Consider the following 57671-nt stretch of genomic DNA (forward strand, 5'->3'; position numbering starts at 1 on the left):
CAGCAACCGGTCGAAGGCGCTGCCCCGACGGCGACGGGCGCCGTCCGGTGCGGCACGGCGCGGGGGGGGCGGGGGACCCCCCGCCGGGCCCCCCCGGGGGGGGACGCCGTGGCGCCCGTGCCGAAGCGGGCACGGGCTCCACGGGTGTCGCGGCCGGAGATCACCTCACGGTGAGGGTGTACTCCGCCGTGCCGGTTTTGCCGGTGCCGTCGGTCGCGGTGATCGTCACCTTGTAGGTGCCGCGCTCCGCCGGGCCCATGACCGTCATCCGGGACGTGCCGCCGGGGTTGACGGTCGGGGGCGAGAACGTCGGCGCGGACGGCACACCGGTGGCGGTGAGCCGGATCTGGCCGGTGCCGCCGGCGACGGTGATCGTCGCGTTGGCGTAACCGCGGGGCGGAACCGAACCGGTGTTCGGCGAGGCCGTCACCTTCAGGCCGGTGGTGGTGCCGCCGTCGCCCACCGTCAGCGCGTACTCGGCGGTTTTCGAGCCGGAGGCGGCCTTGGCCGTGACGGTGACCTTGTGGACGCCGGCCGGCGTGGTGGCCGAGGTGTGCAGCGTCATCTTGGCCACGTCACCGGAGTTCACCGTCGCCGGCTGGAAGGTCGCGGTGGTACCGGCGGGCAGCGACGACGCGCTCAGCTCCAGCTTCTCCGCACCCTGGTCGCCCGCCTTGGTGGTGACGCTGGTGGAGACGTACTTGCCCGCCTCGACCTTGCCGGACGTCGGCGACAGCGCCACCGAGAACTTCCCGTCACCGGGCTGGGTTCCGCCGATCTCGCCACGGGCCCAGTCGCCCATCTCGTTGGTCAGCCGCGACATGACGCTGTACCGGTCGCACTTGCTCGAACCCCAGGACGACACACCGACGATCACACCGTCCACGATGAACGGTCCGCCGCTGTCGCCCGAGCAGTTCGCGGTGCGCCCGTCGTCGTACCCGGTGCACACCATCAGGTCGCCGTTGACCTTGATGTCGAACACCTGGCAGCCGGCGGGGTCGTTCACCGGCAACGTGGTCTTGCGCAGCTCGCCCGAACCGCCGCCCGACGACGTCTTGCCGTAGCCGAGCGAGTACCCGGACTTCCCGGGCTGGGTCAGCGCGGTGTCGCCCGACCCGGCCACCTTGGCCCACTGGGCCTCCGGCACGGGCAGGTCGTCGGCGGTCGTGACCACCGCGACGTCGTACCCGGTGCGCCACCCGCCGTTGCCGCTGTACTTGGGGTGGGTCTTGAACGACGTCACGGCCGTGCGGAACGTCTCGTCGCCCGGCGTGTTCAGGTCGTCGTCGCCGTAGATGTAGCTCTTGTCGCCGACGGCGTCGATCATGCAGTGCGCGGCGGTGACGATCTTGCGCTTGGCGACCACCGAGGCGGTGCAGGACTGGCCCTGCGGACCGCCGCCGCCGACGCGCATCCCCGCGATGACGAACGGGTTCTCCTTCACCGTGGTGCGCTGCCCGTTGACGATCTGCGCGCCCGCGTCGGGTCCGCGCAGCTGGTCGGTCGGCGTGGCCGCGACGCTGATCCGGTCGGGCGCGGCGCCCGCGTCGTTCGTGACGCCCAGGGTTGCCGCGGCCAGGGTCAGGGCGACCACGGCGGCAAGTCGTGTTTTCACGGTTCTCCTTCGACAGCAGGGTTCTCGAAAGCCGCTCAGAACGTGATCGACCAGCCGGTCAGGGTGCCGGTGTCGAACTTGTACACGTCCTTCACGGACAGCTTCCAGGTGCCGTTCGCGTCCTCGCGCGACGCGTCGACGGTGAAGTTCTGGTGCACACCGGCGGATTCGCCGACACCGCCGGCGCGCTTGAGCGGGTAGGCCGTCCCGCTCGGGCCGACCAGGTCGACGGCGAGGTCGCCGGTGTAGCCGTGGTCGATGTCCACCCGCACCGCGAGGGTGGCGGACGCCTTGCCGGCACAGGAGTCCTGGCTCACGGACGTGCCGACGGCCGCGCCCGCGTCGGGGATCGCCACGTCCTCGTCGTTGCCCTTGGCCGCGCACTTGGGCGGCGTGCCGCCACCGATGTCGCCGACGTAGAGGAGCTTGTTCGGTGAGTCCGCGCCCGGGTTGGAGATCAGGTCGGGGCTGGCGGAGCGCACCAGCGCCTCGCTCACCTGCTGCGGCGTGGCCGAGGGGTTCGCGGACAGGTACAGCGCCGCCGCGCCCGCGACGTGCGGCGAGGCCATCGACGTGCCGCTGCCGTTGCGGTACTTGCCGGTGTTGTCGCTGGAGTAGACGTTGCCGCCGGGCGCGAACAGGTCGATGCACTTCCCGTAGTTGCCGCCCCGCGTGCGGTCCTTGTTGAACCAGCCCACGGTGATCGCCTCGGGCACCCGCGCCGGGCTCACGCCGCACGCGTCCTGGCCCGCGTTGCCCGCCGACACCGCGACCACGATCCCCTTGGCCACCAACGCCTTCACCTGCTCGTCACCGACGCCGACGACGTCCGTGCCGAGGCTCATGTTCACCACCGCGGGCTTCACCGCGTTCTTGGCCACCCACTCCAGCGCGCTGACCGTCGCCGAGTCCGGGCCGGAACCCTTGCAGTCCAACGCGCGCACGGCCACGACCTTGGCCTTCTTGGCCACGCCCACGGTTTTGCCCGCGATCGTCCCCGACACGTGCGTGCCGTGCCAGTAGCAGTCGCTCGCGTCGGTGTCGTTGTCCACGAAGTCGTAGCCGGAGCTCGCCCGCCCCTCGAACTCCGGGTGCCCGGCGTCGACACCGGAGTCGATGACGTAGGCCGTCACGCCCTCGCCGGAGTTCGGGTAGGCGTACTTCTTGTCCAACGTCGTGGTCCGCTGGTCGATCTGGTCCAAGCCCCACGACGGCGGGTCCGACTGCTCACCGGTGGCCCTGGTCGTGCCGTCCTGGTACACGGACTTCACCGACGGGTCCGCGGCCAGTCGCCGCGCCTGCCGCTCGGACAGGTCGCGCACCGCGAACCCGTTCAGCGTCACCGAGTACGTGTCGGTCACGCGACCGCCGTACCGCTGGGCGAGGGTCGCGGCCCCACCACCGGACGCGGCCTGCGCGCCGGACTTCAGCACCACGATGTACTGCCCGGCGTAATGCCCCTCGGCCTGCGTCACGGCCGCTTCCGCCTGTTGCGCAACGGCTCCGCCCGCGGTCGCCGCCACCGCGGCCGCGGTGACCGCCACGGTGAACACTCCCGACACCCATCGTCTTCCGCGCTCGTGCATCGATTCCTCCATCGTGCGGTCGAACGGCCAGGCAGGGTTTTGCGCACATCAGGCCGTTCGGGAATCACCCTTCGGCCTGGCGGGAGGCGGAACAAGTGTGGTGACGACCCGTAGGGGTACGGGTGAAATCCCGGGGGTTACCGCACCCCGCCCGGCCGACCTATCCTCACGGGCATTCCTGGTGCGCCGGCGGACGGGAGCGAGCATGGGCGGCCTCGACCCACTCCGGACCGGCGCGGCGCCGATGATCGGCCGGGACGCGGAGCTCGCCGCCGTGCTGGACGCGGTGCGGCACCCGCCGGCCGCGGTCTTCGTCGAGGGACCGCACGGGGTGGGCAAGTCCCGGCTGGTCGCCGAGTTCGCCGCGGTCGCCCGCGCGGAGGGCGCCCGGGTGGTCGTGGGCGCGTGCCAACCGCTGCCCGAGCCGTTCCCGTACGGCGTGCTGCTCGACTGCCTCAGCCGGTGCGGCGACCGGCTGCGCGACCCCGGCCCGGTGACCGGCGCGCTGCGCGACCACCTGCCCGAACTCGCCGACCGCCTGCCGCCCGCGCCGCGCGCCCTGGGCGACCCGGCCGCCGAGCGGCACCGGGTGTTCCGCGCCGTGCGCGAGCTGCTGCGCTGCCTCGGCCCGACCGTGCTGGTGCTCGAGGACCTGCACTGGGCGGACGAGGACACCCGGCGGGTGCTGCGGTACGTGCTGGGCGACCCGCCGCCGGGTCTGGCGGTCGTGGCGACCTGCCGGCGCGAGGCGGAAAGCCCGCTGGGCCAGGCTTTTCCCGTCCCGCACGTGGTCCTGCGGCCCTTCGACGCGGCGCGGGTGCGCGCCCTGGTCGACGCGCTGGTGGGCGCCGAGGTCACCTCGGAACCGTTCGCCCGCGCCGTGCTGCGCGCGACGGCCGGAATCCCTTTCGTGGTCGAGGAAACCGTGCGCGCGCTGCCCGACCCCGCGCGGGACGTGCGGACCGGTGACCGGCGGGTCCTGGACGCGATCGACGTGCCGGTCCTCGTCGCGGACGCGGTCGCGGAGCGGATGCGCGCACTGCCCGCCGCCGCGCGCGCCGTCGCCGAGGCCGCCGCCGTGCTGGGCGTCCCGGACACCGCCGGCGTTCTCGGCGCGGTGTCGGGAAAACCGCGGGCGCACCTGATCGCGGCGCTGGCGTCCGGTGTGCTCGTGGAGGACCCGCCGAACCGGTTCGGCTTCCGGGCGTCCCTCGCCCGACGCGCGGTGTGCGCGGCGCTGCCCGGACCGCGGCGGCGGGACCTGCACGCGCGCGCCGTGGCGGTGCTGTCCGCCCTCGACCACCCGCCGCTCGCCCGGCTGGCCGCGCACGCCAGGGCGGCGGACCTGAAGGCGGAGTGGTTGCGCTACGGCGAACTCGCCGCCGAGGCGGCGGAGGAGGTCAAGGACGTGCCGACCGCGGTCGACCTGCTCTCCGAGTTGCTGGCCGACCGGGACCTGGGCGCCGCGGACGCGAACCGGTTGGCGGGCAAGCTGTGCGGCTACGCGCTGACCGGCCTGCCCGGCGGCCCGCTGACCGCGCGCGTCGAGGGTGTGCTGGCGGACCCGAGGTTGACCCCGGACGTCCGGGGCGAGGTGCACCTGTGGTTCGGCCTGCTGCTGCAACGGGAAACCGGCGCGGTGGACCGCGGCGCGGAGGAGATCGCCCGGGCCGTCGACCTGCTCGGCGACCAGCCCGAACGCGTCGTGCGCGGGTTGGCGGCCGTGGCGGGACCGTACCTGGGCACCGCGTCCCTCACCGAGCACCGGGCCGCGCTGCGCCGGGTGGAGAAGATCATCGACCACCTGCCGACCCAGGCCCTGCGCACCGCCATGCTGGCCACGACGTTGGGCGGGCGGCTCGTCGTCGGCGACCCGAGCACCTGGGAGCGCATCGCCCGGCTGCCGTCGGTCGCGGACGTGCGCGACCCCGACGAGATCCACCACCTGGCCCGGGCGCACTGCAACCTGGCGGACGCGTGCTCGTGGATCGGGCACTACGCGCGGGCGCGCGAGTTCCTGCGCAACGGGATCACGTTGGCGGAACGGGTTTCCGCGTCGTACGTGGTCGGCACCGCGGAGGCCACGGCGGTGCGGCTGGACTGGCTCGGCGGCCGGTGGTCGGGTCTGGAGGAGCGCATCGACCGCCTGGTCGGCGCCTACGCGAACCTGCTGCTGACCACCGACCTGAACCTGACGCGGGGGTGGCTGGCGGCCGCCCGCGGCGAGTGGGTGCTCGCCGAGGACGCGTTCCGCGCGGCGGCGGGCACCCACCCGATGACCTTCCCGGTCGGCATCTCGGCGGCCGGCGGCATGGCGGGCATGCTGCTCAGCCGGGGCAAGCCCGTCGACGCCCGGGAACACGTGGACCGCGGCGTGACGACGTTGCGCCACAAGGGCGCCTGGGCCTGGTCGGGCGACATCCTCCCCCAGGCCGTCGACTGCTACCTGGCGACCGACGAGCCGGACGCCGCCCGCCGACTGCTGACCGAGGCGACCACCGGCCTGACCGGGGTGGACGCCCCCTTGGCCCACGCCGCCCTCACCGCCTGCCGCGCGCGACTGGCGGCGGCGGACGGCGACGGCGAAGCTCCGGCGCTCTACCGGGAAGCCATTGCCCGGCACCACGACCTGGGCCTGGGCTACCGCGCGACCCAACTGGCCGAACAGGCCGGCACGACCTCACTCGCCACCCTGGCCACCACCTACGACACCCTGGGCGCGACAGTCGACGCCGCCCGTTGCCGCCACGGGATCCGCAGCGCCGGAACGGCGACCCCGTCCCCCCGAGGCCGCCGCGGCTACGGAACCGCGCTCTCCCCCCGCGAACAGGACGTGGCCCGCCTCCTCTCGAGCGGCCACACCAATCAGGAAATAGCCCAGGCCCTCTTCCTCTCCCGCCGCACGGTGGAGGAGTACGTCGTCAAGGTCCGCCGCAAGCTCAACGCCCCGTCCCGCCACGACGTCCACCTCCGGTAGCGACCCGGCACCGGCATCGCGACGCCGCCCCACGCGCCCCGGTCAGGTAGTTGAGGAATCAACCAGCCCGGCCGGGCGTTGACCCCGGTGTGAAGAACATCGGCTTCCTGTCCTTCGGGCACTGGTCCGACAGCCCCCACTCCGGGGCGCGGACGGCCTCCGACACGCTGTTGCAGTCCATCGACCTCGCCGTGGCCGCCGAAGAGCTGGGCGCGGACGGGGCGTTCTTCCGGGTACACCACTTCGCCCGGCAGCTGGCCTCGCCGTTCCCGCTGCTCGCCGCAGTGGGCGCCAAGACCGAGCGCATCGAGATCGGCACCGGCGTCATCGACATGCGGTACGAGAACCCGATGTACATGGCCGAGGACGCCGGCGCGGCCGACCTCATCAGCGGCGGCAGGTTGCAGCTCGGCATCTCCCGGGGATCGCCCGAGCAGGTGATCGACGGCTGGCGGTACTTCGGCTACCGGCCGGGCGAGGGCGACACCGAGGCCGACATGGCGCGCAAGCACACCGAGGTGCTGCTGGAGGTGCTGCGCGGCGAGGGTTTCGCGCAGCCCAACCCGCGCCCGATGTTCGCCAACCCGCCCGGCCTGCTGCGCCTCGAACCGCACTCCCCCGGGCTCCGCGACCGCATCTGGTGGGGCGCGGGTTCCAACGCGACCGCCGTGTGGGCGGCCGAGCAGGGCATGCACCTGATGAGCTCGACGCTGAAGAACGACGAGGGCGGCGCGCCGTTCCACGTGCAGCAGGCCGAGCAGATCCGCGCGTTCCGCAAGGCGTGGGCGGACGCGGGCTGGCAGCACGAACCCCGGGTCTCGGTGTCCCGCAGCATCTTCGCGCTCACCAGCGACCTCGACCGCGCCTACTTCGGCGCCGACCGGGGCAGCTCCGACAAGATCGGCTACATCGACGCCGACACCAAGGCGATCTTCGGCCGCAGCTACGCCGCCGAACCCGACGCCCTGGTGGATCAGCTGGCCGAGGACGAGGCGATCGCCGAAGCCGACACGCTGCTGCTGACCGTGCCCAACCAGCTGGGCGTGGACTACAACACCCACGTGCTGGACAACATCCTCACCCACGTCGCGCCCGCCCTCGGCTGGCGCTGATCCCCGTACGGCGTCCGGGCCGCCTCCCGGACGCCGTCACGCGGCCAGGACGTTCCCGCCCCGTTTCGGCCGGGTGAGGAGGAACTCGATGCGGATCCAGTACAGGACCAGCGTCGCCAGTTCACCGATCGAGAGGCCGAGCCAAATCCCCACCACGGTCGTGTCCAGGGACTCGGCCAGGAAATAGGCGGACGGCAGGCCGATCGCCCACTCGCCGACGAGCACGCACGCCAGCCCGCCCGCCCCGTCGCGCAACCCGCTCTGCGCGCCGACGAACGGGGCCTGGAGACAGATGACGAACAGCCAGACGGTGACCGGCCACACCAGTTGCCAGACCGACCCCAGGTTCCCCGCCAACTCGGCGCCGACCAGCACGGTGGTCAACCCGTCGCCGAACACCACCAGGCCGGCGCTCAGGAAAAGCCCGTACAGGATCGCGCACAGCACCCCGCCGGTGATCGCGACCCGAATCCTGTCCCGCGCGCCGGCGCCGTCCAGGTAACCGACCCGCGACCCGACGGCGGTCGCCACCCCCAAACCCAGCGACGAACCCCACTCGCTCAATTTCGCCATCACCACCTGCACGGTCACCACGAGAATTCCGTGCGGCGCCGCGATGAGCATCGCGATCGGCAGCACGCCCTCCCGGATGGCGATGCGGAAGGCAAACGGAGTACCCAGGCCGACCACTCGCCGGAACTGCCGGCGGTCGAACGCGACGGGGAGCCGCAGCAGTTCCGCGAGCACGCCGACCTTGACCAGCCTCAGCAGCGTCCAGGTCGCCAGCAAAGCCATCGACGGGGTGGCCGCCAAAGCGAGGCCGGCGCCGAACGGCCCCAGTGCGGGAATCCACCCCGCGCCCCGGACCAGAGCCAGGCAGAGCACCGCGTGCACGGGCACCGAAAGCCACAGCACCACCGTTCCCACCCCGGATCTGCCCACCGCCGTCGAAATGCACCGCACGGCCACGTACAGTGCCCAGAACGGCAGACCGAGCGCCGCGCCGCGCAGGTAGTCCACCGAGAATTCCGCCGTCTCGCGGGTACCGACGAGGCTCACGATCACCGGCGAGAAGACTTCGAGGACCAGCGCCAGAACCGCGCCCGCGCCGGCCGCGAGGATGAGCCCCTGGTGCGCGATCTTCCTCATCACGACCCGATCCGCGCGCCCGTACGCCTCCGACACCAGCGGGGTCATCGAGGTGACGGTGCCGATCGCCAACAGGAAGAACAGCGCGTACACCCCGGCGGCGATACCGACTCCGGCGAGTTGCCGGGAACCGGTCCGGGACACGATCGACGTTTCGACCAGGGCGATGAACAGTTGCGCCAAAAAGGTGACCGATACCGCCAAGGACGGCGCCCAGATGATCCGCGCCTCTTTCCAGGGCGATTCACGTCGACCCCGGGTTGTGCTCGTCGAACCCACGCCGGATTCGAGTTCAGAGCGAGTCGTGGTCACGATCCATCCTTCACGGTCGTCGCGCGCAAATGGCTTTCGGCGACCAGTCGATCATGGCCGGCCGCCGCCGGGCAGGCGCGGTCGTGGCCGGACTTCGGGTTGCACAACCCTCCCCCGCACGCGGGGTTGACAGCCGAAACGGCCGCCGCTTAGCCTCGCCCCAGTAAAGCTCCACCAGCCGGGAACAATAACGAGCCGTACCCTCCGGACCATTTTCGGCCTGGTTTTACCCCGGCCCTTCCTTGACGTCGACGGCAATTGTGCTGTGCGCGAAGCAGTACTACCGAGACCTTGTGGGCGAACGGATGCGGAGTGGGCGGCGATGTCGTACGTACTGGGTTACAGCGGCCTGCACGGCAGCCTGCGGCAGTTGCGCGACCGGTATCCCGACGCGGATCCCCGACTGCTGCACCTGACCCAGGGCCTGGACTCCGCCGCCGCGCTGGTGCGTGACGGCCGGGTCGTGGCCGCGGCCGCCGAGGAGCGGTTCACCGGCGAGAAGGGCACCGGCGACTTCCCCGTCCGGGCCGTCGAGTACTGCCTGCGCACCGCCGGGATCACCGCGGCGGACCTCGACGTGGTGGCGCATTCGTTCCACTACGCGCTGGACCCGGACACCGCCGAACTGGACGAGGACGCCGCCGGGCAATTCGCCGCGCTGTACCGGCCGGAACGGCAGCACGAATTGTGGCGCGCGTTCGTCGGCCCGACACCGGACCGTTTCACGGCCGTGCCGCACCACCGCGCGCACGCGCACAGCGCGGTGGACCTCAGCGGTTTCGAGAGCGCCGTGGTGATCGTCAGCGACGGCATGGGCGAAGCAGACAGCATGACCGTGCTGCGGGCCGACGCCACCGGCCTGCACCCGATCCGGACCGTGTCCGCGAGCCACTCCCTGGGCGTGCTGTACAGCCTGGTCACCCACCACCTGGGGTTCCTGCCCGCGATGGACGAGTACAAGGTGATGGGCCTGGCGTCCTTCGGCGACCCCGACCGGTTCGGCGCGGTGTTCGCCGACCTGGTGCGACCCGCGCCGGACGGCGGCCACGTGATCCCGCTGCTGACCCGCGAGGTCGACCGCCGCGGCCAGGACCTGCACGAGGGCGCGCTGGCCGGGTTGGTGGAGCTCTTCGGGCCGGCCCGGCGGCCGGGCGAGGAGGTGACCCAGCGGCACAAGGACATCGCCGCCGGGTTGCAGCGCCGCGTGGAGGAACTGGTGCTGCGCACGGCCGCGTGGGCGCGGTCGGCCACCGGCGAGGCCCGGCTGTGCCTGGCCGGCGGGGTGGCGCTGAACTGCACCGCGAACGGCCGGATCGTGGACTCGGGGTTGTACGACGAGGTGTTCGTCCAACCCGCCGCGGGCGACGACGGCGCGGCGTTGGGCGCCGCGCTGGCGGTGTCCGCCGAACACCCCCGGGTGCGGATGACCATGCCCTACTGGGGCGACGCCTACCCGGACGACACCCTGCTCGAGGTCGCCGCGGCGGCCGAGGGCTTCCTGGTGGAGGAGTTCGCCGACGACCGGGCGCTGGCCGCGCGGGTGGCCGGTGAGCTCGCCGACGGCAGGATCCTGGCCTGGTTCCAGGGCGGCATGGAGTTCGGGCCGCGCGCGCTGGGCAACCGCAGCATCCTGGCCGACCCCCGGTCGGCCGCGACCCGGGACCAGGTCAACCGGCGGATCAAGAAGCGCGAGGACTTCCGGCCGTTCGCGCCGGCCGCGAAAGCCGAGTCCGCGGCCAAGTTCTTCGAGATCAAGCCCGGCGCGGAGGACCAGTACGCGCACATGGTGGTGCTCACCCGCACCAGGCCGGAACACGCCGCCGGACTGGGCGCGGTCACGCACGTCAACGGCACCGCGCGGGTGCAGACCGTGCGGCGGGAGCACAACCTCCGGTTCTGGGAGCTGCTGGACGCGCTGGAGGAGCGGATCGGCGTGCCGGTGGTGCTCAACACCTCGTTCAACGTGCAGGGGCAGCCGATCGTGCGCACGCCGCGGGAGGCGGTGGCGACCGTTCTCCACGCCGGGTTGGACGGCCTGGTCCTCGGGCGCGCCTACCTCCGCCCGACGGGTGCGGAGGCCGCGCGATGAGCACCGCCGCCGAGGTCGCCCGGGTGCTGGCCGAGCAGCTGGGCCGGCCGGAACTGGCTCCGGACAAGGACTTCTTCGCCGAGGGCGGGCACTCGGTGGCCGCGACGCGGGTGGCGGTCGTGCTGCGCCGCTGGCTCGGCCGGGCGGTGCCGATCAACGCCGTGCACCAGTTCCGCACGGCCGAGGCGCTGGCCGCCGCGCTGCCCGGCTTCCCGTTGCTGGAGCAGCCCCCGGTGACCGCCGCCGGACCGCTCACGGAGGAGCTCTCCCCGTCGCAGCGGGCGATGCTGGCCGCGATGCGGTTGACCCCCGAGGTCGGGGTGTACACCATCGGGGTCGCGGCGGAGTTGTCCGGGCCGCTGTCGCTCGACCGGCTGCGCGCGGCGATCGGCTCGGCGGCGGCGACCCAGTCCGGCGCGGTCGCCCGGCTCGCGGCCGACGACTCGGTGCGGCGCGGTACTTTCGGGGTCGACCTGCGGGAGTCCACCGATCCGTCGCCCGAGTGGGCCGCCGGGCTGGTGGCCGAGCCGATCGACGTGCACGACGGGCCGACCGTGCGGGTGGGGTTGGCGAGCACCGGCCCGGGCACCACCCTGTTCGTGCTGGCCGTGCCGCACCTGTTCTTCGACGGGCTCGCGGTGCGCTCGCTGCTGGGTTCGATCGCCGCCGCGTACCGGGGCGAACGCCTGCCGGCCGCCGATCCGTCCACTCCGGACCCCATCGAGTCCACTGTGGACCTGGTGGACGACGGCGAGTCGACCAGGCTGTGGGGGCAGCGCCCGCGCACCGACCCGACCGACGTGCGCGGCGGGTACCGGCCCGGCCGGTGGACCGCCGAGCAGTCGACCGCGATCAGGGCGGCCGCGGCCGCGTGCGGCGGCACGGTGTTCAGCGTCGTGCACGCGGGCGTCGCCGTCGTGGCCGACCGGCTGGGCGACGGCGAGCCGGTCAGCCTGGCGTTCCCGGTGTCACCGCGCGGCACGACCACGATCGCCGACGGCCACCGGGTCCGACTGGACCGGGTGGCCACGACCGTCGGCCCGGACGACACGCTGCGCTCGCTCGTCGCCGCCGTCACCGCCGGGGTCGCCGACGCGCTGGCCCGACCCGGCCTCGACCAGGGCGAGCGGCCACCGCCGCCCGTGGTGCTCGCCCCGCAGGGCACCCCGTTCCGCGAGTTCACCCTGCCCGACGTCGACGTGCGACCTCGCCTGGTGCACAACGGCACGGCGAAGTTCGAGATCACGCTGCTGCTGTTCGAGGACGACGCGGAGATCGGCCTGGACGTCGAGTACCTGCGCCAGTCGAGCACCCCGGAGCACGCCGCCCGGCTGCAACGGCTGATCCTGGACACCGTCGCCACCCTGGTCGCCGACCCCGACCGGCCGATTCGCGGCGTGGGCCTGGGCTCCGTTGTGGACAGTGCGCTCGTCGGCCCGGCGGTGCCCTACGACCGGGACACCTCGATCCACCGGCGGTTCGCCGAGGTCGCCGCGCGCCACCCGGAGCACGTCGCCGTCGAGCAGGACGACCGGCGGGTCACCTACCGGCACCTCGAGCTGGCCGCCGACCAGGTGGCCGCGCGCGTACGCGAAGCACTGCCCGATCCGGGTTCGGCGGTGGCCATCGCCGCCGCGCGGTCGCCGGAACTGCTCGCGGCCGTGCTGGGCGTGCTGGCCGCCGGCCACCACTACGTGCTGCTCGACCCCGCCACCCCGGTGGCCCGGCGGCGCGAGATCGCGCGCGTGGCGGAGGTGCGGCTGCTGCTCACCGACGGGGCCGACGACCTCGGCGTGCCCGTGCTGCCCGTGACGGCCGACCCGGTCGAGGACGCGGACCGGTCGGCTTGGGCGCGGGTCGACCCGTCGGCGCCGGCCTGCGTCTTCTTCAGCTCCGGCACGACCGGAACGCCCAAGGCGATCCTGTCCCCGCACCGCGCGACGGTGCGCACGTTCGACGGCCAGGAGTTCGGCGGCTTCGGGCCGGACACCCGCATGCTGCACGTCGCGGCCCTGCCCTGGGACGGGTTCACCCTGGAAACCTGGGGTCCGCTGCTCAACGGCGGCACCTGCGTGCTGCACCCGGACGAGGGCCTCGACCTCGACCGCCTCGCGGACTCCTTGCGCACCAAGGACATCACCACCCTGTGGCTGTCGGCCGCGCTGTTCGCCGCGCTGGTCGACCACGCCCCGGACGCGCTCGCCGGCGTGCGGCGGCTGATGGTCGGCGGCGAGGCGCTGTCGCCGGAGCACGTGTCCCGGCACCTGACCGGCGGTGGTGGCGCGCTGATCAACGGCTACGGCCCGGCCGAGTCGACGGTGTTCGTCACGACGCACCCGATCACGACCCCGCCCACCGGCGCGGTACCGGCCGGCACGCCGATCGCGAACACCGAGGTCCGGATCCTGGACCGGTACGGCCACCCGGTGCCGCCGCACTGGCCGGGCGAGCTGTGCGTGGCGGGCGACGGGCTGGCGCTGGGCTACCACGCCGACCCGGCGGGCACCGCGGACCGGTTCCGGCCGCACCCGTGGGGAGCGCCGGGCGAGCGGATCTACCACACCGGCGACCTGGCCGCGGTGGCCGACGACGGCACGATCCACCTGCTGGGCCGGGTGGACCGGCAGGTCAAGGTGTCCGGGCACCGGGTCGACCCGGCCGAGGTCGAGGCCGCGATCCGCGCGGTGACCGGTGGTCGGGCCGCCGTGCTCACCCCGCGCACCCCGACCGGCACCCGGGAGATCGTCGCCTTCACCACGCCGGGAACCTCCACTGTGGACGGTGACCGGCTCCGGGCCGAGCTGGCCCGCACGCTGCCCGCGTTCCTGGTGCCCGCCAGGGTGATCGCCCTGCCCGAGCTGCCGCTCACCAGGAACGGGAAGCTGGACACCGCCGCGCTGTCGGCGCTGGCCGAGGCCCCCGCGCAGAACGGAGCAGAACCGTTGACGAACGGAGCACCCCCCGCGGTCGACCCGGCGGCGCTGGTCCGGACCGTGGTCGCCACCGTGATCGCCGAGCAGCTCGGCCGCGAGCCGGCGCCGGGACAGAGCCTCCTGATGGCGGGCTGCACGTCGCTGACCGCCGCCCGCGCCGCCGCGGAGCTGACCCGGCTCACCTCGGTCGCCGTCAGCCCGCGCGACCTGCTCGGCGACCGCACCGTGGACTCGCTCTGCGCGCTGGTCCTGTCGCGCGCGGACGGCGTGCCCGACTTCGCGCACCAGGTCAGGGTCGCGGCCCACCTGGTCACCATCCCGCGCGAGCTGCGCGCCGAGGTCGGCCGGATGGTCACCCGATGAGCGCGCCGACCGGCGAGGCGTTCGCCCTGGTGCCGGGCGATCCCGAGGGCGAGCCGTTCGCGCTCACCGCCGCCCAGCGGGAGATCTGGTTCGCCGAGCAGCTCTCCGGCCCGTCGGCCCGGTACGCGGTGCCGGTCTCGCTGCTGCTGGCCGAACCCCTCGACGCCGATCGCCTGGCCGACGCCGTGCTGGCGGTCGCCCGGTCCCGGGCCGCGCTGCGCACCGTGCTGTCGGTGCGCGACGGCCGCCCGGAGCAGACCGTCCACAGTGCGCTGTCGGTCGACCGCGGCCCGGTCGTGGCGGACGAGGTCGACCCCGAGCGGATCGCCGCCGCCGTCGCCCGGCGCGGTGCGACCGCATGGCGGATCGAGCAGTACCCGCTGCCGGACGGCCGGGCGCTGCTCGTCCTGGTGTGGCACCACGCCTTCGTCGACGGGTGGTCGGTGGAGCTGCTGCTGGCCGACCTGGCCGCCGCGTACCGCGAGGGCACGTCCCGGCGCGACGCGATCAGCCCGGCGGACCTGGTGACGGCGGAACGGGAGCTGCTGTCCGGCGAGGCCGGGCAGGCCGCGTTGCGCCGCCGGGTCGACGCGTGCAGTCCGCTGCCGGAGCCGTGGCGACCCACCGCGGCGCTGGGCACGGCGCTGTCCGGCCTCGGCACGACGGTCGTCGTCACGCTTCCCGAGAAGTGGGTCACCGCCCTGACCGCGGCCGCCGCGGCGGCGGGCGTCACGCCCTACGTGGCCGCGCTGACCGCGTTCGGCGAGGTCGCCCGCCGGTTCGGCGACACGGATCGGGTGCTCGTCGGCACGCCCGCGCACAACCGGCTCAGCCCGGAGCGCCAGGACACCGTCGGCATGCTGGCGAACACCGTCGCGCTGCCGCTCGCCGCCGCCGACGGCCGGCCGTTCGCCGAGGTCGCCGTCGAGGTAGCGGACACCGTGTACGACGCGGTGGACGACGCCGCGATCCCGTTGAGCGACCTGGCTTCCCGGGTGCGTCCCGACGACGACACCGCGCCCCTGGTGCGGCTGCTGTTCGGGATGCACGAGGACGGCCCCGCGCCGGAGTTCACGCCCGGGCGGCCGGCCCGCCGACTGCGCGTGCACACGGCGACGGCCAAGTTCGGCATGACCTGGACCCTGCTCCAGGCCGGCACGGAGGTGGTCCTCGAGGTCGAGTACGACACCGCGCTGGCCGACCGGCCGCTGGTCGACGCCATGATCGAGTCCTGGGCCACCCTGCTCCAGGCCGCGACCAGCACCGCGCTCGACCGGATCCCCCTCGCCGAGAACGCGCCGAGCGCACTGTCCACAGTGGACGTCGGCACGATTCCGGCGGCCGTCCTGGCGAGCGTGGCGCGCACGCCGGACGCGATCGCCGTGGTCGACGGCGACCGGCGGTGGACCTACGCCGAACTCGCCGAGCGCGCCGGGCGGTGGCGGGCCGCGATCCTGGCGACCGGGGTGCACCGGGGTGCGCACGCGGCCGTGCTGGTCGACCGGGCAGGCGAGACGATCGCGGCCCTGCTCGGCGTGCTCTCCGCCGGGTTGACCTACCTGCCGATCGAACCCGACCTGCCCGCGGCCCGCGCCCGGTTCCAGGCCACCGACGGCGCCGCCGCGCTGGTCGTCGGCGCGCGGGACAGGGTGGCGGCCCTGGGCCTGACCGACCTGCCGGTGGTGAGCGCGCCCGCCGAGACCACGGCACCGGTCGTGCCGGTCGATCCCGGCGATCCGGCCTACCTCATCTACACCTCGGGCTCGACCGGGGTTCCCAAGGGCGTGCTGGTGCCGCACTCCGCCGTGACGAGCCTGGTCGAGGTCGGCGCGGAGCGCATCGGGTTCGGCGCGGGCGACGTGTGGCCCGCGTTCCACTCCTACGCCTTCGACGTGAGCGTCTGGGAGATCTGGGGCGCGCTGACCACCGGCGGCCGACTCGTGGTCGTGGACAAGGACACCTCGCGCGACCCGGCCGCGTTGCGCCGGCTCGTGCGCGACCACCGGGTCACGGTCCTGAACCAGACGCCGTCCGCGTTCCGCACCCTGGAGAGCGCCGACGCGGGCGTGTCCGACGCGCTGTCCCTGCGGCACATCGTCTTCGCGGGCGAGCAGGTGCAGCTGGACGCCGTCGGGCGGTGGCGCGCCCGGCACCCCGGGCACCGGATGTGGAACCTGTACGGCATCACCGAGACGACCGTCCACGTGACGGTGCACGAGCTCACCGCCGACGAGGAGCGCAGCGCCGGCCCGATCGGCGTGCCCATGCCCCGCGCCGAGATCCTCCTGCTCGACCACGCCGGGCACCCGGTCGCGCCGTACCAGGTCGGCGAGATCCACGTCGGCGGGCACGGCGTGGCGCACGGCTACTGGGGCCGCCCGGGGTTGACCGCCGAGCGGTTCGTGCCGCACCCGAGCCGACCCGGCGCGCGGCTCTACCGCAGCGGCGACCACGCGTGGCGGGACGAGCACGGCCTCCTGCACTACGTCGGCCGGACCGACGAGCAGGTCAAGGTCCGGGGTTTCCGGATCGAGCTGCCCGAAATCCGCGCCGCGCTGCTGGCGCACCCGGCCGTGACCGGTGCCGCCGTGCTGCTGCGCCGCGACGGCGACCACCTCCGGCTGCACGCGTACTTCACCGCGCCCACCGCGCTCGGGGTCGAGGAGCTGCGCGAGGAACTCGCCCGCACCCTGCCGGCGCACATGATCCCGCACCTGCTGCACCAGGTCGCCGGGATCCCGTTGACCGACAACGGGAAGGTCGACGGGCAGGCCCTGCTCGAGACCACCGGCCCCGCCCGTCCGACCAGGGTGCCGCAGCCGCCGGGCACCGAGGTCGAGCGCACCCTGCTGACCATCTGGCGCACGGTGCTCGGGCGCGAGGACATCGGCGTGACGGACAGCTTCTTCGTCGTGGGCGGCGACTCGATCAGCAGCCTCCAGGTCGTCGGGGGCGCCGCCGAGCACGGCATCCGGCTGACGGTGAAGGACATCTTCGAACACCCGACGATCCGTGCCGTCGCCGCGCACGCCGGCACCGTCACGCCACCGGAAACCCCTGCCGGTGAACCGTTCTCGCTGATCGGCGACCGGGACCGGGCCCGACTGCCGGAGACCGCGATCGACGCCTACCCGCTCGCGTCGTTGCAGGCCGGCATGGTCTACCACATGGACAGCGACCCGGAGGGGTTGCCGTACCACAACGTCGACAGCTTCCGGGTTCGCGGACCCTGGGCGCCCGAGCGGTTGGCCCAGGCCGTGCAGGACACCGTGGCGCGGCACGAGAACCTGCGCACCTCGTTCGACTTCGAGCGCTACAGCCAACCGCTGCAACTCGTGCACGCCGAGGCCACCCTGCCGATCGTGTTCGAGGACCTGCGGGAGCTGTCGGACGAGGACCGCCGCGCCCACCTCGGCGCGCTGCTGCGCCGGGAACGCCGCAACCGGTTCTCGCTGGCCGCGCCGCCGTTCCTCCGGTTCTCCTTCTCGCGACTGTCCGAAGAGGACTTCCAGTGGACGCTCACCGAGCACCACGCCATCCAGGATGGCTGGAGCCTGCACTCCATGATCGCGGAGATCCTGGACCGGTACGTGGCCCTGGTCGACGATCCCGACACCCCGCCGCTTCCCCGGCCCCGGTCGCGGTACCGCAACTACGTCGCGGCCGAGCTGACCGCGCGCCGGGCGGCGCAATCGCGGGAGTACTGGGAACGCCTGCGCGACCGGGAACCCGAGCGGCTGCCGACGTGGACCGACCGCCCGACCGCCGACGGCGGGCACGGCGCGCGTGACGAGTGGTCGTTCGAGCAGCCGGAAACCGGCCGGTTCGGCTACCTGGAGACCAAGCTCCCCGGCGAGCTGACCGCACGCCTGCTCGACACGGCCGCAGCGCTGGAGGTGCCGTTCAAGAGCCTGCTGCTGGCCGCGCACCTGCGCGTGGTCGGCCTGGTGTACGGCACGGACAGCCCGACCAGCGGCGTCACCATGAACGGGCGGCTGGACGAGCCCGGCGCGACCGAAACCCGCGGCCTGTTCCTGAACACGCTGCCACTGCGGCTGCCGCTGCCCGACGGCACCTGGGCCGACCTGTGCCGCGCGGCGCTGGCCGCCGAGATCGACCTGCTCCCGCACTGCCGCTACCCGCTGTTCGAGGTGATCCGCCAGGTCGGCGACGCCGCGAAGTTCGACGTGTCGTTCATCTACAACCACTTCCACGCGATGACCGAAACCCTGCGGTCGGGCCGGGCGCGGATCGTGGACGACAAGATCGACTCGTTCGCCTCCGACCGGTCCGAGCCCACCAACATCGGCCTGGTCGCGGGCTTCCTGCTCAGCCCGGTCGACGCGAATCTGTTGCTGGCGCTGGACTACGACACCGAACGCGTCGGCCGTCGCCAGGTGGCCTCGATCCGCGAGCTGTACCTCCGGGTGCTGCACGCGATCGCGGACGACCCGGCGGCGCCCTGGCGGGACGCGGACCTGAGCGACCCGGGCGAGCGGGCGTGGACGGTCGACCCGGTGGGGGTCGACGCGCCGGCCACCCTGCCGGAGCTGTTCGCGGAGGTCGCGGCGCGGACACCGGACGCGATCGCGATCCGGGACGGCGCCGAGGAGATCGGCTACGCGGACCTGCTGGCCCGGGCGGGCCGCTGGGCGCGGGCGTTGCGGGAACGGGGAGTCCGCCGCGGCGATTTCGTCGCCGTGGTGCACGAGCACTCCGCGGACCTGCTGCTCGCCGTGGTCGGCGGCCTCCTGGCCGGCGCGGCCGTGGTGCTCGCCGACCCGACCGTGCCGCCGGCTCGACTGGCCCGGATGCTCGGCAGACTCGGCCGCGGCCACCTGATCACCACCACCGCCGGTCCCGTGCCGGACTGGCCGACGCTCAACGCGGCCGACCTCACCGACCCGGCCGCCGGGTTCGCCGACCCCGGGCTGCGGCCGGAGGACCTGGCGTACGTGATCCACACCTCGGGCTCGACCGGCGAGCCGAAGGCGGTGGCCGTGTCGCACGCCTCGGCCGGCCACTACCTGCGGTGGGCGGCGAGGGAACTGGAGTTGACGGGCCCGGTGCCGCTGTACGCGACGATCGGCGCCGACCTGACCGTGACGAGCCTGCTCGGCCCGCTGGTCGCCGGCGGCACGGTGGTCGTCGTGCGCAGCGCGGACAACCGGGTCGCGTTCGGCACCGCGCTCGCCGAGCCGATCGCCTACGCGGCGGTCAAGGCCACGCCGAGCCACCTGCGGATGCTCGCCGCCGGCGACCGGACGGACATCCGCGCCACGACCCGGGTGCTGGTCTCCAGCGGCGAAGCCCTGGCGGGCGAGGACGTCGCGTGGGCGGCGGAGACGTTCCCCGGCGTGCGGATCGTCAACGAGTACGGCCCGACCGAGGCCACCGTCGGCTGCACGGCGTGGGACACCGACCCGGCGCTGAGCGGACCGGTGTCGATCGGTCGGCCGTTCGCCGGGTCCGGCATCCACATCCTGGACCCGACCGGGCGACCGGTGCCGGCGGGCACACCCGGCGAGGTGTACATCGGCGGCCCGCTGGTGGCCTGGGGTTATCTCGGCGACCCGGCGAGAACCGCGGACCGCTTCGTGCCGGACCCGTTCTCCACCGAGCCGGGCGCGCGGCTGTACCGCACCGGCGACCTCGGCCGCCGGCTGCCCGACGGCACGCTGGACTACCTGGGCCGGCTGGACGACCAGATCAAGCTCAACGGCTACCGGGTCGAGCCCGGCGAGATCGTCGCGGTGCTCGCCGAACACCCGGACATCACCGGGGCCGCCGTGATCGTCCACAACGGACATCTGGTCGCGTACCTGACGCCGGGCGTTCCCGAGGACTGGCGCGAGCACGCCGCCCGGCTGCTGCCCGCGTACATGGTTCCCGCGGTCGCCGCCGGCGTGCCCGAGCTGCCCCTCACCACGAGCGGCAAACTCGACCGGTCCCGGCTGCCCCGCCCGCCGACGCCCACCGCCACGACACCGTCGCGCGCGCCGAACACCCCGTTGGAGCAGGCCGTCGCGGACATCTGGCGCGAGCTGCTCGACGTCACCGAGGTCGGCGCCCACGACGACTTCTTCGGGCTGAGCGGCCATTCGATGGGCCTGATGCAGATGGTCGTGCGGGTCTCGGAGGCGGTCGGGGTCCGGCTGTTGCTGCCGGACCTGCTCGGCGACCTGACGGTGGCGGGCATCGCGGAGGTGGCGCGCCGGCGGCTCGCCGAGAGCACGGACCCGACCGTTCCGGAGCAGGCACAGGGAAAGGCCGTCCAGTGACCGGACCAGCGCAGCTCGGCGGGTTGGTGCCCGCCCTGATCGAACGGGCCGCCGCGGCCTCCTCGGGCCGGACCGCCGTGATCACCACCGCGTGGGCGGTGACCTACGACGTCCTGCTCGACCGGGCCCGCCGGATCGCGGGCGCACTGCGCGAACACGGCGTGCGCCAGGGCGACATCGTGGCGCTGTGCACGCGGCGGGACCCGGACTACGTGGCGAGCGCGTTGGCGGTGTGGTTCGCCGGTGCCGCGTTCCTGCCGCTGGACCCCGGGCTCCCCGAGGCGCGCAAGGAGCACATGCTCACGACGGCGGGGGTGCGCGTCACCCTGGCCAAGGGCGACGTGGAGACCTCGCCCAGCATGAAACTGCTCGACGTGGACCAGGCGGCGCGCCACGAGCCGCTGCCCGACCCGTCGACCACCCGCGCCGACGACCCGGCCTTCGTGATCTACACGTCCGGCTCGACGGGCAGGCCCAAGGGCGTCGCCCTGTCCCACCGCGGTCTCGCCGGCACCGTCAACGCCCTGCTCGCCCGGCCCGCCCTGCGCGCGCGTCCGGTCGGACTCGCGGTGTGCGCGCAGACGTTCGACGTCTCGGTCTTCGACATGATGTACGCGCTGGCCTCCGGTGGCACGGTGGTGCTCGCCGACCCCGCGGAACGGGTCGACCCGGACGCGATCGCCGATCTGGTGCGGGACCACGGGATCGGCTGGGTGGCGGCGACTCCGACGTGGATGCACATGCTGGTGACGCTCCGCCCGGACTGCCTGCGCGACGTGCTGGCGATCTGCGCGGGCGAACTGCTCACCTCGACCCTGGTCTCCCTGCTGCTCGACGCCGGGGCGGTGGTGTGGAACGCCTACGGGCCGACGGAAACCACCATCTTCACGGTGATCCACGAACTGCCCCGGCCCATCACCGGCGCCGCGCCGGTCGGTCGGATGCTGCCGGGCGAGATCGCGATCATCGTGGACGACAACGGCGAGCAGTGCCCGCCCGGCGAACCGGGAATGCTCTACATCGGCGGCTGCGGCGTCGGACTCGGCTACGTCGGCACGGAGGCCAACTCAGCGTCGTTCGTCGAGGATCCGGTCTACGGCAGGCTCTACCGCACGGGCGACATCATCAGCCAGGACGCCACCGGCCTCATGCGCTTCATCGGCCGCGACGACGACCAGGTCAAGGTTCGCGGTTTCCGCATCGAACTGGGAGAACTGGAGAGCGCCGCCCTGGAACACCCCCGGGCCCGCAACTCCGCGGCCTGGGTCTTCGACGCCCCGGTGCTCGGCCCCACCCTGACCCTGGCCGTGCAGCTGGACGACACCGGTCCCGGGCGCGAGGAGGAACTGACCGCCGTCCTGGCCGCCCGCCTGCCCGAGTACATGCTGCCCGGCCGCACCGTCCTGCTGGCCGAGTGGCCGACCAACCCCAACGGCAAAACCGACAAGGCCGCGCTGCGCGCCCTCATCGACCAGGAGTGACCGTGCCCGAGTACACCGTCGTGGTCAACGACGAGGAACAGCACTCGATCTGGCCGACCGACCGCCCGCTCCCGGCGGGCTGGCGGGAAATCGGCGTCACGGGCCCCCGCGAGGAATGCCTGGACCGCATCGGTCGTCTGTGGCCCGACATCCGCCCCCTGAGCGTCCGCCGCGCACTCCCCGACCCCCGGTAGCCCCGGCGCCGCTCACCCGTCCGCTTCGTCGCCGGTCACCCCCTCCCGCCACTTCCGGCGCTTCGCCCACTTCGCGACGGCGGACGCCAGCAGGGCACCGCCCAGACCACCGACCGCGCCGCGCAACCACGGGAGCTCGTCCAGGTAGAACACCGTCAGCACCACGATCACCGCGTAACCGACGAGGACGCCGAGGTGGATCGACCGACGCCGCCGAGGGGTGAGGGGTCGGGTCATCGGAGAAGACGTCCGATCGGAGGGCCTGCTTCGAGGGTGCACTCGGCCGCGACGACACCGGTGGTGTCGCGGTTAAGGCCGGTGCGGGCGCGGTTGTCCACGGGCCCGGTTACCCCGCGCGCGGTCCGCGTGAACAGTCGCCGGCGAGTCGGCTGCCGGCGCGCCGGGTCGGGCGACCCGCGGGTCACCCCACGTTGTGCCGGTCGACCCGGATGAGCGCGACCACCCGCTCGTCACCACGCGGGTAGGCGGCGCCGACGTACTTGGTCGAGATCCGGTCGACGATCTCCCACCCGGCGTCGCCGTCCACCCACTCGACCACCGTCCCGCGCACCACCACCGGCTGGAACGGGTTGTCCGGCGGTGTCAGCGACAGCGCGACGCGGGGGTCGCGGCGCAGGTTGCGGGCCTTGCGGGTGCCGGGGCCGGTGAAGATGGCGACGTGGTCGCCGTGCGTGCCGACCCACACCGGGACCGAGTGCGGACCGCCGTCGGGCAGCACGCTGGCCAGGTGGGCGATCGCCGTGCCGTCGAGCAGTCGACGCAACTCGGGGGTCATCCGAACGCTCCCATCATGGTTCCCTGAAGAGACTCGTGAACCGTACCAGTACGAGTTCCCTCAGGGAACCCACGGTCGGAACGGGCGTTCCGCCGCATTAGCCAGTTCACAATTTATCCCGCATGACGGGAGCACGCCCACCTCCCGAACCGCCCCTCCGGCCCATCGGCGCTGGTCCGCGCACCCGCCGGCCGCCGACGAACGCCGTCGGCCGCGGAGGGGCATAAACCACGCCTATGCCCAGCCTGAATGGCACCACTCGGCGGCGGTGGGGTGATGGTGTCCGGGAAGACCGGACGAAGGCGTCCGTTCTGCGCACGGCCTGCACCGTGCGTCCCTGCTGCGTGATCGAAAGGCAGATCGATGAAGACCGCTCGCCGCACCGGGAGGGTCGCGTTGTTCGCGCTCGCCCTGGGCCTGGTCCTCGCGGGCGGCCACGACGCCGTGGCCGCGCCCACCACCACCGAGCCGCCGGTGGAAACCCAGATCATCGGCGGTCACAACGCCTCCGAGACCTACCCGTTCTTCGCGTTCCTGAGCAACGGCTGCGGCGGCAGCCTCGTTGCTCCGCAGTGGATCGTCACCGCCACCCACTGCGGCAGCGCGTCCTCCGCCCGGATCGGCTCCACCGCCCGCAGTTCCGGCGGCGAGGTCCGCACGGTCGACCGCGTGGTCAACCGCTCCGGCACGGACCTGACGATGATGCACCTGTCCACCGCGTCCACCCAGACCCCGATCACCATGGCCACCGCCAACCCTGCGGTCGGCAGCGGCGTGCGGCTGATCGGGCTGGGCTGCACGAGCTGGCCCTCGTGCTCCAACCCCTCCACGCTCCAGGAGATCGACCTGACCGTGCTGGCCTCGAGCCGGTGCGCGGCGGGCGGCGGCGCGTCCACCGACGTGTGCGTCTCCGGCGACCGCACGCACTCGGCGTGCCACGGCGACTCCGGCGGCCCGGCGATCGTCGGCACCCGCGGCAACTGGACCCTGGTCGGCGAAACCCACGGCCCGGGCGACAACAACGGCGAATGCGCCACCACGACCCTCTACACCGGCATCGCGGCGAACCTGTCGTGGATCAACCAGCAGACCGGCGGCACCACCACCCCGCCCACCGGCGGCAAGTTCGAGAACACCGACAACGTGGCCATCCCCGACAAGGGCGCCGCGGTCACCAGCCCGGTCACCGTCACCGGCCGCACCGGCAACGCCCCGTCGGCGCTCAAGGTCAACGTCGACGTCAAGCACACCTACCGCGGCGACGTCGTCCTGGACCTGGTCGCGCCCGACGGCTCGACCTACCGCCTGAAGAACGCCTCCTACAACGACTCCGCCGACAACATCGTCACCACCTACACCGTCAACGCCTCCTCCGAGGCCGCCAACGGAACCTGGCAGCTGAAGGCGCAGGACGTCGAGGTCAACGACACCGGCTACATCGACGCCTGGAGCCTCCAGTTCTGACCTGAGACCCGACGTCCGGGCGCGCGCCACGCCCGGACGTCGTCCTCTCCGGGCCCGGAACCCCGCGCTGCCGTACGTTGTCCGCCGTGGCGCCCTCCGAACCGCCGTCCGGCCGCACGCCGGCCGACCACCGCGTCCCGGCGTGGCGCCGCCCCACCGAGGGCGCCCAGCGCTGGCCGGCCGCCGTGACCGTCATGGTCGCGATAGCCCTTCAGTCCGTGCTGCCGGACCAACTGGCGGTCCGCCCGCAGTGGTTGCTGCCGGCCCTCTCCGTCCTCCTGCTGGTGGCCCTGGTGATCCTGGGCCCGGGCGCCGCGTCGACGCACCACCGCCACGCCCGGAAGGTCTCCCTGGCCCTGGTCGCGGTGGTCAGCGCGGGCAACGTGCTGTCCGCCGCCCGGCTGATCCGCGGCATCGTGGCCGGCACGGTGGGCGACCAGGCCGCCGCCCTGCTCTCCGCGGGAGCCGCGATCTACCTGACCAACATCGTCGTGTTCTCCCTCTGGTACTGGGAGTTCGACCGGGGCGGCCCCGCCGCGCGGGCGGCCGGCACCAGTCCCCACCCGGACCTGCTGTTCCCCCAGATGACGAGCCCGGACCTCGCCCCGCCCGACTGGGAACCGGCCTACGTCGACTACCTGTACCTGTCCTTCACCAACGCGACCGCCTTCAGCCCCACCGACGTGATGCCGCTGAAGACGTGGGCGAAGCTGACGATGCTGGTCCAGTCGGCCGTGTCCCTGGTCCTGGTGACCCTGGTGGTGGCACGGGCGGTGAACATCCTGCACTGACCCCGCCGCCTGCCCGCGCGGGAAAACCGGTGGCCGCGGCCCGGCGTGGTGCGGTGTGATCGGGCGGTGGACGAGGACGGCGTCGTGGGCGTGCTGCGGGAGTGGCAGCGCGACGGGACCGCGCAACTGCACCCGGGAGACCTGGGCTGGTTCCGGCGGTTCGGCGCCGAGGCCGCGACGGCGGCCGTGCGGACCTGGGCGCGGGACGGGCGGGTGCTCGCCGTCGGGCTGCTGGACGGGCCCGGCCTGGTGCGGTTGACGGTCGCGCCGGACGCCTTTCGGGACGAGGACTTGGCGCGCTCGGTGGTCGCGGACGTGGACGCCCTCCTCCCGGAGGGCACGGCGGCCGTCGAGTCGCCGTCGGGGTCGGCGGTCCGGGACCTGTTGTCCGACAGCGGGTGGGAGCCGGGCGAACCGTGGACACCGCTGTGCCGCGACCTGACCGGGCCGGTGCCGGACCCCGGTGTCCGGGTCGAGGTCGTCGGGCCGGAACGGGCGCACGTGCGGGCCGCCGTGCAACGGGCGTCGTTCGACGGGTCGACGTTCACGACGTCGCGGTGGCACGCGATGGCGGCCGGACCGGCCTACGCCGACGCGCGGTGCCTGGTCTCCCACGACGGGAACGACGCGGTGGCGGCGGTGACGGTGTGGTCGGCCGGTCCGGGCAGGCCCGGGTTGCTGGAGCCGATGGGCGTGCACCGGGACCACCGCGGTCGCGGCCACGGCACGGCGATCACCCTCGCCGCGGCCGCCGCGCTCCGCGCGCTCGGCTCGTCCAGCGCGATCGTGGCCACACCGAGTGCCAACGCGGGCGGGGTCGCCACCTACCTGGCCGCGGGGTTCCGGCGGCTCCCCGAGGTTGCGGACCAGGTCAGGAGATCCCGGTGAGCCGGTACGCGGTCACGGCGCCCGGCCCGCGCGGAACTCGCTGGGCGACAGGCCGGTTTCCCGGCGGAACGCGCGGCTGAAGTCGGCGGGGCGGGTGAAGCCCCGGCGCGCGGCGATGGCCGCGATGGTCAGGTGGCGCAGCGCCGGGTCGGCGAGGTCGCGGCGGCAGCGGTCGAGGCGGCGGTGGCGGACGTGGGCGTCCACACCGGTGTCGTGGTGCTGCTGGAAGATCCGGTGCAGGTAGCGCACGGAGATGTGGTGCGCGGCGGCGATGGCCGGCGGGTCGAGGTCGGGCCGGTGCAGGTTCTCCTCCACGAAGTCCTTGACGCGCAGGTAGAGCACCTGCGACGGCGAGCCCGGCGGCGCGGTGTCGTCGTCCAGGTGGTGCGCGAGCCACGCGCTCACCAGGTCGATCGCGATCGGCCCGAGCCGGTGGGCGTCGTGCTCGGTCCACCGGCCGCGGTCGTCGGTCAGCGCGACGAGGAACCCGGTGAGCAGCCGACCGATGCCCGTCGTCGCCGGGAGCGGCACGGCGAGCAGCCGGGCGACCTTGTGCGCGGGCAGCGGCAACAGCCGCCGCCGGAATTGCAGGACCACCGACTCCGCCGGCGGGGTGGAATCGCCGACGCGCGCCTCGAATGGCCGTGAACTGTCGTAGACCACCAACTCGCCCGCGTCGACGACCACATTTCTACGGTTTTGCTCGATACCTTGCCGACCGGACCGCACCAGCCCCACCTGGCACAACTCCGGATCCGATCGGCGGATCGCCCGGTAGGTCCGCCGAGAGGAAAGCGAGGTGTAGGACATGCCGGTCACCTGCGCTATTCCCAACGACCGGACGCCGAGCCGGGCGTGGAATCCGGTTGCTTCCGGCACGTGGAACTCCGTGGTCACCAACGCTTTCCCGGTGACGTCTCGCCACGCCTCCGCACGGTCCTGACCAGGTATTTTGTCACTGTCGAACAGTTCGAGCACGATTTCCCCCTTCGAGCCCCCGCTCACCGCGATCGTGCCACAACGCGCGCCGGCGCAGAAGGCACTCGGTGCGCAGGGCAGTGCACCCACAGCTGAGGACGACCCGTCCGGCCCGCACCCAGAATGGGAGGCGCACCACCGGGAAAGCCCAGGCGAATCGGCTACCGGATTCGCGTCCGGGCACCCGTCCGAATCACGAGAGGGGAGCACGACATGCGTGTGCAGGGGGTTGTCGGAGCAGTGCTGCTGGCCGTGGGCCTGACCACGGCGGGGCTCGCGCCGGCCGACGCGACACCCGCGTCCGGCTTCGCCGCCGAGGGCCGGGCGGCGGGGTTGAGCGCGGCGCAGATCGCCGCCGTCCAGATCGAGGCCGACGGCTACCTGGCGGACCTGGGGGGTCGTCAGGTGGCGCTGAACCGGATCGAACTGGAGGGCGCCACCATCACCATCGCCGTGCCGGGCGGCTCACGGCTCGCGCCCGACCCGAACTGCGACGGGGGTATCGACCCCAAGCACTTCTGCGCCTACCGGAAGCCCGGCTACACCGGGACGAACATCGACATGTTCGCCTGCGGCGTCTACGACATCCCGGAGTCCTGGGTCGGTCCCGGCTCCTGGTTCAACAACCAGACGAAGGGCACCGTGGCGGAAATGCTCAACGACGCGGGCAAGGTCATCCACTACACGCGCCCGGCGCCGTACGGGGACCCGAACGGCAACTGGACGCCGGTCGACCGCGTCCGCAACTGCTGACCCACCCGTCGAACGACCCGACCCCGGTCCGCACTCCCGCGGACCGGGGTCGGGCGGCGCGTCGCCGGGCCACCGCGAGGTCGTAAAGTTCGCCCGTGATCAACGCATCCACGCTGTCCGACGACTGGCGCCGGCAGCTCACCGAGGCCTTCGGGATCATGCTCGGCGGACCGCTCGCGGCGCACTCCCCCGACGCCGACTACGCCGCCTACGTGGGCGGCGACGTCTTCGACGAGTTCGGCTACAACCGCGACCCCGCCTGGGTCCGGCCCGCCGCCCTGGCGGGCGCGGAGCCGGTCGTGCTGGAGTGCGGCCTGTTCGACCAGGGCGAGCCGCCGTCGCGGTTCGACGCGGCGCGCTCCCTCTTCGAGTTCGAGGACCTGGAAAGCGCGCCGCACCAGGGGTTCGCGGCCGATGTCGCCGAGGTGGCGGTCGCGGACGGGGTGGTGCGCGGCGCGGACCTGGCCGTCCTGGCGCAACGGCACGGCGTCGACCTCGCCGACGAGGCGTGGGCGGACAGCTGGTACGTCCGCTACCCGAGGCTCGTCTCGGACGGCACGCTGTTCGACGCGGTGCGGGTCGCGTTGACCCTCGGCGACGGGCCGGAGAGCGTGCTGCCGCTCAAGGCCGAGGCGACCGACGCGTGGGCGCGGGCGCTGGAAGCGGTGGAGGACCCCGGGTTGCGCGCCCACCTGGCCTACTTCTGCACCGACGGCGGCCGGGGTCTGATGCACTTGGGCGCCAACCAGGGCAGCGACGACACCCTGGTGGGCAAGGGTTCCGAGGTGCTGGCCAACTGGCTGGAGGGCCAGTCGCAGGTGGAGTTCACCGTGTTCCGGCTCAGCGAAGCCGTTTCCGGCCCGCCGGCCGAGTAGCGCGCCGGTGCGTTCGTCGCCGTGGGGAGGGCGGCGAACGCACCGGTCGGGCGCGTCAGACGGTGAGGGACCAGCTGTCGATCGTGCCGGTGTCGAAGCGGTAGACGTCGCGGACGCCCAGCTTCCAGGTCCCGTTCTTCGCCTCCGACGACAGGTTCACGGTGTAGGTGGCCCGCACGTCGTCCGCCGCGTCACCCGCCGAGGCCGGCTTGAGCGCGTACGCGGTGCCGTCCGGCGCGATGAGCTCGACCAAGAGGTCGCCCCGGTACGGGTGCGCGATGGCGACCTCGACCGACGCCGACGCCGACGCGGCCCCGTCGCACCCGGACACGGTGATCGGACTGGTCACCGCGGCACCCGCGTCGGGCACCGCCACGTCGGCGCCGTTGGTCTGCCTGGCGCACGTCGGCGCCGGCCCACCCGCGGTGATCTCCTTGGTGTAGAGCAGTTTGTTCGGCGATCCGGCGCCCGGGTCGGTGACCTTGCCGGGCGTGGCGAGGTCGGTGAGCGCCTTCGCGACCTCGGCCGGCGTCGCGGACGGGTGGCCCTGCAAGTACAGCGCGGCCGCGCCCGTCACGTGCGGGGTGGCCATCGAGGTGCCGGAGTTGCCCGCCGTGGCCGTGTCGCTGCTGTTGGACAACGAGGTGATGTTGCCACCGGGCGCGTAGATGTCCACGCAGGAACCGGTGTTGGAGAAGCTCGACCGGCGGTCGCCCTGGTCGATCGAGGCGACGGTGATCGCCTCGGCCACCCGCGCCGGGCTGTAATCGCACGCGCTGGCACCGTTGTTGTTGCCGGCGGCCACCGCGTAGACGAATCCCGCGCGGATCGAGGCCCGGATCTGCTCGTCGCCGATCCCCGTTTCGAACTGGCCGATGCTGATGTTGACCACGGCGGGTTTGACGCCGTTCGCGGTGATCCACTCGACCGCGTCGCCGAGCAGCGAGTCCGGCCCGTTGTTGTCGCAGCCGAGCACCCGCAGCGCGACGAGCTTCGCCTTCTTGGCCACGCCGTAGGTCTTGCCGACCGCGGTGCCCGCCGTGTGCGTGCCGTGGCCGTTGCAGTCCGACGCGTCCTCGTCCTTGTCCAGGAAGTCGTGGCCGGACCGGGCCCGACCCTCGAAGTCCTGGTGCGTGACGCGAACGCCGCTGTCCACGCTGTACACCGTGACGCCCTCGCCGGTGGCGTTGTACTCGTACTTGCGGTCCACCGCCGTGTCGCGCTGGTCGACGCGGTCCAACCCCCAGGTCGGGTTGGCCTGCACGTCCGAGCCGCGCATCCTCCCGTCCTCGTACACCGTGCGCACGGCCGGGTCGGCGGCCAGCCTGCGCGCCTGGTCCTCGGTCATGCCGTGCACCGAGTACCCGCGCGCGGTGACCTTGTAGGTCGACGCGATCGTGCCGCCGTAGGTCGCCACCAGCGACCGGGACGTCGTGTCCACCGCGGCCGCGGCGGCGTCCTTGAGCACCACGACGTACTGGCCCGCGTAGTGCTCCTTGGCCTGCACCACGGTCCCGAGGGCGGGCGCGGCGACCGCCGGCACCGCCGCGACCGTCAGGCCGGCGCACGTGACACCCACCGCGAGCGCGGCGAGACCTGTTCTCCGATTCGTCATTCGCGAACTCCCTCGTACGAGCGGTGGCAGGGCAGGGAAAAGGGGACACCGCTCCGCGACCACCATCCGGCAGTCGGCCGCCGGGGGAAACCCGTGCGCTATTAGTAGGGGTACCCATTCAAATTCCGGAATGCCGCCACAAATGGGACCTTCTCAGCGCGCCGCCACCGCGGGTAGCGTGCGGTCGTGGCGCAACCAGACCTCCCACCGGTGCGACTGCCGACGTCGACGTTCGTCGGCCGCGCGACCGAACTCGCCGAGTTGGCGGGTCGGGTCGGCAGACCGCCCGCCGTCGTGCTGCTGGAGGGCGAAGCCGGTGTGGGCAAAACCCGGTTGATCCGGGAACTGCTGCGGTTGCCGCGCATCGCCGACCGCACGGTGCTCTTCGGCGCGTGCCGACCGATGCGGACCCCGCTGCCGTACGGGCCGGTGATGGACATCCTGCGCGACAACGGTTCCCGCCTCGACCGGTCCGCCGGGCCGCTGCCGGCGGTGATGGGCGCGCTGCGTCCCCTGCTGCCGGAACTGGCCGCGATCCTGCCGCCGGAGCCCGAACGCGGTGACGCGGCGGTGGACCGGCACCGGGTTTTCCGCGCCGTGCGGGAGTTCCTCGCCGCGCTGGGGCCGACGCTGCTGGTGGTGGAGGACCTGCACTGGGCCGACGAGGGCACCCACGACCTGCTGTGGTTCCTGACCGGCCAACCGACCGGCGGGCTCTCGGCGGTGCTGAGCTACCGCCGAGAGGAGCACCGCGTCGGCGGGTCGGTGCTGCTGCCGGGCTCGGGTTACCGACTGCTCGCCGACGGCCGGAACTCGTTGCTGCGCCTGCGTCCGCTGGAACCGGGACCGGTCGCGACGCTCGCCGCCGACCTGCTCGGCCGAACCGACGTGCCCGAGGACTTCGCGCTCGAACTGCACCACCGCACCGCCGGCATCCCGTTCGTGATCGAGGAGGTCCTGCGCGAGGTGCGCGAGGTCGGCGACGCGCCGCGGCCGAAGGTGCTCGACCTCGTGGACATCCCGGTCCTGTTGCGCGACACCATGTCCGACCGCCTCGCCCGACTCGGGCCGACCGTCGCGGCGGTCGTGCACGCCGCCGCCGTGCTGGACGAGCCCGCCACGGAGCAGGAACTCGCGGCCGTCGCGGGGTTGCCCGCGCGCCGGGTGGGCAGCGCGCTGATCCGGGCGCTGGGCGCCGCCGTGCTGCACGAGACCGGCACCCACCAGTACGCCCTGCGCCACCCGCTGGCAGGCCAGGCCGCGTACGTGACGATCCCCGGTCCGCGCCGCCGCGCGCTGCACGCGCGCGCGGCCGCACTGCTCGCCGCACAACCGGATCCGCCCATCGCGCGGCTGGCCCACCACCACCGGCGCGCGGGCGACCTGGCCGACTGGGCGCGCCGAACCCTGGCCGCCGTCGACCACGCCACCGAGGTCGGCGACACGGCGCTGGCACTGCAACTGCTGGAGGACGCGCTCCGCGACGAGGCGCTGCCCACCCGCGCCCGCAACACCCTCGCGGTGCGGCTGAGCCGCGTGGTGCTCAACGGGATCGCGCGCGCCGGCACGGTCGAGCGGCTGTGGTCGGTGCTGCGCGACGAGTCGCTCGGCCGGTCGGCGCGCGCGGAGGTGCGGCTCAACCTGGGCCGGTTGCTGATCAACCAGGCCGGTCGGATCGAACTGGGCCAGAACGAGGTCGAGACGGCCATCCTCGACCTGCGCGACCGGCCCGCGCTCGCGTTGCGCGGCATGGCGACGTTGACACCGCCCAGCTTCGGCAGCCGACCGGTCGAGTTCCACCTGCGCTGGCTCGCCGAGGCGGTGCGCACGGTCGACGGCGCGGTGGACGCGGAGCTCGTCGCGTCGGTGCGGGTGAACCAGGTGACGACGCTGGCGCAGCTGGCCGATCCGGCGCTGTGGAAGGCGGTCGCGGCCCTGCCCGCCGCCGGGCGCTCGGCGCGGATCCGGCGCCAGTTGAGCCGGGCGTACAACAACATCGCGGACGCGGCGGCGTGGACGGGCCACTACGGCGTCGCGCGCGAGTACCTGCGCACCGGTGGCGCGCTGCTGGCCGACGCCGACGTGCCGTTCCTGTCCATGCTCGGCACCGGCACCGCGTTGCGCCTCGACGTCGCCACCGGCCGGTGGGACGCGCTCCCCGCCGCGGCGGCGCTGCTCATCGAGCAGGCGGGCGACATGCGGTTCCTGGCCGCCGACGCGTGGATCGCGTTGGCGTGGCTCGCGATGGCCCGGGACGACCGGGACCTGGCCGAGCGCCACCTCGACGACGCCCGGTCCGCCGCGCCGGAGTGCGCGCCGGTGGCCGCCGCGGTCGCCGCGTGCCGGGTCGCGATCGCGTTGACCCGGGGTGATGTCGCCGCCGCCGCGGTGGGCGCGGAACGCGCGGTGGCCGACACGCGGCGCAAGGGTGTGTGGGTGTGGGCGTCGGACCTCGCGCCGCAGGCCACCCGGGCGTTCGTGCGCGCGGGTCGACCGGACGAGGCCCGGCGGTTGACGGCCGAGTACGAGGAGGGCATCGGCGACCGGGACGCGCCGCTCGCCGTCGCGGGCGCGGAGGTGTGCCACGCGGTGCTGGCCGGCGCGCGCGGTGACCACGCGGAAGTGCTGGTGCGCCTGGTGCACGCGGCCGAGCGGTACGACGCGCTGCCCCACCCGCACGCCGGCGCGACCGCGCGCGAAGCCGCGGCCCGGGCCGCGCTGGAACTCGGCGACACCGGCACCGCGACCGTCCAGCTCGACCTGGCCCGGAGCGCGTTCACCCGGCTCGGCGCCGACCGCGACGCCGCCCGGTGCGGACAGCTGGCCCGGCGGTTCCGGCGCGGCACCCCGCGTGGTCGCAAGAGCTACGGCGACGACCTGTCCCCGCGCGAGCGCGAGGTCGTCGGACTGGTGGCGGCGGGGCGGACCAACCGGCAGATCGCCGAGGAGCTGTACCTCTCGCCCCGGACGGTGGAGCACCACGTGGCCAAGGCCATGCGCAAGCTGGGTTTGCGCTCCCGCGCGGCGTTCGCGGCCGAGGCCGATCCCCGGTAGTCCACTGTGGACGGGTGGGCCGGGCGGGACCTGCACCCCGCCCGGCCCTGTCGCGACCCCGTCAGCGCGACGTCACGGTCAGCGTGAAGTCCGCCGAGCCCGACTTCCCGCCGCCGGTGGCCGTGACCTTGATCTTGTACGTGCCCGGTGCGACCGAGAACGACGAGGTCAGGAACAGCGTCGAGGTCTGCCCGCCGCTGATCGTCGCGGGCAGCAGCTGCGCCGTGACGCCGGCCGGAACCCCGTGCGCCGTCAGGGTTACCGACCCCGTCGCGCCGGTGACCCGGATCGTCGGGAACAGCGCGCCACCCGGCTGGATCGTGCCCGAGCCGGGCGTGAGCGCCACCGTCAGGCCACCGGGCTGCTGCCCGCCGTCGCCGACGGTCAGGGTCAGCGGGGCCTGCTTGGACACCGAGCCGGACGTGCCGGTGACGGTGACCCGGTACTCGCCCTTGGGCGTGCTCGACGCGGTGGTGATCGTGAGCTTGCCGGTGCGACCGGAGGTGATCGTCGTCGGCTGGAAGACGGCCTCCGCGCCCGAGGGCAACCCGCTCGCCGACAGGGTGACCTCGGCCGGTGTGCCACCCACGACGTCGCTGGTGACGTTGGTGGACACCGACTTCCCGGGGTCCACCTTGAGCGCCGCCGGGCTCACGCCGAAGCCGAACTCGCCGCCGGGACCGCCCTTGCCGACGGTCAGCGTCACCGCGGCCTGCTTGGTCGCCGACGCGGTTTTGCCCGTGACGGTCACGGTGTAGGTGCCGTCCGGCGTGCCCGCCGCCGCCGTGAACGAGAGCTTGGCGCCCTCACCGGTTTTGATCGAACCGGGCTGGAACACCGCGTCCACCCCGGAAGGGTGGCCCGACGCGGTCAGCGTGACGTCCTCCGGGGTCGCGCCCGCCGTGGTCGTGACGCCCACCGAGTTGCTCGACCCGGGCTCGACCCGGACCGACGACGGCGCGACCGCGAGGCCGAACTCCGCGGGCTGGGCGCCGACCTTCTCCTTGACCCAGTCGCCCATGTCGTTGTCGAGCCTGCTCCAAATGCCGTACCACTGGAAGTCGGACCGGCTCCAGGACGCGAGGCCGACCAGCTTGCCGTCGACCACCAGCGGTCCGCCGCTGTCGCCGGGCAGGATCGTGGTGCGGCCGTCCGGGTAGCCCGCGCAGATCATGGTCGCGGCCTTGAAGCCCGCGCCGACGCCCTGGCACACCTGCGCGCCGTCCACGATCGGGAAGGTCTGCTTGTCCAGCGAGACGTCCGCCGGGTTGTCGTCGTGGGTCTTCTTGCCGTAGCCCAGGCTCAGACCCTGGTCGCCGACCTTCCAGACGCCCGCGTCGGCCGAGGTGGCGACCTTGGCCCACTTGTCCGGCGCGAGCGGGATGTCCTCGTTCGTCGTGACCACCGCGACGTCGTAGCCCTGGTCGAAGTTGACGTAGCGCGGGTGCAGCTCGTAGGACTTGACGGTCAGCGTGGTGCCGGTGCCGACGTTGAGGTCGTCCAGCCCGTAGTTGAACGTCTTCGTGCCCTCCAGGCCCGCGCAGTGGGCGGCGATCACGATGGACCGCCTGCCCACCACCGAACCGGTGCACGACTGGCCCTTGGGGCGGACGCCGCCTTGGCGCAGCGCGGCGATCACCGGCGGGTACTCGGAGAGCGTGGCGTCCTGGCCCTTGAAGAGGAACGCCGAGGCGTCACCGGGCGGCGGGGACGCGGTGTCGCCCTCGAACGTGGCGGCGGTCCGGGGCGCCGCCGGGGCCGCGCCGGCCGCGACCACGCCGGACGCGCTCACCGCGACACCGACGAGCACGGCCGCGATCTGCTTGCGGTTGGGCATGATTCTTCTCTCCACAGTGGTCACGGGGTCAACGTCCAGGAGGTCAGGGAGCCGGTGTCGTAGCGGTAGACGTCGGTGACCCGGAGCTTCCAGGTGCCGTTCTTCTGCTCGCCCGAGGCGTTCACCGTGTAGGTGGTGTGGATGCCGGCCGCGTCACCGAGTCCGCCGGACTTGCGCAGGCTCAGCACCGCGCCGGACGGGCCGACCAGATCGACGGCCAGGTCCGCCGTGAACGTGTGGTCGATGTCGACCTTGACCGTGGTGGACGCGGACGCCGTGCCGGCGCAGTCGGCCAGGGTCACCGGGGAGTCGGCCGACCCGGCGTCCGGGATCGCCACGGCGTTCGCGTTGGTCTTCGGCTCGCAGGTGCCCGGGTTCGGCCCGCCGCCGAAGTCCTTGACGTACAGGAGTTTGTTGGGCGAGCCCTTGGGGTCGGAGACCTTGTCCGGCGTGGCGGCGGCCAGCAGCCCCTGGGTGACCTGGGACGGCGTGCTGCCGGGCTTGGCCGTCAGGTACAGCGCCGCCGCGCCCGCGACGTGCGGGGTCGCCATCGAGGTGCCCGACATCTGCCCGGACCCGCCGTTCTGCACGGTCGAGGTGATGGCGGTGCCGGGTGCGAACAGGTCGACGCAGGTGCCGTAGTTCGAGCCCTGGCCGTTGGTCCACAACGACCTCTTGTCGGCGTTGTCGACCGCGCCCACGGTGATGGCGCTGGGCGTGCGGGCCGGACTGGTCTGGCACGCGTCGCCGTTGTTGTTGCCCGCGGCGATGGTCGCGGTGATCCCCTTGGCCACGACCTTGGCCACCGCGTCGTCCACAGTGGACTGCGCGCTGCCGCCGAGGCTCGCGGTCATCACCGAGTTGGCGCCCGCGTTGGCCGCGACCCAGTCGAACCCGCCGATGATCTGCGACCACTGACCGCTGCTCTGGCAGTCCAGCACCCGCACCGCGACGATCCTGGCCTTCTTGGCGACGCCGTAGGTGGCGCTGCCGACGGTGCCCGCGACGTGCGTGCCGTGACCGTGGCAGTCCGACGCGTCGTTGTCGTTGTCGATGAAGTCGCGTCCCGAGGTGACCCGACCACCGAAGTCCGGGTGCGCGCGGTAGACCCCGGTGTCGACCACGTAGACCGTCGCGCCGTCACCGTCGTTCGGGTAGGCGTACCTGTTGTCCACCGGCAGCGCGCTGGTCGATCCGGTCCAACCCCCAGGTGGGGTTCTGCTGCTCACCGACCGCCCGCGCGATCCCGTCCTGCTCGACGTAGGCCACCGCCGGGTCCGCCGCCAACCGCCGTGCGCGATCCTCCGACAGGGCAACGGAAAATCCGCGAATCGTGGCGCTGTAGGTGAGCTTGCGGGTACCGCCGTAGCGCCCCGCGAGGTCGGCCGACGCCGCGTCCACAGTGGACGCCGACGCCCCGGAGTCCTTGAGCACCACGATGTAGCTGCCCGCGACCGCGCCTTGCGCACCGGCGCCGCGGATCGTGCCCTCGGCGGGCGCCGCGACAGCGGGTGCCGCCGCGCCGACCAACGCGACACCCACGGCGGCCAGGACCACCGGCGCGCGCATCGAATACCTGTGTTTCATCGGAACTCTCCTTGTCCGCGCCCGCGGCGATGCCGGGGACGTGCCGGCCGCGAGGCAGGGTGGAGAATCGGCGGCCGGCACGGGTCACCCTCCCCGAGGGCTTGTGGGAGCGGAACACGCGCGCAATTAAGTGGCGATACCCATTAAATCCGGCGAGGTCGGCCGGCAGTCGGCGCCGGCGCGCTCCTGCCCTCGGCCGACATCGGGCGAGCCGTGCTGCGCAACGCTTCCTCGCAGGTCTTCGGCTTGACGTAGCCGCGCGGTGGCGCCGCCACGAACGGGCGTAGCGCGGGCGCCGGACGGGCCGGTACGACGGTGGGTGCCGCGCCGCGCCGACCGCACGGGCGGTGCACCTCCCGACGACGGACAGCAGAGGACTCCCCGTGCGAACAACCCTGATGCGCGCGCTCACCTCGATGACCCTCGCGGTCGCCGTGGTCCTGCCCGCCGCGGCCCAACCCGCCGCCGCGGTCGACATCGGCACCATCTATTCCTGGGTGCAGAAGGCGTACGGCCTGTACAAGCAGTTCTCCGGCGGTGGCGGACTGTCGATCGGCGAGGCGACCACGAAGATCATCGCGGAGATCGACCAGGCCCGCACCGACATCCTCGCGCACGTCGACCAGGTCGCGGTCGCCGACGCGCGGGCGTGCACCCGGGCCGCCGTGATCGACTTCGCGGACATCGAGCGGTTCACCCCGGACACGCTCCAGGCCTACGCGCGCGACGCCACGGCGTGCGTCACGCTGATCGACAGCCGCCTCTCGGCGGTCACCGACAAGGCTTCCCTCGACCAGCTCGGCTTCGCGCTCGCCGCGATCGGCCCGGTGTCGCTGGTCGCCCGCAGCAGGGCCGGCTTCAGCACGGCCGGCCTCGTCGCCACGCTGCGCACGGCCAACACCGCGGTCGTCGCGAAACTCGAACCACCCGCCCACTACGACCCGGAACCGATCCCCGGCGGCTACTACCAACTGGGCATCACCGCCGTGGCCTACAACGGCTATGAGTCCTACGTCGGACTCTCGGGCTACTTCCGCGCCCCGTTCCCGAGCCTCTCCACCTTCCCGACCCAGGTCGCACTGGTGAAGGACGGAGCCTCGGCCACGATCAGCCGTTCCACCTCCCAGGCCGCACTCCCCCTGCTGCCCGCCTGATCCCGGCCGACCTGCCGGGTGGCGGTCAACAGGTCCTGATCGCCACCCGGTGGTCCGCGAACGGCGGCGCGCCGACGTAGTCCGCCGCGATCACGCTCACCGAGCCCGGATCGCGTGCGTACACCGTTGCCTTGCCCGGCGTGAGGAAACCGCTCTCAACTCAGTCCCGACGACAGCGGCACCATGCCGGCGCGTCGGACTGGACCGCGACCGCTCGGATCGGCCGAACCCCTTGCCACACGACAATTCCGAGCGACGACGACGTCACCGGACCCGAAGGTCACGCCCCGGCGCAGTGCGTTCCGGTGGCCGGCACGACCACGTCGAGCAGGTAGCGGTCCACCGCGCCGCGGGTGCACTCGGTGCGCGCGTACACGTTGTGCCCCGGACCGTCGTAGGTGACCAACGTGGCGCGTCCGCGCGACTGCCGCTCGACGGCCAGCGCCGCCGAGTGCACACCCGCCGGGTCGAACCGCGAGTTCAGGAGCAGGATCGGCGGCGCGTCCCGGTGCGGCCGGAACGCGTGGCCCGGGCGGGCGGTCGGACGACCGGCGCACGCGGCGACCACCCCGTGCTGGCGGACGGCGCCACGCAGGTGCGGCGCGGCTCGTCGGCCCACGGCGGCGAGGTGCTCCAGGTCGCCGACCTCGCGGACGTCGACCCGGAAATCGGCGCAGAACACGGCTTCGGCGGGGTTCTCCGCGCGCGGCGCGGGCGGTGCGGGCACGGCCTCGGTCCCGACGATCATCGCGGCGAGCCTCGGGTAGTCCGGTCCGTAGAGCAGCAGCATCGCCCCGAGCGACCACTCGTTCGCGGTCGGGTGGGCCGTCGGGTCGGCGTCGGCGCGCGCGAGCCGCTCGTCCCACGCCGCGCGCACGTCCCGGCCGTGCAACGCGCACGTCGGGGTGCGGTCGCACCACGCGACGAACTCGCCGAACGCCTCCTCGACGGCCACCGCCGACCGCTCCAGCAGCTCCCGCGCGGTCGACGACGGGTCGAAGATCCCGGTCATCGCCAACGCGCGCAGGTGGTCGCCGTGGCGCTCGGCGTAGGCGATGCCGACCACCGTGCCGTACGAATGGCCGAAGACGCTGATCTTCCGCTCCCCCAACGCACCGCGCAGCGCCTCGAGGTCGCGCACGACCGACGCGCTGTCGGCGTGCTCGGCGATCGGGCCGGTGTGCCGCCCGCAGTCCGCGCGCAACTCCCGGTTGAACGCGACCAGCCGGTCGAACTCCGCGTCGTCGCGCGGGTACGCCGAGGGCCGCCGCGCTTGCAGTCCGGTCGAGCAGACCACCGGAGTGCTGCGCCCGATCCCGCGCGCGTCGAACCCGACGAGGTCGAAGCGGTCCCGGACCTCCGGGTCGAGCGCGGCCTTCATCCGGCGCACGTAGTCGACCCCCGAGTCGCCCGGCCCACCCGGCAGCACCACCAGCACACCGAGCCGTCGAGCCGGCTCGGCGGCGGCGACCCGGGCCACCCGCATCCCGAACCGCGCGCCACCCGGCCGGTTCCAGTCGACCGGCAACTCCAGCGTCCCGCACTCGACCGCGACGTCCGGCGTGCAGTCCGCCCCGGTCCACGAGATCCCACGAGCCGGCGTGCCGACCGCCGTGCCGGGTAACAGCGTCACGACGAGCGCACAGGCCATCAGTTTTGCCCCCATGAGCCCGGGAACGTTCCACACCCGCACGACCACGCACAAGGAACACCGAGGAAAACCAGGGGCGCCTCAGGGATACCCCTGAGCCCGCGGCCGCGACCGGGTGCCCGCGGGGACGGCGCCCGACTCGGGCGAACTTCCCCGATCGCCAGGAATTCGGGTCCGCGTCCCGGAGCAGGGTCAGGTACCGGCGAAGTAGTCCTGGATACGCCGATGCCGGAACTCGTAGGTCCCACCCACCTGCCGCAACACCCCGCGTCGATGAGCGCCCTCCAGAAACCCCATCAACCGCCAGGGGGTTTTGCCGAAAGCCCAAAACCAGAAACGCACGATTTCGAACTTCACCCACGCACACGACATCGGCCAGACGGCGGTGATCCAGATGGCCGCGACGACTCCCAGGCTGCGGAGAGCCTGGTTGCGGGTGACCGACATGAGCACGTAGCTCAAGCCGACCACGGTCACGGCTCCGAGAGTGAGCGCGATGCGACGGTCGGCCGCCAGGCTCATCGCGGGGCGGATCGGCTCGTCGGCCCTGATCCGCGGCGCCAGCCCGAGGTTCGCCATCAGCACCGCCCCGAAGGCCGCCCACGCCGACGCCTCGTCCCAGGAAAACGGGATACCGCGGTCCATGAAGGCTATGGAGCAGAAGACCGCCACGCCGAGGGCCACGGCGAACACGAGTCGTACCAACACCTGTCGCAGGCGGAGGAGCCCGTAGCGCGGCAGGTGCACGAGCCGTTCCTCCTCGCGCCTCATCAGGCGCGTCACCCCCCACCGCGCCAGGCCGCGCAGCCCGCCCACAACGGCACCGACGACGACAGCCGCCAAGAAGAGGATCCCGTAGAGCACGACGATGTGCCCGGGTGGCAGCGGCCTCCGGCCCGGATCCGGCTGGAGCAGACCCCACACCAGGCCGGGCAGGAGCACGATCGCCATGACCATGGTCCCGATGAACGCACCACGTGTCGCCGCCACCAGCGTGTGGGCGCCGGGCAGAAGGAGGAACAGCCGCCACCACGACAGGTCCGAACCCGGGCGCCGGGCGAGTCGGCGGGCGAGGAACGCGAACCGCCGACGAGCCCGGTCGTGGTCGGGGTACAGCGCGGGGAGGTAGGCGTCGTACAAATGGTTCTCGACGGCGTCCGGCGTGCCGCACGTCAACAGGTCGGCGGGGTCGGTGCCCGGCGAGCCGTACGCGGTCTTGGCCAGGTACACCGCCAAGGGCGTGGACAACGCCTCGGCCACCACGCCGTCCGGGTGGTCACGCAGTTCGGCGACGAGCTCGTCCCATCGGCCATCGCCCGCGGGCACACCGGAGGTCAGGTAGTCGGCGGCCGCGGCGGCCCGCACCGGACCCAACTCCACCACCGCCGCCCGGCCGATCGCCACGCCGTGTTCCCGGATGACCTCCTCGTACTCCTCCGAGCGGCTCGTCAGCACCAGTGGGCGATTGCGCCCCACCACCTCGGCGATGGCCCGGACCGCGAACACCCTCCCGGCCCGTGCGACTTCGTCCAGCCCGTCGAGCACGGGCAACACCATGCCCAACTCCACCAGCGCTCGCGCGACCTGCGGTCCGTGGACACCACGTTCGCCGAACACCGGGTGATCGACGGCGAGCCGGTGCGCGACCCACGTCTCGAAATCGTGTTCGACCATGTCCCAGGTGGACAACGACAGGAGCAGCGGCACCGGGTCACCGGGCCCGCGCTGTCGCGTCAATCCCAGGGCCAACAGGATCGCGGCGCTCGTCTTGCCCGATCCCGGCTCACCGACGACGACCAGTTGGCGTCCGGGCAACGCGCGGAACGCGTCCGCCAGGTCGGGGACCGCGCCGTGCAGCGTCAGGCGGGTGAACCGGGGATCACCGACGACCTCGGCGGGTGAGGGCGCGACGGAGCGGAGCGTGGTGGCCCAGTCGATGTCGATCGGCCGGGTCAGGCCGCGGGCTCCTGCCTCTCGGGTCCACTGCCTGACCACCAGCCTCGCCAGGGTGTCCGCCGCCTGGGCGTGGTCGGCGACGCGGTTCGCGCGCACCGCCACGACCACCCCGATCACGCTGATCACCAGACCACCGACGGCCAGGACCGCGCCGGCCACGCCGGCGAGCTTGTCACCCCGGTCGAGAGCCTCGTCGGACCGGGAGACCCACAGCAACAGGCCCAGGAGGGCCACCGAGAACGCCCCCGACGGAAGCCACCACCTGCGTAACCCCATGCGGGTCATTCTTCCCGAAAGGGACTCCTCGACGTGGCGGAGATCCGACGGGTGCTCGTCGGCCGCCCGGGACGTCAGTACGCGAACCGGTTCACGGTCTCCGGGTGGAGGACGAGGCGGACCTTCTCCTCGGCCAGGATCTCGGCGAGGTCGGCGGCGCGGGTCGGGTCGTCGAGGTCCCAGTAGCGGGCGGCCAGGCGGGAGGCCAGGTCGTGCGCGCCGTCGGGTTCGACCGTCACGCTGCCCGCCACCGACACCCAGCGCTCGCGTTCGCCCACCGGGGCCACGACGACGAGCGAGGCGCGCGGATCACGGCGCAGTCGCCGCACCTTGAGCGTGCCCGGACTGGTGAACAACCCGACCGTGCCGTCGGCGGCGGCCTCGAACCACACCGGGCGGGGTTGCGCGGGGATCGGGCCCGCGGCCACGGACAGCAGCCCGTGCAGGGGACGGCGGAGGAACTCCAGGTCGTCGGCGGTCAGCGAACTGGTGTCGGTGCTCATCACGGTCCTTCCGGCGGGTTTCGGATCACGCCCCAGTCAACACGTCCCGGACGAGCCGCGCGGGCCGGCCGTCAGCACGGCGGCGGCCTCCTCCAGCACCGCGACGATCTCGTCCACGCCCAGCCGCACGCTCCCCTCGCGGTCGCCCACCCCGTCGATCCGCGAGCGCACCCGGTACCGCAGCGTGCCGTCCGGGTGCAGCCGCGCGGACAGGTCGTCGGTGGTCGGACCCCAGCACGCGAAGTCCGGCCACCGCCCCGCCCGGTAGTGGGCGGCGTCCACCCGCAGCGAGTGGGCGAACTGCGGCACGTACGCCGTGTTGTCGAACGGCGTGGCGATGGCGCCGTCCAGCCACAGCGTGCAGGTGCGCAGTCCCGCACCCGCCGGGTCGACGGGTCCGATCTCCAGCGCGAGCCGTGACCGGTCCCCGACGAGGACGTCCGTCGCGCACCAGCGGGAGAGGTCCGCGTCGAAGTCGAGCGCCGCGGCCACGGAGTCCATTGTGGACCCGGTCGCGGCCGGGTCGAGCGCGACCGACTCGGGCAGGTCGGTGAAACCCAGGTGCTCACCGTCCTGGGAGCCGATCGGCCGCGACCCAGGCCCAGCTCCCATGACACGAACCCCGTCGCGGGGACGGACGCCCTAACCGTCCAGCGTTTCCGACAAGTCCGCCACCAAGCGACCGAGCACTCCACCGGCGCCCACTCGCCGTCGGGCAACGCTAACCAGGTGCCGGCGGGGCGTCACCGGCTGCCGCGCGGCGCGCACGGCCCGCCACCCGTTCCCATGCGCGGCGAGCGCGCGCCCCGTCGACCACAACGCCACGTCCGGCCCCCGTGGCGACGAACACCAGCCCGACGGGGTCGTCCAGCACAACCCGTTCAGGGAGGCGCCGAAGTGCGCTCCGAACAGGGACGGTGTCGGAGGCCCAGGCAAAGCTGTCCTGACCGGAACTGCACGGCGTGCCGAGACATCGCATTTGCAGGGGAATTGCCCTGTTCGGCCGCAGATCCTTGACCCAGTGCTGACACCCTGCGACTCTACGTTAGTTACGTCCGTCTGTGGGATGCGGAGGGCGGCGATGGAGGCTGGCAGACCCATTACACACCTGGCATTGGAGTTGACCGGACGTTGCCAACTCACGTGCTCTCATTGCTATGCAGAGTCGTCCCCTCGAGGCGACCACGGCGTTATGAATACCGCCGACTGGCTATGTGTCCTCGATTCCGCAGCAAAGTATGGAGTGAGGACGGTCCAGTTCATCGGTGGCGAGCCGACGTTACATCCGGGTTGTATCGACCTGGTAAGCCACGCCCTGTCGCTGGACATCGGCGTGGAGGTGTTCACCAACTTGACCTGGGTCAACGAGGACCTCTGGGCACTATATCGCCACCCAGGTACGACGGTGGCGACTTCGTACTACACCGATGATGCCGAGGTTCATGATTCGTTCACCGGAGTGCGCGGAAGCCACCATCGGACGAGGTCCAACATTGCCGAAGCAGTTCAGAGGGGGGTTCGCATACGTGCGAGAGTAATCGACATCGGCGACGGCGGAACAGCGGCGCGCAGCGAACTGGGGCTGCTCGGCGTCACGGACGTCCGTGTCGGCAAGATTCAAGGAATCGGGCGCGCGGCACATCAGGGTCCCCCTACGGTGGCGGACCTCTGCGGAGGTTGCGGAATAGGACAGGCAGCAGTCGATCATCGTGGTGACGTCACGCCATGCGTAATGGCCAAGTGGCTTCGGGTGGGCAACATTCTCCGAGACCCCCTGGAAACCATTCTTGACGGTCCGTGTATGAGGGCAAGAATCTCGACAATGGCAACGGAGTTCAAGCTTCAGAGCCACACCGGAGGAGACTGCGGCCCGAAAGCCGGAGACGAGGATGACAAGAATGGGTAAGGGATCAGACGTCGTTGAGCAGTGAGTCACTTCCTGTTGAGCAGGCGGGCCATCCGCGCCTTCCGCTCACTCGCGGCAGGGTCCCGGTAAGCGCGGAGAAGCCCAACCGACTCCCTCCAGTGTCGTCGCGCCTCGCTGGCAGCACCTACACCAGCAAGCACGGTTGCCAGGTTGTCCAGAGCGACCGCAAGTGTCCACTGAGAATTTGTTTCCCGAGCCAAGGAAACGGCACGTCGATGGAAGCTGATTGCGTCGTCGAACCGTTCGACAGCCCGACACACCTCGCCGGCACCGTCCAGAGCCATAGCTTCCCTGTTTCGACTCTCAAATGCGACGTGAATCGTGAGTGCGCGCTGGTAGGAGATCATGGCCTGCGCATATAGTCCAGCAATGCGCTGAATCCGCCCCTGATGTAGCAGTACCCACCCTTCCTCACGTTGGTCGTTTCTGTTACGAACGATATCCAGCGCCGCCGCTACTGAAGTAAGTGCATCGCTTACCGCACCGGAATCGCAGAGCGAACGAGCGAGCATAGTCAGCGAGACAGCTTGCCCGTCCTCGTCGTCGTTATCACGGCAGAGGGCCAATGCTTCACGAGCGACGTCGATGGCGTTGGCATGACGTCGCAGCCCGTAATACGCCGCCGCAAGATTGTACAGGACCGTGGCCGCCATTTCGACGTCCTGGTGCGCCAATCCTATTTCGCGCAGGCTCTCGAACAGTTCGACGGCGCCGACGAAATCTCGCGTCGCGGCGAGAATGATACCTATTCGATTGAGCGTCCGCCCCTCAGCGACCCTGTCACCGTCGGCGTGATACTGAGCCAGTACGTCCTGGTGAATCGTCAGCGCTTCGCTGTATCGACCTTGCATCGAATGCCAGGTCGCCATTGCCGTCAACGCCTCCCGTTCGGCGCCGACGGCACTATTCCGACGCGCCGCCACGATCGCTATCTCGATGATCTGATGGCGATCGGCAATCGACACCCGCCCAGTGAAGTAGGGGCGGAGCATGAGCGCGAGTTGCCAAGCCGTCCTGTCCATACCGGATTTTTCGGCGGCCTTCGTGGCTGCGACCAGGTTCGCCCACTCGAATTCATACCACCGCGACCCGCTTAAGTAGTCGGCAAAGTTGAGCGCGGCCGCTGGACGGGGAAGGGCATCCGGGGTTAGGAGACTGTGGAAGGTGCGCATCGCGATTGCCGCAGAATGGGAAGTGTGCAGGTACCAGGCGAGAACACGGGCAAGCGCCTCGTACTGATGCTCAAGGGGCTCCTCATGATGCGCCGCATCAGTGGCGTAGAGGCGTAGTAGGTCGTGGAACTGGTATCTGTCCGGTGCCGTCTGCTCTACGAGGTGGGCGTCGACGATCACATCCATCAGGCGGCGAAGTGCCGACACCGGCATGTCCGTCAACGCAGCTGCGGCATGGATACCGAACTCAGGTGCCGGGTGAAGGCCGAGGAGACGGAATATCTGAGCGGCATCCGGAGCTAGGGCACGATACGACCACGAGAACACTGCCCGGACGCCGTCGGCTTCATCTCCGCCTTCGGTCGCCAGCGCATCCCAGCCTTGAAACTCCTGGCGCAGACTTTCGACCAACTGGGCCAAGGACATCCACGGCCGCGCGGCGGCCTGTTCGCCGGCGACACAAAGGGCCAAGGGAAGATATGCGCACATGCGCGCCAACTCCCGCAAATCGGCTTCGTCGTCGATTGGCCGGTAGTCCTTGACGATTGATCGGAGCAGTTCAACTGCGTGATTCTCGGGCAACACCTCCACGGTCATCCGCTGTGCCCCGTCGCGGACCCGCAGCCCGGACAACCGATTTCTGCTGGTGAGGACGACCCGGCAACTACCGCTTCCCGGTAGCAGCGGTCTCACCTGCGCGACCGTGGCTGCATTGTCCAAGACGACCAGCACACGACGATCTGCCAATACGGACCGGTAGAGAGTCGCCTTGGCCTCCAGGTCGGACGGTATGCGGTATGCCGCTACGTCGAATGCGCTGAGGAATCCGTCCAGTGCCCGCTCGGGCGGGACCGGTTCGCCTGGGCCATAACCACGCAGGTTGGCGTACAACTGCCCGTCGGGAAAGAGGTCGCGCACGCGGTGCGCCCATCGAAGCGCGAGGCCGGTCTTACCTACTCCTGCAGTACCGACGATCACAGTCAACGCCGCGGCATCGGGTCCTTCCCCAAACAGCACTCGGTCGAGCCAGTCCAGTTCTTTCGACCGATTGACGAATCCGCGAACGTCAGCGAGGAGTTGACGCGGCACGCTATGCCTGGCAGGTCCGACACGGTGGAAGTGCACACCGCCGTTGACGTCCCTCGCCTGGACGACGTTGTCTGCGGTTCCTGACACTTCGACGCTAGTCACGTCACGAGAAACTGGCACCGACTCGTCAACTGGACCACTCGGCGACGTCATTGGACTCTCCCGTGGCATCCGGCCGTCTCTCCCATTCACGATAGCGAAGCCGGCATCGACCCACACGTGTTCGTGCTTGCGGACACCGAATCCACACACTGCCGTCGAGGCTGTCAGACCACTGGACCGGCTTGTACCTGGTTGGTCACGGCGCCGCTCATGTCGTTCCGGACAGTCGGGCACGGGGCGGTTTGCCGCCCCGACAGGCATCTCGAACCCTGTCGCACCTTCCCGGGCCACTCGTCGGTCACCACGAGGTCCGATCCTGCAGTCATCACATCATCGGACCGATAGTGCTCCTGGCAGATGACGTCGTTCGATCGAGAACGGGTCCGCCCGGCAGGCGAACAACCGCTGCGCGCCGAGGCGGCGTGGTCACGCGGCACCCGGCGCGGGCGGTGGGCGGTGGGGGCACGTCCAAGGGCGGGTCGTCGTGGTTCGGACGGTGGTGTGACAACGGGTCGGTCGGTGGTCGCCGAAGGCCGTGGAAATGGGTACCTACTCCATCCGGACGACATTGTGTCGGGCACCGAGCGTCGGTTAGTGTCCGGGTGTTCCCGGCATCGGACCGGGAGAGTCCGGGGGGATTCGATGACATTTCGCGACGGCGTCGGGGCGAGCTGACCGCCTACCGCGATCCGCGCCTCACCAGCGGTGATCACGTAGGAAACCATCCGGTACAACCCTTTTTTGCGCGCTCGCGTAAAAGGGTTGCCGTGCCCTGCCATGCTATTCGGGACGTCCGTCCCCGAATGCCCCCAACACCGGTAGAGGGGAAATACGACGTGAAGTTCACCCGTACCGCAACGGCCGCCGCCCTCGCGGTCGCCGCGTTGTTCGGTTCCTTCGTGACGGCGCCGGCGGCGTCCGCGTCGGAGGACGCCATCGGTTGTGTGGACGGCTCCAACCCGAGCTCGTTCCCCAGCCCCAGCACCAAGAAGACCTACGTCCTCCCCGTCACCAACAGAGTCGTGGAGCTGCGGTACAGCACCAACACCTGTGCGTGGGCCCGGTTCAGCGCCGGCGGGAACTACTACCTGTGGGTCGACCGCGCGGTCAACATCAGCCAGGCCAACGCGGGCAACTGGACCCAGCTCGGCATCACCCCGATGACCGCCGGCACCGTCGCGTTCACGCCGGGCTACAACGACAACAACAGGGTCATGCGCGCGTGCGCCGAGGTCCACGAGATCGTCCGGACGGTGGTCTGCACCGACTGGTACTAGGAGCGCACGGGCCCGGGACGCGGCCACCGCGGGCGTTCCCACGGCAGCGCCCGACCGGCGGGGTTCACCGCCGGTCGGGCGTACCGGCCCGGCGCATCGGGCGCAGCGCCGGTCGGGCCGTCTTCGCCACGTCGAGGAGTCGCGCCAGCGCCGCGACGGAGGGTGCCCGGAACAGGTCGCGGACCTCCAGTTCGGCGTTCAGGGCCGTGCGCACGCGGCTGATCAACCTGGTGGCCAGCAAGGAATGCCCGCCCAGGTCGAAGAAGCTGTCGTCGATACCGACGACCTCGAGGCCGAGCAGGTCCGCGAACAGCTCGCAGAGGACCTGCTCCCGCCGGTTCCGCGGTCGTCCCGACGACACCAGGGCGGCGAAGTCCGGCGCCGGCAGCGCCCGGCCGTCCAGCTTGCCGTTGGCCGTCAACGGCAAGGCGTCCAACGACACCCACGCCGACGGCACCATGAACTCCGGCAGGACGCGCGAGGCGAACTCCCGGAGCTCCGCGGCGGCGGCGGTTCCCACCACGTAGCCCACCAGGCGTGTGCCGCCGGCACCGTCCTCCCGCGCCAGCACCGCCACCTGCCGCACTCCCGGGCACGTGGCCAGCACGGCCGTGACCTCGGCCGGCTCGACCCGGAAACCCCGGATCTTCACCTGGTCGTCGGCCCGCCCGACGAACTCCAGCACGCCCTCCGGCGTCCACCGCGCCACGTCTCCCGTGCGGTACATCCGCGCGCCGGGGTCGAAGGGGTCGGCGACGAACCGCTCCGCCGTCGACCGGGGCGCGCCGATGTACCCGTGGGCCACACCGTGCCCGGCGACGTACACCTCGCCCGGCACACCCGGCGGCACGGGCCGCAGCGCGCCGTCGAGGACGTGGATCCGCTTGTTCCGCACCGGGCGACCGATGGGCACCGAGGCCCGCTCGCAGTCCTCCGGGCCGACCGGGTGCACGGAGGTGAACCCCATCGACTCCGCCGGACCGTACCCGTTGGACACCTTCAGGCCGGGGAACCGCCGCAGGGCCTTGGCCACGTGCGTCACCGAGGCCGCCTCGCCGCCGGTGAACACCTCGCGCAGCCCGGTGAACACCTCGGGCCGCTCGTCCACCAGGACGTTGAACAGGCCCGCCGACACCTGGAGCACCGTCACGCCGTGCTCGGCGGCCAACCGGGCGATCTCCGCGGGTTCCGGTCGCTGACCCCGCTGGAGGACGCACGAGCCCCCGAAGAGCAAGGCTCCGAACAGTTCCAGCGCGAACCCGTCCCACGACACGGGGGAACACTGCAACCACACCTGCTGCGGCCCGAAGTCCGCGTAGTCCTGGGCGCAGTAGGTGGCCACCAGCGCCCGGTGCGCGGTGGCGACACCCTTCGGAACCCCCGTCGACCCCGACGTGAACATGACGCTCGCGACGTCCTCCGGGTCGACGACGACGCCGGGATCGGACTCCGGCCGTCCGGCGATCACCGACTGCTCGAGGTCCAGGAACGTCGTGGTGCCCGGGAACCCGCCCAGCCGCGCGCCCGGCCCGCGGGTGGTCACCACCGCCGACGCGCCCGACCGGAGGAGCACCGCCGTCAGCCGCGCGGCGGGGTGCTCGGGGTCCAGCAGGGTGTACGCGGCCCCCGCCTTGAGCACGCCCAGCAAGGCCGGCACGAGCTCGGGACCGCGGTCCAGCAGCACGCCGACCACCCGGCCCGGTCGCACGCCGCGGTCGATCAGGTGGTGGGCGATCCGGTTGGCCCGCCGGTCGAGCTCCGCGTAGCCGAGCCGGTGGCCCTCGGACACCACCGCCACCGCGTCGGGCGTCCGGCGGACCTGCTCCCCGAACAACTCGTGCAGCGTCCCGCGCGGTACCGGCGCCCCGGTGCTGTTCCACTGCCGCAACCGGTCGCGCTCGTCGTCCACGAGCACGTCGACCCGCCCCACCGGTGCGTGCGGATCGGCGACCAGCTGTGCCAGCGCGCTGATCAGCCGCGACACCAGCCGTTCGGCCGTCGACCGGTCGAACCGGTCGACCGCGTACTCCAGGCGGCCGACGAGCCCGGCGGGGCGGCCGGCCTCGTCCCGGCGGTCCCGGACGTCGACGGTGAGGTCGAACTTCGTGCGCCGGACCTCCGGCTCGACCCGGGACGCCGTCAGACCCGGGAACTCCGGGTCGGCCGCCGCGGTGTCCTGTAGCACCAGCATCACCTGGAAGAGCGGGTGCGACCCCGGCGAGCGTGCCGGGTTGAGCTCCTCCACCACCCGCTCGAACGGCACGTCCTGGTGGGAGAACGCCGCCAGGTCGGCCTCCCGCACCCGGCCGAGCAGCTCGGCGAAGGTCGGGTCGCCCGACACGTCGGTGCGCAGCACCACCGTGTTGACGAAGAACCCGATCAGGTCCTCGAGCGCGTCGTCCGTCCGGCCGGCCACCACGGAGCCGACGGGCACGTCGGTACCGGCGCCCAGTGTCCCCAGCACCACCGCCAACCCGGCCTGCACGACCATGAACACCGTCACGCCGCAGGCCCTCGCCGCGGCGTCGAGCGCGGCGTGCAGCTCCGGGCCGACGGCGATGTCCACCGCGGCGCCGCGGTGCGTGGGCACGGCGGGACGGGGCCGGTCCGCCGGGAGCGGCACCTCGTCGGGCAGCCCGGACAGCGCGGCCCGCCAGAACCTCAGCTGGCCGGCCACCAGGCTGTCCTCGTCGGCCTCGGACCCGAGGAGTTCCCGGTGCCACACGGTGTAATCCGCGTACTGCACGGGCAACGGCCGCCACCCCGGCGGGCCACCGGCGCGGCGGGCACCGTACGCCTCCGCCAGGTCGCGGACCAGCGGCCGGATCGACCACCCGTCGCTCGCGATGTGGTGCGTGACCACGGACAGCACGTGCTCCTCCGGCCCGGTGGTGCACACCGACAGCCGGATGGGCAGATCGCGCGCCAGGTCGAACGGCCGCTCGGCGGCGGCACGCACGCGGTCGGCCAGGTCGGCCTCGGCGCAGGCGATCACCGACACCTCCGGCCGGGCCGAGGCCGCGGGGAGCAGGTGCTGCCGGGGTTCGCCGTCGACGGCCGGGAACACCGTGCGCAACGCGTCGTGCCGGGCCACGACGTCGGACGCGGCGGCACGCAGCGCCTCGACGTCCAGCCGACCGCGCACCCGCAGCGCGAGCACCACGTTGTAGGTGGAGCTCGGGCCCTCCAGCTGGTCGAGGAACCACAGCCGCCGCTGGGCGGACGACGGCGGCAGCGGTTCCGGCAGCGCCCGCGACGCCCGCAGCGGCGGCCGGGTGCCCCCGGCGTCGGCCAACCGCCGGGCGACCTCGCGCACGGTGGGCGCGTCGAACAGGTCGCGGACGGTCAGGTCGCGGCCCGTCACCGAACGGATCCGGCTGATCAGGCGCACCGCGGACAGCGAGTGGCCGCCCAGGTCGAAGAAGCTCTGGTCCACCCGCACGACCTCGCGGCCCAGCACCTCGGCGAACACGCCGCGAAGCAGGTCCTCGGCCGCGGTCCGCGGCGCCGGCCCCTCCTCGCCGCCGTACCCGGGTGCCGGCAGGGCCCGGCGGTCGAGCTTGCCGGTGGCCGCCAGCGGCAGCGCGTCGAGCAGCACGACGGCGGAGGGCACCAGGTAGGCCGGCAACCGGCCGGCCAGGTCCCGGCGCAACCCGGCGGGGTCCACCTCGGAGGCGGGAACGACGTAGGCGACGAGCCGCCGGTCACCCGGACGATCTTCACGCACGGCGACCGCCGCCTGCCGGACGGCCGGGTACCGGGCGAGAGCGAGCTCGACCTCCCGCGGCTCGACCCGGAAACCGCGGATCTTCACCTGGTCGTCGGCCCGTCCGGCGAACTCCAGCCGGCCGTCCCGGCGCCACCGGCCCCGGTCGCCGGTCCGGTACATCCGGGCGCCCGGCTCACGGGGATCGGCCACGAACCGCTCGGCCGTCAGGGCGGGGTTCGCGACGTAGCCGTGCGCGAGCCCGGCCCCGGACACGTAGATCTCGCCGACGACGCCGGGCGGTACCGCCGTCAGGGAGTCGTCCAGCACGTACACCCGCTTGTTCCGGATCGGCCGCCCGATCGGGATCGCCGCCGCCTCGCCGTCGGCGGCGGAGATGTCGTGGGCCGTGGTGAAACCGAGGCTTTCCACCGGCCCGTAGCCGTTGACGATCCGGAGGCCGGGGAACGCGCGCAGCGCGCGGCGGACGTGGGGCACCGACGCGACCTCGCCGGCGGTCATCACGCACCGCAGGCCGGCGAAGACCTCCGGCCGTTCGTCGAGCAGGAGGTTGAACAGGCTCGCCGACAGCTGAAGGCTCGTGACGCCGTGGCGCGCCACCGACGCGGCGATCTCGTCCACGCCGGCCCGACCCGGCGGCAGCACGCAGGTGCCACCGTGCAGCAGCGCGCCGAACACCTCCAGCGCGAACGCGTCCCAGGACACCGCCGAGGACTGGAGCCACACCTCGTCCGGGCCGAACCCCACGTACTCCTGGCCGAGGTAGGTGGCCACCAGAGCGCGGTGGGGTGACACCACGCCCTTCGGCACCCCGGTCGACCCCGACGTGAACATCACGCACGCGGCGTCGCCGGGTCCGGCCGTCGCGCCCGGCGCCGGTCCGCCGGCGGCCGCGTCGAGCCGGGCCACGTCGACGCGCGTCGCCGGCGTCCCGTGCTCGCCGGCGGTCACCAGCAGCACCGCGTCCGCCTGGCGCAGCACGCCCGCGAGCCGCTGCGCCGGGAACTCCGGGTCGAGCAGCGTGTAGGCGGCGCCGGTCTTCAGCACGGCGAGCACGGCGGTCACCAGGTCGACGCCGCGTTCGAGGCACACACCCACCACCGCGCCGCGCCCCGCGCCCCGTCGGATCAGCTCGTTCGCCCACCGGTCGGCGCGTTCCTCCAGCCGCGCGTAGGTCACCGGCCCGCCGGGCCCCACCACGGCGGGCCGCTCCGGTGTCCGCGCCGCCTGCCCGGTGACCAGCTCGTGCAGCGTGGCGTCGGGGAACGGCGCCGCGGTGTCGTTGCCCGCGTCGAGGGCGCGGCGTTCGTCCGGGGTGAGCACGTCGATATCGCCGACGTGCGCACCGGGCGCGGCGACGACGGCGGCGAGCACGCGGGTGAACCGCGCCGCGAGCGCCTCCGCCGTCGGCCGGTCGAACAGGTCGGTGGCGTACCTCAACCACCCGTCGATCCCGCTCGGCGCCGCTCCGCCGGCCGCGGTCTCGGCCAGCTCGACGGTCAGGTCGAACCGGGCCACGTCGGGGTCCACCGCGTACCGCTCCGTCGCGACACCGCCGAAATCCGCGCCGGGTGCGTTGTTCTGCACCACGAGCATCACCTGGAACAGCGGGTGGCGAGCCGCGGACCGCGCGGGGTTGAGCTCCTCGACCACCCGCTCGAACGGGACGTCCTGGTGCGCGAACGCGTCGAGGTCGGCCTCCCTCACCCGATCCAGGAAGTCCGCGAAGGACGGATCGCCGGTCAGGTCCGCGCGCAGGACGACGCTGTTGACGAAGAACCCGACGAGGTCGCGCACCGCCTCGTCGGCGCGCCCGGCCACGACGGTGCCGAGCGGGATGTCCGTGCCACCGCCGAGCCGGTGCAGCAGCACCGCCAAACCCGCCTGAAGCACCATGAACAGGGTCGCGCCGCGCTGCTTCGCCAACTCCAGCAACGCTTGGTGCAGAAAGGGTTCCAGCCGGAACCGCACCGTGTCGCCGCGGTGCGTCGGCACGGCCGTGCGCGCCCGGTCGACGGGCAGCGCCGACTCCTCGGGTAGCCCGGCCAACTCCGTCCGCCAGAACCGCAGCCGTGCCGCCGACACGCTGTCCGGATCGGACTCGGCGCCGAGGAAGTCCCGCTGCCACAACGCGTAGTCCGCGTACTGCACCGGCAGCGGGCGCCACCGGGGCTCCCTGCCCGCGCGGCGGGCCTCGTAGGCCGTCGCCAGGTCCCGGGTCAGCGGTGCCCAGGACCAGCCGTCGCCGACGATGTGGTGCAGGGCCAGCAGCAGCGTGTGGTCCTCCGGTCCGCGGGAGAACAACCGGACCCGGATCAGCGGTCCGGTCTCCAGGTCGAACGGCTGGTTCAGCACCTCCCGCACCGCGCCGGGCAGTTCGCTCCCGGAGCGGTGGACGACGGGCAGGTCCGGGCGGACCTCCGCCGCCGGCCGCACGCGCTGGTACGGCTCACCGTCGACGGAGCCGAACGTCGTCCGCAGCACCTCGTGCCGCGCCACCACGTCCGCGACCGCGGCGCGCAGCGCGGCCGGCTCCACCAGGCCGCGCAAGCGGACGACGTACCCGATGTTGTAGGTCGGACTCGGCCCCTCCAACTGGGCGGCGAACCACAACCGGCGCTGCGCGGGGGACAGCGGCACCTCGGCGGGCCGCTCCACCGCGACTTCCGGCGTTCGGCGGGCACCTCCCGCACCGAGGACGCGGGACGCCAGGGCGGACGCCGTCGGCGACTCGAACAACGCCCGGACTCCCAGTTCCACGCCGAGTTCGGTGCGGAGCAGGCCGATCAGCCGCGTCGCCAGCAGCGACTGGCCGCCGAGCGCGAAGAAGTTGTCGTCCGCGCCCACGGCGTCGAGCCCGAGCACGCGCGCGAACAGTCCGCGCAGGGTGTCGACGGTGTTCGGGTTCGTGCCGTCGTGCGCCGAGGAACGGGTCACCGGGCCATCTCCAGGAGGTCGGGGAACTCGTGGTCCAGGGACGTGGAGGGCACCTAGGCCGCCCCGGTCGGGAAGTCGCGCAGCGTCCGCAACGGGCTGAGCACGAGGACCAGGCAGGCGGTCACCACGAGCGCCGACATCGCCCAGATGGTCGCCCGGGGGCCGATGAGCCCGCCGAGACCGCCGCCGAGGAGGGCGCCGACGGGGATCGCGCCGAAGTTGATCGTGGACGCGGTGGCGCCGACCCGGCCGAGCAGCTCGGGCGGGCAGAAGGACTGCCGGAAGGCGTTGCAGATGATGTTCGCGGCCACCACCCCGGTGCCGACGGCCAGACCGCCGATCGCGAACAGGACCAGCCGGGGTCCGGTCGCGGTCAACGGGGTCAGCAGCGAGAACGGCGCCGCGCACACCTGGCAGAGCAGCGCGCCGCGCGCGGTGCCGAACCGGCGGGCCACCCGGCCCGCGACCAGGGCTCCGGCCACCCCGCCCAGGCTCGCGACCGCGTACAGGACGCCGATCGTGCCCTCGTCCAGGCCGACGTCGTGGACCAGGAAGACCAGCTGCACGGCCTGGCACCCGGAGAGCGCGACGTTCGACACCGCGCCGAAGATCATCAGGGTCCGCAGCAGCGGTTCCCCGGTCACGAACCGCAGGCCGGCGAGCACGTCGTGGCGCAGTGAGGCGCGCCGCGTCGGCACCCTGCGCTCCTCGGCACCGATGGCCCGCAGGCACCCGATCGACACGACGAAGGCGACGGCTTGGCCCACCAGCCCCGAGACGGTCCCGAACAGCTGCGCCAGCAGCCCGGCGACACCGGGGCCCGCCACCTGCATCGCCGACTCGCTGCCCTTCAGCTTGGTGTTCGCCTCCAACAACTCGTCCCTGGCCACCAGCGACGGGACGAACGCGCCGTAGGCCACGGAGAAGAACACCGAGGCGACACCGGTCAGCAGAGCGACGGCCAGCACCTGGCCGAGGGTGAGGACACCGAGCCACGCGCCGAGCGGCACGCTCGCGACCAGCACGATCGAGGCCGCGTTGCACGTGATCATCACCGACCGGCGCGGGAGCCGGTCGACCCAGGCGCCCGCGGGCAACCCGATCACCAGCCAGGGCAGCCAGACGGCGGCGGTCAGCAGGCCCATGACGGGTGCGCTCGCGTTCAGCACCACGGCGGCCACGAGGGGCAGGGTGAACGCGCCCATGTTGGTGCCGAGCTTGCCGACCGTCTCCGCGGTCCAGAGCAACCGGAAGTCGCGGTGCCGGAGCAACCCGCCCCGCCGCCTCCCGACGGCGGGGCGGACGACCTCAGCCACCTTCCCGCCCCTCGTGCGCACCCGGTGCCGACAACCGGGCCCGCAGCACCTCGGCGATGACGCCCAACGGTTCCGGCTGGGTCATGGCGCCGTGCCGGCAGGCCACGTCCACGACGTCGATCCGCCCCGTCACGTGGGGCCGCCAGTCCTCGGGACGCGGTGAGTCCGGCCGGCGGTCGGCGGTGGCGGCGAAGAACAGCAGGTCTCCCGTGAACACCCCCGAGGTGGCCGTGCTCAGCAGGTTGGCGTTGGCGACGAACACCGAGGCCATCGAGCCGATCGCCTCCCGACCGAGGAGGGCGAGCGGACCGTCTGTGGTGTCGGCCAGGTGGAGGAAGTCCTCGTAGCCCAGCCGGTCGCCGTCCAGGCCGGTGAGGTCGTAGTCCAGGGACCGCAGGAGTTCGCCCAGCACGGCCGGGTCGTCCACGGTCAGCGGCTCGTGACCGGGGTCGGCGGTGGTGGGGTACCCGTCCATCAGGGCCAGCACCGCCACCGTCTCGCCGTCGGCCTCCAGGCGGGTGGCGACGGCGTGCGCGAGCACCGCGCCGAACGACCAGCCGAGCAGGTGGTAGGGCCCGGTCGGCTGCACGGTGCGGATCTGCTCGAGGTAGTCCTTCGCCATCTCCGTGAGGTCGGCGGGCAGGGCGTCCGGTTCGCTGAACGCGCGGGCTTGCAGGCCGTAGAGCGGGCGGTCGTCGTCCAGGTGCCGGAGCAGCCCGGCGTAGACCCAGCTCAGCCCCATCCCCGGGTGCAGGCAGAACAGCGGCGGGCGGGAACCACCGGTCCGGAGGGGCAGCAGGACGGCCAACGAGTCGTCGCCGGTGACGTTGTCCAACTGCCCCGCCAGGGCGGCGACCGTGGGCGCGCGGAACAGCGCGCGGGCGTTCAGCTCGACGTCCAGCTCCCGGTTGACCAGCCGGACCAGCCGGGCGGCCAGCAGCGAGTGCCCGCCCAACTCGAAGAAGTTCTCCGCGACACCGACGTCCGGCAGCCCGAGGGTCTTCGCGAAGAGCCCGCACAGGAGCTCCTCCCGCGGTGTGCGCTGTCCACCGCCCGCCGAGGTCGGCCGGAAGTCCGGAGCGGGCAGCGCCCGGCGGTCGAGCTTGCCGCTCGCGGTCCGGGGCAGCGCGTCCAGTTCCACGAACACCGACGGGACCATGTACTCCGGGAGCACGCGGGCCGCCCGCGCGCGCAACCGCCCGACGTCCGGCCGAACGCCCGGCCGCGGCACGAGGTAGGCGACGATCAGCGGGTCGCCCGACGGGTCCGCGCGGACCGCCACCGCGACCTGCGCGACGCCCTCGTGGTCCCCGAGCACGGTCTCGACCTCGCCCGGCTCGATGCGCAGGCCCCGAACCTTCACCTGGTGATCGGCCCGTCCGCAGTACGCCAACTGCCCGTCCGGTGCCCACCTGGCGAGGTCGCCGGTGCGGTACATCCGAGCTCCGGGACCACCGAAGGGATTCGCCACGAACCGCTCCGCGGTCAAGGCCGACCGGTTCAGGTAACCCCGGGCCAGTCCCCCGCCCGCGACGTACAGTTCGCCGACCACCCCCGGCGGCACCGGGCACAGGTCCCGGTCCAGCACGTAGAGCCGGGTGTTGTGGATCGGCCTGCCGATCGGCGGCGCCGGGTGGTCGGTCCCGTCGGAGAACCACGCGGTCGCCAGGACGGTGACCTCGGTCGGGCCGTACAGGTTGGCCACCGCCACACCGGGCAGCGCCCGGTGGACGTCCGCCAGCAGCCGCGCGGACAACACCTCCCCGCACAACGCGATCGTGTCGGCCCCGGTGGCCAGTTCGCCGTGGTCGAGCAGGCTGGCGAGCACCGACGGGACCGTGCTGATCACAC

At 72.6% G+C, this 57671-nt stretch carries 33 protein-coding genes and 1 pseudogene (1 of these 34 running past the window's edge); 16 read left to right on the forward strand and 18 right to left on the reverse strand.

The features are described from left to right. Window positions 1-160: 160 nt before the first annotated feature. Window positions 161-1618 carry a trypsin-like serine protease gene (locus AB0G50_RS25735; protein ID WP_360113042.1) on the reverse strand — a complete coding sequence of 486 codons (1458 nt, stop codon included), beginning with the start codon at window positions 1616-1618 and terminating at the stop codon, window positions 161-163. A 35-nt stretch (window positions 1619-1653) separates the two neighbouring features. Then, the gene (locus tag AB0G50_RS25740) at window positions 1654-3171 is read right to left on the reverse strand and encodes a S8 family serine peptidase (RefSeq protein WP_360113044.1); all 1518 of its coding nucleotides are present in this window, start codon (window positions 3169-3171) and stop codon (window positions 1654-1656) included. Window positions 3172-3409: 238 nt separating this feature from the next. On the opposite strand from AB0G50_RS25740, the gene AB0G50_RS25745 reads away from it, so the two are divergent. Both AB0G50_RS25745 and AB0G50_RS25750 read left to right on the forward strand, forming a co-directional pair. Further along, window positions 3410-6181 (forward strand): AAA family ATPase, encoded by a 2772-nt coding sequence (locus AB0G50_RS25745; RefSeq protein WP_360113046.1) that lies wholly within the window; start codon window positions 3410-3412, stop codon window positions 6179-6181. An 89-nt stretch (window positions 6182-6270) separates the two neighbouring features. Then, window positions 6271-7293: an LLM class flavin-dependent oxidoreductase gene (locus AB0G50_RS25750; RefSeq protein WP_360113048.1), complete on the forward strand. Its 1023-nt coding sequence runs from the start codon at window positions 6271-6273 to the stop codon at window positions 7291-7293. A gap of 36 nt (window positions 7294-7329) precedes the next feature. Here the strand turns inward: AB0G50_RS25750 and AB0G50_RS25755 are convergent, their stop codons facing one another. Then, on the reverse strand, window positions 7330-8625 hold the full coding sequence (locus AB0G50_RS25755; RefSeq protein WP_360113050.1) for an MATE family efflux transporter: 1296 nt from the start codon (window positions 8623-8625) through the stop codon (window positions 7330-7332). 451 nt (window positions 8626-9076) lie between these two features. Here AB0G50_RS25755 and AB0G50_RS25760 point away from each other — a divergent pair, with 451 nt between their 5' ends. From AB0G50_RS25760 to AB0G50_RS25780, 5 genes are read left to right on the forward strand one after another with little or no spacing between them, the layout of a single operon-like run. After that, on the forward strand, window positions 9077-10843 hold the full coding sequence (locus tag AB0G50_RS25760) for a carbamoyltransferase C-terminal domain-containing protein (RefSeq protein ID WP_360113052.1): 1767 nt from the start codon (window positions 9077-9079) through the stop codon (window positions 10841-10843). Beyond that, entirely contained in the window at window positions 10840-14139 is a 3300-nt protein-coding gene (locus AB0G50_RS25765; protein ID WP_360113054.1) for an amino acid adenylation domain-containing protein, read from the forward strand. The genes AB0G50_RS25760 and AB0G50_RS25765 overlap by 4 nt, the downstream gene beginning before the upstream one ends. Beyond that, window positions 14136-20420, forward strand: coding sequence for an amino acid adenylation domain-containing protein (locus AB0G50_RS25770; RefSeq protein WP_360113056.1), 6285 nt, complete (start codon window positions 14136-14138; stop codon window positions 20418-20420). The genes AB0G50_RS25765 and AB0G50_RS25770 overlap by 4 nt, the downstream gene beginning before the upstream one ends. Beyond that, a complete protein-coding gene (locus tag AB0G50_RS25775; RefSeq protein WP_360113058.1) occupies window positions 20417-21901 on the forward strand; it encodes an amino acid adenylation domain-containing protein in 1485 nt (494 codons plus the stop codon). The genes AB0G50_RS25770 and AB0G50_RS25775 overlap by 4 nt, the downstream gene beginning before the upstream one ends. Beyond that, window positions 21898-22095, forward strand: a complete 198-nt coding sequence (locus AB0G50_RS25780) for an MbtH family protein (protein WP_360113060.1) — start codon at window positions 21898-21900, stop codon at window positions 22093-22095. Before AB0G50_RS25775 ends, AB0G50_RS25780 begins: the two co-directional genes overlap by 4 nt. A 12-nt stretch (window positions 22096-22107) precedes the next feature. Here AB0G50_RS25780 and AB0G50_RS25785 read toward each other — a convergent pair whose 3' ends face one another. Beyond that, a complete protein-coding gene (locus tag AB0G50_RS25785; protein WP_360113062.1) occupies window positions 22108-22332 on the reverse strand; it encodes a hypothetical protein in 225 nt (74 codons plus the stop codon). 184 nt (window positions 22333-22516) lie between these two features. Beyond that, on the reverse strand, window positions 22517-22891 hold the full coding sequence (locus AB0G50_RS25790) for a PPOX class F420-dependent oxidoreductase (RefSeq protein WP_360113063.1): 375 nt from the start codon (window positions 22889-22891) through the stop codon (window positions 22517-22519). Between the two features lie 363 nt (window positions 22892-23254). Here AB0G50_RS25790 and AB0G50_RS25795 point away from each other — a divergent pair, with 363 nt between their 5' ends. The 3 genes from AB0G50_RS25795 to AB0G50_RS25805 all read left to right on the forward strand — a co-directional run bounded on the left by AB0G50_RS25795 (window position 23255) and on the right by AB0G50_RS25805 (window position 26034). Further along, complete coding sequence (locus AB0G50_RS25795) at window positions 23255-24355, forward strand: trypsin-like serine protease (protein ID WP_360113065.1); 1101 nt, start codon at window positions 23255-23257, stop codon at window positions 24353-24355. A gap of 194 nt (window positions 24356-24549) precedes the next feature. Then, complete coding sequence (locus AB0G50_RS25800) at window positions 24550-25146, forward strand: hypothetical protein (RefSeq protein ID WP_360113133.1); 597 nt, start codon at window positions 24550-24552, stop codon at window positions 25144-25146. 66 nt (window positions 25147-25212) lie between these two features. Continuing rightward, window positions 25213-26034 (forward strand): GNAT family N-acetyltransferase, encoded by an 822-nt coding sequence (locus AB0G50_RS25805; RefSeq protein WP_360113067.1) that lies wholly within the window; start codon window positions 25213-25215, stop codon window positions 26032-26034. A gap of 12 nt (window positions 26035-26046) precedes the next feature. Here AB0G50_RS25805 and AB0G50_RS25810 read toward each other — a convergent pair whose 3' ends face one another. Beyond that, window positions 26047-27222, reverse strand: coding sequence for a helix-turn-helix domain-containing protein (locus tag AB0G50_RS25810; protein ID WP_360113069.1), 1176 nt, complete (start codon window positions 27220-27222; stop codon window positions 26047-26049). A gap of 3 nt (window positions 27223-27225) precedes the next feature. On the opposite strand from AB0G50_RS25810, the gene AB0G50_RS25815 reads away from it, so the two are divergent. Then, window positions 27226-27765: a hypothetical protein gene (locus AB0G50_RS25815; protein ID WP_360113071.1), complete on the forward strand. Its 540-nt coding sequence runs from the start codon at window positions 27226-27228 to the stop codon at window positions 27763-27765. A gap of 95 nt (window positions 27766-27860) precedes the next feature. Next, entirely contained in the window at window positions 27861-28640 is a 780-nt protein-coding gene (locus tag AB0G50_RS25820; RefSeq protein WP_360113073.1) for a hypothetical protein, read from the forward strand. Window positions 28641-28695: 55 nt separating this feature from the next. Here AB0G50_RS25820 and AB0G50_RS25825 read toward each other — a convergent pair whose 3' ends face one another. Next, a complete protein-coding gene (locus AB0G50_RS25825) occupies window positions 28696-30255 on the reverse strand; it encodes a S8 family serine peptidase (RefSeq protein WP_360113075.1) in 1560 nt (519 codons plus the stop codon). A gap of 186 nt (window positions 30256-30441) precedes the next feature. On the opposite strand from AB0G50_RS25825, the gene AB0G50_RS25830 reads away from it, so the two are divergent. Continuing rightward, the gene (locus tag AB0G50_RS25830) at window positions 30442-33309 is read left to right on the forward strand and encodes an AAA family ATPase (protein ID WP_360113077.1); all 2868 of its coding nucleotides are present in this window, start codon (window positions 30442-30444) and stop codon (window positions 33307-33309) included. A 61-nt stretch (window positions 33310-33370) separates the two neighbouring features. On the opposite strand, the gene AB0G50_RS25835 is transcribed toward AB0G50_RS25830, so the two are convergent. The 3 genes and pseudogenes from AB0G50_RS25835 to AB0G50_RS25845 all read right to left on the reverse strand — a co-directional run. Next, window positions 33371-35170: a trypsin-like serine protease gene (locus AB0G50_RS25835; RefSeq protein ID WP_360113079.1), complete on the reverse strand. Its 1800-nt coding sequence runs from the start codon at window positions 35168-35170 to the stop codon at window positions 33371-33373. Beyond that, a complete protein-coding gene (locus AB0G50_RS25840) occupies window positions 35167-35484 on the reverse strand; it encodes a proprotein convertase P-domain-containing protein (protein WP_360113134.1) in 318 nt (105 codons plus the stop codon). The genes AB0G50_RS25835 and AB0G50_RS25840 overlap by 4 nt, the downstream gene beginning before the upstream one ends. Window positions 35485-35544: 60 nt before the next feature. Next, window positions 35545-36715, reverse strand: a pseudogene (locus tag AB0G50_RS25845) (S8 family peptidase); the annotation flags it as partial. A 401-nt stretch (window positions 36716-37116) separates the two neighbouring features. On the opposite strand from AB0G50_RS25845, the gene AB0G50_RS25850 reads away from it, so the two are divergent. Then, window positions 37117-37887 carry a hypothetical protein gene (locus tag AB0G50_RS25850; protein WP_360113081.1) on the forward strand — a complete coding sequence of 257 codons (771 nt, stop codon included), beginning with the start codon at window positions 37117-37119 and terminating at the stop codon, window positions 37885-37887. A 280-nt stretch (window positions 37888-38167) separates the two neighbouring features. Here AB0G50_RS25850 and AB0G50_RS25855 read toward each other — a convergent pair whose 3' ends face one another. From AB0G50_RS25855 to AB0G50_RS25870, 4 genes are all read right to left on the reverse strand, one after another. Then, window positions 38168-39553: an alpha/beta fold hydrolase gene (locus AB0G50_RS25855; RefSeq protein ID WP_360113083.1), complete on the reverse strand. Its 1386-nt coding sequence runs from the start codon at window positions 39551-39553 to the stop codon at window positions 38168-38170. Between the two features lie 177 nt (window positions 39554-39730). Further along, window positions 39731-41770, reverse strand: coding sequence for a hypothetical protein (locus AB0G50_RS25860; protein WP_360113085.1), 2040 nt, complete (start codon window positions 41768-41770; stop codon window positions 39731-39733). A gap of 74 nt (window positions 41771-41844) precedes the next feature. Beyond that, entirely contained in the window at window positions 41845-42273 is a 429-nt protein-coding gene (locus AB0G50_RS25865; RefSeq protein WP_360113087.1) for a pyridoxamine 5'-phosphate oxidase family protein, read from the reverse strand. Between the two features lie 36 nt (window positions 42274-42309). Beyond that, a complete protein-coding gene (locus AB0G50_RS25870) occupies window positions 42310-42885 on the reverse strand; it encodes a hypothetical protein (RefSeq protein ID WP_360113089.1) in 576 nt (191 codons plus the stop codon). A gap of 469 nt (window positions 42886-43354) precedes the next feature. On the opposite strand from AB0G50_RS25870, the gene AB0G50_RS25875 reads away from it, so the two are divergent. After that, a complete protein-coding gene (locus tag AB0G50_RS25875; RefSeq protein ID WP_360113091.1) occupies window positions 43355-44179 on the forward strand; it encodes a radical SAM protein in 825 nt (274 codons plus the stop codon). A 26-nt stretch (window positions 44180-44205) separates the two neighbouring features. On the opposite strand, the gene AB0G50_RS25880 is transcribed toward AB0G50_RS25875, so the two are convergent. Continuing rightward, a complete protein-coding gene (locus AB0G50_RS25880; protein WP_360113093.1) occupies window positions 44206-46563 on the reverse strand; it encodes a tetratricopeptide repeat protein in 2358 nt (785 codons plus the stop codon). A gap of 836 nt (window positions 46564-47399) precedes the next feature. Between AB0G50_RS25880 and AB0G50_RS25885 the strand changes: the two genes are divergently transcribed. Then, entirely contained in the window at window positions 47400-47840 is a 441-nt protein-coding gene (locus AB0G50_RS25885; RefSeq protein ID WP_360113095.1) for a hypothetical protein, read from the forward strand. A 64-nt stretch (window positions 47841-47904) separates the two neighbouring features. Here the strand turns inward: AB0G50_RS25885 and AB0G50_RS25890 are convergent, their stop codons facing one another. The 3 genes in view from AB0G50_RS25890 to AB0G50_RS25900 are tightly spaced (at most 53 nt apart) and all read right to left on the reverse strand, a layout consistent with a single transcriptional unit that may run on beyond the window. Next, the gene (locus AB0G50_RS25890) at window positions 47905-54504 is read right to left on the reverse strand and encodes an amino acid adenylation domain-containing protein (protein ID WP_360113097.1); all 6600 of its coding nucleotides are present in this window, start codon (window positions 54502-54504) and stop codon (window positions 47905-47907) included. A 53-nt stretch (window positions 54505-54557) separates the two neighbouring features. Then, window positions 54558-55820, reverse strand: coding sequence for an MFS transporter (locus AB0G50_RS25895; RefSeq protein ID WP_360113099.1), 1263 nt, complete (start codon window positions 55818-55820; stop codon window positions 54558-54560). Beyond that, window positions 55813-57671 carry the final stretch of an amino acid adenylation domain-containing protein gene (locus AB0G50_RS25900; RefSeq protein WP_360113101.1) on the reverse strand. It continues 5551 nt past the right edge of the window, so only the last 1859 of its 7410 coding nucleotides appear in the window; the start codon falls outside the window, past its right edge; its stop codon occupies window positions 55813-55815. The genes AB0G50_RS25895 and AB0G50_RS25900 overlap by 8 nt, the downstream gene beginning before the upstream one ends.

Source organism: Actinosynnema sp. NPDC020468 (genome assembly GCF_040642015.1).
In the GTDB taxonomy this organism is placed as follows: Bacteria; Actinomycetota; Actinomycetes; order Mycobacteriales; family Pseudonocardiaceae; genus Actinosynnema.

What these genes read in the sequence shown, in the direction of transcription:
- AB0G50_RS25745 (WP_360113046.1), top strand. Translation starts at nt 3,410, where the DNA reads ATGGGCGGCCTCGACCCACTCCGGACCGGCGCGGCGCCGATGATCGGC.
- AB0G50_RS25800 (WP_360113133.1), top strand. Translation starts at nt 24,550, where the DNA reads ATGGTCGCGATAGCCCTTCAGTCCGTGCTGCCGGACCAACTGGCGGTC.
- AB0G50_RS25785 (WP_360113062.1), bottom strand. Translation starts at nt 22,332, where the DNA reads ATGACCCGACCCCTCACCCCTCGGCGGCGTCGGTCGATCCACCTCGGC.
- AB0G50_RS25795 (WP_360113065.1), top strand. Translation starts at nt 23,255, where the DNA reads ATGAAGACCGCTCGCCGCACCGGGAGGGTCGCGTTGTTCGCGCTCGCC.
- AB0G50_RS25770 (WP_360113056.1), top strand. Translation starts at nt 14,136, where the DNA reads ATGAGCGCGCCGACCGGCGAGGCGTTCGCCCTGGTGCCGGGCGATCCC.
- AB0G50_RS25855 (WP_360113083.1), bottom strand. Translation starts at nt 39,553, where the DNA reads ATGGGGGCAAAACTGATGGCCTGTGCGCTCGTCGTGACGCTGTTACCC.
- AB0G50_RS25865 (WP_360113087.1), bottom strand. Translation starts at nt 42,273, where the DNA reads ATGAGCACCGACACCAGTTCGCTGACCGCCGACGACCTGGAGTTCCTC.
- AB0G50_RS25765 (WP_360113054.1), top strand. Translation starts at nt 10,840, where the DNA reads ATGAGCACCGCCGCCGAGGTCGCCCGGGTGCTGGCCGAGCAGCTGGGC.
- AB0G50_RS25860 (WP_360113085.1), bottom strand. Translation starts at nt 41,770, where the DNA reads ATGGGGTTACGCAGGTGGTGGCTTCCGTCGGGGGCGTTCTCGGTGGCC.
- AB0G50_RS25815 (WP_360113071.1), top strand. Translation starts at nt 27,226, where the DNA reads ATGCGTGTGCAGGGGGTTGTCGGAGCAGTGCTGCTGGCCGTGGGCCTG.
- AB0G50_RS25870 (WP_360113089.1), bottom strand. Translation starts at nt 42,885, where the DNA reads ATGGGAGCTGGGCCTGGGTCGCGGCCGATCGGCTCCCAGGACGGTGAG.
- AB0G50_RS25875 (WP_360113091.1), top strand. Translation starts at nt 43,355, where the DNA reads ATGGAGGCTGGCAGACCCATTACACACCTGGCATTGGAGTTGACCGGA.
- AB0G50_RS25790 (WP_360113063.1), bottom strand. Translation starts at nt 22,891, where the DNA reads ATGACCCCCGAGTTGCGTCGACTGCTCGACGGCACGGCGATCGCCCAC.
- AB0G50_RS25825 (WP_360113075.1), bottom strand. Translation starts at nt 30,255, where the DNA reads ATGACGAATCGGAGAACAGGTCTCGCCGCGCTCGCGGTGGGTGTCACG.
- AB0G50_RS25760 (WP_360113052.1), top strand. Translation starts at nt 9,077, where the DNA reads ATGTCGTACGTACTGGGTTACAGCGGCCTGCACGGCAGCCTGCGGCAG.